The sequence below is a fragment of the Stagnihabitans tardus genome, assembly GCF_009925085.1.
Taxonomy (GTDB): Bacteria; Pseudomonadota; Alphaproteobacteria; order Rhodobacterales; family Rhodobacteraceae; genus Stagnihabitans; species Stagnihabitans tardus.
Window position 1 is genome coordinate 1 of sequence record NZ_JAABNR010000012.1, and the last position, 55199, is coordinate 55199.

Genomic DNA, 55199 nt, shown 5'->3' on the forward strand with positions numbered 1-55199 from the left:
GCCGCCTCAAGGACTGGCGCAGGATCGCAACCCGCTACGACAGATGTCCCAAGGTCTACCTCTCGGCCATCGCACTCGCCGCAACTGTCATCTTCTGGCTCTGAAACTCAATGAGTCCTGAACCTAGGACGTTTTCCCGCAGGTCTTTTTGCGCAAAACCGGTGCCCACTTTTGCGCGACCTGCTTCAGGCCACGCTTTCCCCGCCATCCACCACCAGGATCTGCCCGGTCATGTAAGACGACCTCTCCGAGACGAGGAAGAGGATCGGCTCGGCCATCTCCTCAAGGCTGGCCCAGCGGCCCATGGGGACCTTCTCGGCCACATAGGTCTCAAGGGCCGCGCGGCCGCCCATCTGCGCCATGAAGGGCGCGTTGAAGGGGGTATCCACCCAACCCGGGCAAAGGGCATTCACGCGGATGCCGTGGCGCGCGTAATCCCCCGCCATCTGCCGCGTCATGGCGATCACGGCGTGTTTCGTCGTCGCATAGGCGATCATCTCGCGGTCATATTGCACGCCCGAGGAGGAGGAGGTGTTCAGGATCACCCCCCCGCCTTGGCGCTTCATCACCGGCACCACCGCGCGCGAGGCGATGAAGGCCGCCCGCACATTCACCGCCCAGGAGGCATCGAAGCCCTGGGGTGAGACCTGCTCCAGGTCGCCCTCCACCTGGATGCCCGCGTGGTTGTGCAGGATGTCGATGCGGCCATGGCGCGCGACGACCTCCGCGATGGCCGAAGTCAGCGCGGCATCGTCGGAGACATCGACGCCCATGGCCTCGGCGCCCATCTTCTCGGCGGAGACCCGCGCCCGGTCGAGATCGCGGTCCAGGACCACGACCCGGGCGCCCTCGCGCGCCATGGCGGCGGCGCCGGCCTCTCCGATGCCAGAGCCCGCCCCGGTGACGATGGCGACCTTACCTTCAAGCAGCATGGGGCTTCCTTTCCCGCATCAGGACCCGGGCCAGGGCGATCAGCAGCAACGAGGCCACAAGGACCATCGTGGCCACGGCATTGATTTCCGGCGTCACGCCGCGACGGATCGAGGCGAAGACATACATGGGCAGGGTGGTCTTGGACCCCGCGACGAAGAAGGCGATGATGAAATCGTCAAACGAGAAGGTGAAGGCCATGAGGAAGCCCGCAAGGATCGAGGGCCTCAGCTGCGGCAGCACGACCTGGAAGAAGGTCGCCAGGGGCGGCGCGCCGAGGTCGTAAGAGGCCTCGACGATGTCGCGCGAGAGGGTCGCAATCCGCGCCTTGACGATCATGGCGACGAGCGCGAGGGAAAAGAGCCCATGGGCGGCGATCAGCGAGCCGTATCCCATCTGCAGGCGCAGCCCGATGCCCTCCAGCACCGAGAAAAGGCCTGCCAGGGCCACCAGGGTCGCAATGCCGATGACCACGCCCGGCACGACGATGGCCGCGGCCATCAGCGCATCGAAGACCATCCGCAGCCTTGGCCCCAGGCGCTCCCGCGCGAGCGCCGCCATGGTGCCGAAGACGGCCGCGAGGCTTGCCGAGGCCAGCGCCACGATCAGCGAGGTCGTCAGGGCTTGGGTCAGGAAGACATTGCCCAGGGCCTTGCCATACCATTGCAGCGAAAACCCGGTCATCTGGTTGGCGCTTTTCCCCGCGTTGAAGGAGAAGACCACGACCAGCACGATGGGCGCGTAAAGGAAAAGGTAAACGGCGGTCAGGAAGGCGCGCATCACATGAGATCCATCTGCCGGGTGCCCGCGACCTTCCAGGCGATCCGCATGGCAAGGCCCAGCACGATGACCACGGCAACCACCAGGCTGACCGCGATGGCCGAGCCAAAGGGCCAGTTGCGCGATTGCAGAAAGAGGTCGACCAGCGCATTGCCGATGAAATAGACCTTGCCGCCTCCCAGCATCTGCGGGATCAGGTATTCGCCCAGAAGCAGGATCGAGACCAGGGCCAGCCCCGTCATCACCCCCGGCAAGGACAGGGGCAGGGTGACGGTCAGGAAGGTGCTGACGGGCCTTGCGCCAAGGTCGGCGGAAGCCTCGAGCAGGCGGCGGTCAAGTTTCTCAAGGCTGACATAGATCGGCATGATCATCAGCGGCAGATAGCCATAGACGATGCCCAAAAGCACGGCGCCGGGGGTGTTGATCAGCCTCAGCCCCTCGATCCCGATGACTTCGGCCAGCTGCGGCAAGCCCCGCGCGCCGAGGAGATACATCCAGGCATAGGTCCGCACCAGCATCGAGGTCCAGAAGGGCACGATGATCAGCGAGACCAGCAAAAGCCGCCGCTTCTCGGAGACCCGCAGCGCCAGGAACCAGGCGGCGGGATAGGCGATGACCAGGCAGGCCAGCGCCCCGGCGGGGGCCAGGATCAGCGTGTTCCAGAAGGCCGCCGCCCTTGCGGGCAGGTTCAGGTAATTGGCCAGGGTCAGGGCGGGCTGATAGCCGCCGGCTTCTGCCCGCTCTCCCAGCGAAAAGACCAGGATCGCGAGGAAGGGCAGGACGAGGAAGAAGAAGAGCCAGAGCCCGGCGGGGGCAAGAAGCCCCGCCGTGACCCAGTGCCTGCGCGTCATCATGCCGATTTGAACCGCGCCATCAGCTCGGCCCGGCCCGGGTCGGTGAGGGTGGCGGCCGCGCCGAACTCCAGCGCGGTCAGGGCGGCGTCATCGGGATAGACGATCTTGTTGGACACGATCTCGGGCGGGAGAAGCGACATCACACGGGCATCGGTCGTGGGGGCGCCGTTGGCGATGTGCTCCTTGGCCGCGTTGGCCGGGTCCATCAGGAAGTTCAGAAGCGCATAGCCCGCAGGCTTGTTCGGTGCCGAGGAGGGGATGGCGTAGAAGTCGGTCCACAGCTCTCCGCCATCCTTGCCAAGGATATAGGCGATCTCGGGCATGTCGCGGTTCAGCTGGGCGCCGTCATTGGTCCAGCACATCGTCATCCAGGCATCGGTAGAGCGCATCGAGGGCTGGTAGTCCGAGTTGATCGCAAAGAGATGCGGCTTGACCTCCAGGAGGAGCTTCTCGGCCTGGGCCAGGTCCTCGGGCGCCACGGAGTTGAAGTCGAGCCCAAGCGCCACCAGGGCCGATCCGATCGTGGTCAGCTGATAGTCATGGACCATGGCGCGGCCATCGGCCTCGGTCATGGCCAGGGCGAAGAAGTCCTTCCAGGAGGTGACCGGGGTCTTCAGCTCGGCCGTGTTCACCGCAAAGCCCGTGGTGCCCCAGTTCTTCGGCAGGGCATAGGTCTTGCCATCGACCATCCCCTCATGGGTGAAGCGCTGGTTCTGGCTGGCGTTGTCGAAATTGCCAAGCGCGGCCATGTCGAGCGGGTCGATGAGGCCCAGGCCCACATAGGTCGAGATCGTGTAGTTGGTCGGCACGAAGAGCGACCAGCCTGCGCCGCCCGCCTGCAGCTTGGCCAGCATCTCTTCGTTCGAGCCAAAGACATTGACCTCGACCGCGACGCCGGTGGCCGCCGTAAAGGCCTCGAAGGTCGCGGGGTCGTGGTAGTTGGGCCAGGTCGCAATCGCCATCTGTGACCCAAGGTCCTGCGCAAAGCTGCGCTGGCCCAGGACCGAGGCCGCGAGGCCAAGCCCCGTCACCCCCATGAAATGGCGGCGCGAGATCGAGCCGCGTTTCCAACGCATGAACTGCTGCATGAACTCTTGCGGCGTGATCTTGGTGTCTTTCAGGTTCTTGGTCATGGAACGGCCCTCTCTGTTGTCGGTTATCGGGGAAAGACCAGCACGGCGGCGGGATCGTAGCTCAGCGTCACGGCCTCGCCCGGCTCGATCAGCTCCGAGGTGCTGCGGTCGGTGGTCACGAGGACCGGGCCGAGGCCGGGCAGCTCGACGGCATATTCGGCCGAGGCTCCGAGGAAGATGCGGTGGGTGACGGTTCCCCGCAGGCCCTCACCCATGCGGGAGAGGCGGATGGCCTCGGGGCGCAGGGCGGCGATGGCGGGGCCGTTGGTCGGGGGCCCGGGCAGGGCGCTGCCATCGGCAAGGCGCAGGACGCCGTCCCGGCCCGTAACCTCGAACCGGTTCATCTTGCCCACGAAATCGGCCACGAAAAGGTCGGCGGGGCGGTCATAGACCGCTTGCGGGGCGCCAAGCTGGCGGATCTTCCCCGCGCTCATGACACAGACGAGGTCGGCCATCGACAGGGCCTCTTCCTGGTCATGGGTCACCAGCACGAAGGTGATCCCCAGCTCGCGCTGCAGGGTCAGGAGTTCCAGCTGCATCTCGCCGCGCAGCTTCTTGTCCAAGGCGGCCAGGGGCTCGTCCAGGAGGAGCACCTTGGGGCGGTTCACGATGGCGCGGGCGAGGGCCACGCGCTGCTGCTGGCCGCCCGACATCTCATGCGCGCGGCGCTTGGCAAAGGCGCCGAGGCGGACCATCTCCAAGGCCTCGGCCACGCGGCGGTCGATCTCGGCGGCGGGCAGGCGGGGGCGAAGTTGGCGCAGGCCGTAGCCCACGTTTTCGGCCACGTTCATGTGGGGAAACAGCGCGTAATGCTGGAAGACCATGTTGACCGGACGGTGATAGGCGGGGATGCCGTTCACCACCTGGCCCGCGATCAGGACCTGGCCCTCGGAGGGCTGTTCGAAGCCGCCGATCATCCGCAGGCAGGTCGTCTTGCCGCAGCCCGAGGGCCCGAGGATGGCGAGGAAAGCGCCCTGGGGCACGGCCAGGTCGATGCCCTGCACGGCGGTGACATCGCCATAGCGCTTGGTCAGCTGCCGGAATTCCAGGTCAGTCGCGGTCACATTCATCCCCCTGCGCCCCGTTTCGGGGTCTTGGGACAAGGGTCAGGCAAAGCCCCGGGCGCGCCTATACCCCAAAAGTGGTATTTCGCGCCAAAAGCGGCCATGGAAGGTATATATCGCCCTGACCCGCCCTCTGCCGCCAACCGCTTTGCCAAGGATATAGGCATGTCCGCCTTGCCCGACCTCTTCACCGCCTTCCGCGAGACCCTGGGCCGGACCGCCTTGCCCGATGAAACCATGGGCAGGGTCTTTCTGCGGCTTGTCCGAGCCTTGGTCCATGTCGATGAGGTCGTGGTCTTTGCCTATCACCAGGCCGACCGGCCGCTGGACCTCTTCAGCACCTTTTCGCCCGCCGATTACCATGTCTTCGTCGCGCTCTACCAGGCGGGCCCCTACCTCCTGGACCCTTTCTGCCGCCATGCGCGCGAGCGGCGGGCGGGGCTTTACCGGATGCGCGACCTGGCGCCGGACCGCTTTTACTCCAGCGAATACCACCGGACCTATTACGTCCAGACGGGCCTGGCCGAAGAGGTGGGCTTCTTCGTGCCGGTCGAGGGGGCGACGCTGGTCCTGTCCTTGATGCGGCGCGAGGCGAGCGGGGGGTTTTCCGAGGCCGAGATGGCGCCCCTGCACCAGGCCGAGGCGCTGGTCTCTGACCTGGTGCGGCTTTACTGGGGGGGCGTCGCGGCGCGCTTTGGGGCGCGGGCCCCGGCGCCGGGCCCCTGGGCGCGGCTGAACCTGACCGAGCGCGAGGCCGCCATCGTCGAACTGGTGCTGCAGGGCCATTCCTCGGAAAGCATCGCGCTGCGGCTGGGGATCACGACGGGGACGGTCAAGGTCCATCGCCGCAATGTCTATCGCAAGCTGGGGATTTCCTCGCAGACCCAGCTTCTGTCGCTGTACCTGGCCGAACGCGACCCGGACATGACAAGACCCGGGCCCCTTTCGGGGTCCGGGTCCTTTCCGGTCAAGGGCCAGGTCAGATGATCTGGAAATCCGCCGCCGTCAGAACCAGGTTCGGCGTGATCACGGCGAATTGCACCGCTGCCGCCGCCCCCGTGCCATCGGCATCGTAGTAGAGATTGCCGGTCGAGGTCTCGTAGAGGATGCGGTCGCTGGCATCCACGGCCACGCCATTGGCATTGGCCTGGAAGTCCGCCGCCTTCAGCATGCCGACCGCAATCGTCTCGAAGACCTCGCTCGACAGCTGGAAGAGGTCGTCCACGGCGGCAAAGTCGGTGATGCGGTCCACGTTGTCGGCGGCAAAGGCCGTGTCGAAGACGAAGGAATCCGCTCCCGTGCCCCCGGTCAGCCGGTCCGCCCCGGCCCCGCCGTTCAGCGCATCGTCGCCCGCGCCGCCGATGATCGTGTCCAGGCCGAAGCCCGCGCTCAGCTTGTTGTTGGCGCCATCGCCGGTGATCTGGTCGTCGCCATCGCCGGTGCCGACATTCTCGATGGCCACCAGCTTGTCCAGCCCGTAGCCCGTGTCCTGCGCCGCCGTCTTGTTCAGATCGACCTTGGCATCCTGGGCGCCGAGGAACAGCGCCCAGTCGCTGCCGCGCCCGCCGTCCACCAGGTCGTCGCCGATCCCGCCCGTCAGCGAATCGTCGCCATTCATGCCGTAAAGGCTGTCCTGGCCCGCGCTGCCGTCCAGACGGTTGGCCTCGATGCTGCCCGTCAGCTTGTCGTCGTTGACCGAGCCTTCGAGGTTGTCGATGTTCAGGAAGGTGTCGAAGCCCGAGGCTTGCGTGTTCTGCGGCCCCGCGACCGCGAGGCTGGCCTCGACCCCGCCTTCGAACTCCAGCACGTTGCGGTAAGACACCGTGTCGCTGCCCGAGGCGCCGCCGTCGAAGACATTGTCGCCCAGGGTGCCGACCATCAGGTCGTCAAAGGCGCTGCCCAGCACGTTTTCGAAGTTGCGCACCTGGTCGGTGGAGCCGCCGGTCGTGGCCACTTCCGTGTTCAGGTCCACGGTCACATCGGTCAGCGCCGAGACATAAGAGATCGTGTCCACCCCGGCCAGGCCGTCCAGCACGTTGTTGGTGTCGCTGCCGCCCAGGATGTCGTCGTAATAGCTGCCGATCAGGTTTTCGACATTGATGATCGTGTCGATGCCCGAGCCGCCGGTCGATTGCGGGCCGGTCACGGCCAGGTCGACGGTGATGCCGGCACTGGCGCCGAATTCATAGGACAGCGTGTCGCCCTTGACGCCCGAAACCAGGGTCTCGCCCATGCCGTCGATCACGTTGTCGCCGACATTGGCCCAGATCGTGTTGTTCAGCACGTTGCCCGTGCCGTTCATCGCGTTGATGCCCATCAGGCGCAGATGTTCGATCGTCGAACCCAAAGAGTAGTTCACATAGGTCATGACCATGTCGGCCGTGCCCGAGCTGTCGGTGACCTCGTCGCCCAGGTTGTCGACGATGAAGGTGTCGTTGCCCGACCCTCCGTCCATCTTGTCGGCCCCGGCGCGGCCATCCAGGATGTTCGACCCGCTGTTGCCGGTGATGCGGTTGTCAAGGTTGTTGCCGATGCCGCTGACGGCGGAATCGGTCAGGATCAGGTATTCGACATTGGCCGTCAGGCGGTAGGACACGCTGGCATAGACCGTGTCCAGCCCCTCGCCCAGGCCCGCGGCCTCGACCACCACATCGGCGCCATCGACGCGGTAGGTGTCATTGCCCTTGCCCCCGATCAGCACATCGGCGCCGAGGTTGCCGTCCAGGATATTGGCCCCCGAATTGCCGGTCAGTTCGTCGTTGAACTGGCTGCCCGTCAGGTTCTCGATCCCCACCAGCTTGTCGAATCCCGACCCTTGGGTGTCCTGGAAGCCGGTGATGTTCAGATCGACCGTCACCCCTGCTCCCGCGACCGAGCTCGTCACGGTCATGGTCTGGATCGTGCTGGTCGTCGACAGCGTCGCCAGCGAGACCTGGGCATAGGAGGCCGTGTCCGTGCCGCCAAGGCCGTCGATGATGTTGTTGCCCGCATTGGCGTAAAGCACATTGGCCAGCGCGTTGCCGGTGGCGTTGATGTTGCCCGAGCCCAGGAGCCGCAGGTTTTCCAGGTTGGCGCCCAGCGTATAGCTGATCGAGGCGGCGACCATGTCGATCTGGCTCAGGCTGTTCGAGGTCTCGATCACCGCATCGCCCGCATTGTCGACGATGAAGGTGTCGTTGCCGTCGCCGCCGCTGAGCGTATCGGCGCCGTAGCCGCCGTTCAGCGTGTTCGACCCGCTGCTGCCGGTCATGGCATTGCCGCGCGAATTGCCCAGGCCCACGACCGAGCCCGTCAGGGTCAGGTTCTCGATATTGGCGCCAAGCGCGAAGTGGACGGTCGAGATCACGGTGTCCACCTGCGTGGCGCTGCTGTTGGTCTCGACCACGCGGTCGGAGGAGCTGTCGACGTAATAGGTGTCGTTGCCGTCGTCGCCGATCATCGTGTCGGCGCCCTGCTTGCCGTCCAGCACATTGGCGGCGGCATTGCCGCGCAGGAAGTTGTTCAGCGTGTTGCCGGTGGCATTGACCGCCGCGCCGCCGGTCAGGGTCATGTTCTCGACATAGGCCGCCAGCGTGTAGCTGACCGAAGAAAGCACGATGTCGATGCCCGAGCCCGTGGTCGTGCTGTTCTCTTCGGTGACGATATCGCCGACATTGTCGACCTTGTAGGTGTCATTGCCCAGCCCGCCGACCATCAGGTCGGCCCCAGCGCCGCCGTCCAGCACATCGTCACCGCCCAGACCGACGAGGGCGTCATCCCCGAGCCCGCCAGTCAGGAGGTTTGCAAGGTTGCCATCCAGCGCCGTCGTCCCCTCGCCCACGATCAGGACGCCGGTGGACTGGAACTGGACGTTCTGGATGCCCGATCCGGTGCGCGCGCCCAGGCTGTCCAGCGAGGTATCGGACAACACGATCGACTTGCCCGCCACCGAGAATTGCACGCCCCGGCTCGTGGCGTTGATCAAAAGCTCGGCCGGGCGGATGCTGCTGTCGAAAAGCAGGATGTCTGTCAGCGGATCGAAGGGGATCAGCTGGTTGTTGATCAGAGTGCTGAACGAATAGGTGGTCATGATGAGCCCTTTGGGAATGACGGTCCCGGCGCTTATCACGGGCAAGAATGGCAAGAGATTGAGGTAAATATGTTTGAATTGTGAGAAGTTGGTCCCGGCCTGGCCGCCTGGCAGGGTCAAGGCCTATGGCTCCGGCGGGCAAAAGCGGTTATCTGGGGGGCCAAAGGAGAACGATGCATGTCTGAAGTGACGGAAGGGGCCACCCGGGCCGGGTTCGTGGCGCTGATCGGCGAGCCCAATGCGGGGAAGTCGACACTGCTCAACCGCATGGTCGGTGCCAAGGTCTCGATCGTCACCCACAAGGTGCAGACGACGCGGACCCGGATTCGCGGCGTCGCCATGGCGGGGCAAAGCCAGATCGTCTTCGTCGATACGCCCGGGATATTCCGGCCGCGCAGGCGGCTTGATCGGTCCATGGTGGCGGCGGCCTGGGGCGGGGCGGCGGATGCCGATGTCATCGTCATGCTGATCGAGGCGCATCGCGGGCTGACCGAGGGCAGCCAGGCCATCATCGACACCCTGCGCGAACGCTTTCCCCAGGGCGCGCGGATTGCCTTGGCGATCAACAAGATCGACCGGGTCCAGGCCGAGGTTCTCCTGGCCCTGGCGCAGAAGTGCAACGAGGCCTTTCCCTTCGTCGAGACCTTCATGATCTCGGCCGAAAAGGGTTACGGCGTCGAAAAGCTGCGCGACTGGCTGGCGGCAGAGGTCCCGGCGGGCCCTTGGTTCTATCCCGAGGATCAGCTGGCCGATCTGCCGATGCGCATGATTGCCGCCGAGATGACCCGCGAAAAGCTGACCCTGCGGCTGCACGAGGAAATCCCCTATCAGCTGACGGTCGAGACGATCAACTGGGTCGACCAGCCCGATGGCTCGGCGCGGATCGACCAGGTCGTCTATGTCGCCCGCGATGGTCACAAGGGCATCGTCCTTGGGGCCAAGGGCGAGACGATCAAGTCGGTCGGCACGGCGTCCCGCGCGGAGATCTCGGAGTTCCTGGGGCGCAAGGTGCATCTCTTCCTGGAAGTGAAAGTGCGGCCCAATTGGCTGGAAGAGCCCGAGCGCTATTCCGAGATGGGCCTGGATTTCAAGGACGGAAATCCCCAGGGCTGAGGTTGCGCGCGGGGGCGCTGCCCCCTCCCGGCCCGGCCACGGGCCGGGCGTTCTTCGCGGAAATCCTCCACTGGAGGATTTCTGATCGCTCATCACCCCCCGGGATACTTGAGCCAAATTGAAAGCAAGGGAGGCGCGGGCGATGGAGCCTCGTCTGGCATCGGGCGTTTGGGTCGCGGCTTATCTCGCGCGGCTGCGGCTGGCGGTGATCCCGGTCTTCGTCGTCCAGAAGGGCGATGCGACGGCGGGGGCGGTGGTCGTCAAGGTCTCGACCCTGGATGGGCGGGCGCGGGCCTTGCAGCGTAGGTTTGATTTTGCGGCGGATCGGCGGGTCTGGGTGGTTCTGGCCGAGGGGGAGGAGGCCACGGTCGATGCGGTGCTGACCCGCGAGCGGGGGCGCGACCGCGACCTTTGGGTCATCGAGGTCGAGGACCGCGAGGGGCGCTCACTCCTCGAGGAAGAGGGGCTTTCGGACTAGGCGGCTCAGGCCCTGGATGACCAGGGTCATCGCCAGGAAGGCCAGGGTCACGGCGCCGAGGTTCAAGAGGATGACGGGCAGGGGCTGGACCGTCGGGTTCAGGAATTTGTAGGGCCAGATCCCGGTCAGGGCGCCGCGCGCCGTGGCATAGGGCAGATAGGCCAGGGCGGGCGTGACCCAGAGCAGGGGGCGGAAGGCCGGGGGCCTTGGCGCGAAGGCCAGCCACCAGGCCGCCATGCCGATGGGCACGGCGCGGTGCAGCAGGAAATCCGGGTACCAATGCGGCAGGGGCAGGGGCTCGGGCGGGGCGATGAAGTGGGCATAGACGAGGCCGGTCATGGTCGTGGCCAGCACCGCGCTTGCGGCGAGGTTGGGTTCGGTGCGGCCCAGGGCCGCGCGGATCAGCATCAGGGCGGCCAGCGCATTGGCGACATGGGTGAAGTGTTTCGCCATCAGCCAGAGCCGGATGCCCGGGGCCGCCAGGCCGGGCTTCAGCGCATTGACCTGGAACTGCCAGACCAGCCCCGCCAGGGCCAGGAGTGCAAGGATCAGCGAGAGGATGCGCATGGGCCGACCATGGCAAGGCCGCGCGGCGTTGCCAAGGGGCATCGCCCGGGTCAAGCGCGACGCCGCAGTCTAACCCTAGGTGACGCGCCTTTCCCGGGCGCCCGTCGTCTTGCCCTGCCGCCCCAGCGCTGGCCCCCTTAGCGCCTCACATAGGTCTTCCACAGCCAGATCAGCACCAGCGCCCCCGCGAGGGCGCCGACGAATCCCGCCGCCCAGGAGGCGATCTCGGCCAGGAATCGCAGGAGGAAGCCGCCGATCAGCGCGCCGCCCACCCCGATCACGATGGTCGTGGGGATATCGGTGTTCAGCTTCATCATCCGCGTGGCCAGAAAGCCCGCCGCGGCGCCGATGATCAGCAAGAGGATGATGTGCATGGGTTTCTCCTTTGCCCTGATATGGGGAGGCCCCCGCCCCTGCAAAAGGGGGAGAGCCGCACGGCCTTTCCCCCTCTTGCCCTTTTGCCCCAACCGCGCCACAGCTTGCCCATGACCCTTCCCGCCCCCATCACCCCGCTCGCCGCCCTGATCCGCCGCCATCCCGATGTCGAGGCCCAGGTCCTCTGGGCCTCTGGCGACACATGGGAGGTCCAGGACGACCAGGACGAGATGATGGATGGCGAAGAGATCCCCTATTACGCCGAGGGTCTTCTGATGGAGGGCTTCGGCATGGAATGGCTGGCCTTGGGTGAGGGCGCCCAGGCCGAGGTCCTGCTTCTGATGGTCTGGGAGCCTGGCACGACCCCGCCCGCCCTGCCGGAGGCCGAAGACGGCTGGCAGGTCTTCGGCCAGGGCAGGATCGAGGCGGCATGACCGCGCGGACGGAGATCCTGGCATGAACTGGCGCGGCTTCGGGCCTCCGGTGCCTTTCGTGCGTCCCTGGGAGGCAGCGCGGATGGCCCTGGGTCTCGCGCTGGGCCTGACCGTGGCGCAGATCGGCATGGGGCTGGTGGCGGGTGACCCTTGGGGGCAGCCCTGGCTGATTGCGCCCTTTGGCGCCTCGGCGGTCTTGATTTTCGGAGTCCCGGCCTCGCCCTTGGCCCAGCCCTGGACGGTGGTCGTGGGCAATGCGGTCTCGGGGCTGGTGGCCTTGGGGGTGATGGCCTTGGGCCTGCCCGTGGTGGCCTCGGCCATCCTGGCGGCGGCGCTGGCCGTGGCTTGCATGGGGCTCTTGCGGGCCACCCATCCGCCGGGGGGCGCGGTCGCCCTGGCGCTGGTGCTTGCCGGGACGCCCGACCTCTGGTTCTGGGCGTCCCGCGTGGTGCTGGGCTCTTGCCTTCTGGTCGCGGTCGGGGTGTTCTGGAACCCGATGACCGGAAAGCTCTATCCGTTCCGCCACGCCAAGGGGTGACCATGTCGATCTATCAAAGCCTTCACGAGGGTTGCGCCGCCCTGGGCACAAAGCTTTTCACCGTGACCGTGCAGGACGAGGCGGCGGGGCTCGCCCGGCGCAGCTATACGTCCCATCCGGTGGAATATCCCGTGTCAGGCACCAAGCCCCTGACCCGCGACGGCTGGTATGACTTCTGCATCGGAGGCCGCCAGACCTTTGTCGCCAACACCGTGCCGGAGTTCGCCAAGTATTTCTTCGACCATGCGCTGATCACCTCGCTGGGTCTTGGGTCCTGCATCAACGTGCCGATCTTTGGCGAGGGCGCGGTCCTGGGGACGGTGAATTTGCTGGCCGAAGAGGGGCATTTCACCGACGCGAAGCTCGCCGCCTATCACGCGCTGATCGAGGCCGCCAAGCCCTCCCTGCTTCAGGAAATGGCCAAGGGAGTGGCTTGACGCCCGGCTGCGCGGCCCATGGCGAGGCAGGCGGTCAAGAGGTAGCCGCCCGTCGGCGCCTCCCAATCCACCATCTCACCCGCGACGAAGACCCTGGGCAGGGCGCGCAGTTGCAGCCCGTCCAGCGCCTCCCATTTGATGCCGCCCGCCACCGAGATCGCCTCGTCCAAGGGCCTGGGGCCCTGGTGGGTCAGGGGCAGGGCCTTGAGCGCCTGGGCCAGGGGCAGCCCGCGCCCCCATTCCATCACCAAGGCCGCAGAGGGCGCCGAAAGCCCCAGCTTGCGCAGGCGGTTGGGCAGGGTCTCCCCGGCGCGCAGCCGGGCGATGCGGGCCTCGAGCGCGAGCGGCGCAAGGTCGGGGAAGAGGTCCAGGGTGACCCGCGCCCCCTCCCGGATATCGCGGGAGATGGCGTAGAGCCCGCCGCCCTCCAGCCCCCGGGCGGAGATGACGAACTCCCCCCGCTCACGCCGGGCGCCAAGGCACAGGGCCGCGCCCTTGACGGCCTGGCCGAAATGGCGGGCCATATGGGGCGACCAATCGACCCTCAGCCCGAAATTCGCAGGCTGAAACGGCGCCAGCGGCACGTTCAGGAGCCCCGTCCAGGCCCCATCCGACCCCAGCCGCGCCCAGCTCGCGCCCCCCAGGGCCAGCACGGTCACCTTGGGGCGCAAAACCTGCCGCCCCTCGGGCGTGTCGAAGACCATGCCGCCCTCGATGCCCACCCAACGCCAACGGGTCCGCAAGGTCACCCCAAGGGCGCCGAGCCGCCCCAGCCAGGCCCGCAGCAGCGGCGAGCCCTTCATCGCCACCGGAAAGACCCTGCCCGTGGAGCCCGCAAAGACCTCTTGCCCCAGGCCCCTTGCCCAATCCATCACCTGCTCGGGGCCAAACTCTGCGATCATCGGCTCCAGCTCCGGGCAGCGATAGGCCGCCGAGAAGCCCTCTTCGACCTTGGTCAGGTTCAGCCCCGACTTCCCCGCCATCAGGAATTTGCGCGCCGGGGAGGGCTTGGCTTCGGCCACCACGACCTGCACGCCCGCGCGGCCCATGACCTCTGCCGCCATCAGGCCCGAGGGGCCCGCGCCAATGACCAGGGCCTGCATCAGGCGCGGCCAGAGGTCGGAGACAGCGACAGGGGCGGTATCCCCATGGCGCGCAAGGCCCCCGCCCATTTGGCGGTGTTCTCGGGGCCGAAGACCAGCTCGTCGCTGGCCTCTCCGGTCAGCCAGTCGTTGCGGGCGATCTCGGATTCCAGCTGGCCCGGCCCCCATCCGGTATAGCCCAGGGCCAGGATGGCGCGGTCCGGGCCGCGCCCGCGCGCCAGGGCCTCCAGCACATCCAGCGTTGCCGTCATGCCGTAGGCGCGGCCCACATGAGTCGTGGTCGCCCCGCCGCGATAATCGGGTGAATGCAGGACAAAGCCCCGGCCGCGCTCGACCGGGCCGCCGAAATGCAGGCTTATGTCGCGGCGCCGGTCATTGGCATCGATCTTCAGCTGGGTCAGAAGGTCGGAAAAACTCAGATCCGTCAGGGGCTTGTTCACGATCAGCCCCATGGCGCCCTCGTCCGAATGGGCGCAAATCAGGATCACGGCGCGGTCAAAGCGCGGATCCCCCATCGCAGGCATGGCGACGATCATCTTTCCGGTCAGGTCCATGCGCTTATGATGGCCCCGGACCGCCCCGGGCTCAAGCCCCAAGCACTGCAAAGTGAAGGCCGGGCCCTTCCCCGGCGCGGGCCTTGCGCCTAGATTGGCGGAATGTTGCGCTATGCCCTGATCTTCCTCGCCTCTCCCGCCCTGGCCGTGACCCAGGACGATGTGCTTTCGGCCAGGCTTCTGCCCGGCTGGAGGATGGAGGGCGGACATTACATGGCCGCCATCGAGCTGCAACTGGCCCCGGGCTGGCACACCTATTGGCGCGCGCCGGGCGAGATCGGCATCCCGCCGAGCTTCGACTGGCAGGGTTCGGGGAACATTGCCGGGGCGGCTTTCCACTGGCCTGCGCCCGAGGTCATCGCCTCGGATGGGATGGTGTCTTTGGGCTATAATGAAAGGCTGGTCCTGCCGGTCGAGATCATGCCCCAGGGCGAGGGCGCGGTCGAGGTGCGGCTGGCGATGGATCTTGGCATCTGCAAGGACATCTGCATGCCCGCCCGCCTGGAATTTCAAGCGGTGCTTCAGGGGCAGGGGTCGCCGGATGGGGCGATCAAGGCGGCCCTGGCCGAGGTGCCGGAGAAGGGCCGCGCGAAACTCTCCTGCGCGGTGGAGCCCATCGACGACGGCTTGCGGCTGACCGCCGATATCGGGATGACCGGGGTCGAGCCCTTTGTCATCTTCGAGACCCATGACCCGCGGATCTGGGTCTCGCAGGCCTCCACAAGGGTCGAGGGCGGAAGGCTGGTCAGCAGCGCCGAGCTGGTCCCGCCCGAGGGCGCGCCCTTTGCGCTGGACCGTTCGGGCGTGACCGTGACCGTGCTGGGCGCAGGCGCCCCGGTCGAGATCAAGGGCTGCCCGGCGGGCTAGCGCTCTTTCCGCGCGATGCGGATCAGGGCGCGCTCCATCACCGCCATCAGGGGCGCCTTGGAGGTTGACCGCAGGGTCAGGTCGGTCTCAACGAGGATCGACAGCGCCTTTTCGGTCTGCCGCGTGCCCCAGGCCCCGGCCTGTTTCATCATCCGGTCACGGCGTTTGAAGAAGCCGCGCGCCTGGGCGAAGCCCTGGGCCGGGCCCTCGGGATGGGTGGCCATCATGTGCAGGGTCTGGAAATGCCGCAGCGCCGCGATGGCCAAAGTCACCGGGGCGACGCCCTGGGCCTCGAGCCGCCGCATCAGGGGGCCTATGGCGCCAAGTTGCCCCTCGGCCACGATGTCGATGAGCTCTTCGGCCTCGGTCTCGACAGTGGCGGGCGCCAGCGCCGCGATTTCGACGGGGGTCAGGGGTGAAGGGTCGCGGAACTTGTAAAGCGCGATTTTCTCAAGCGTCTGGCGGAAATCGCCGGGTTCCAGCACCTTGGACAGGGTCTGAAGTTCGGAAAGTGCATCGGGGGGAACCTGGGTCAGGCCCGCCCGCGAGAGCTCTTCGGCGATCTCCTCGCGCGTCGGAGGGTCGTCGTAAAGTCCGATGCAGATCGTGTCGGGGCGGCGTTCGGCCATGGTCTTCAGGGCCGACTTCCCCGTCAGGTTCCCCGCCGTCACGACGATATTGGCATCGCCCGGGCGCCAATCCTTCAGCGCGGTCTCGATCAGGGAAGAAAGCCCGTCGGTCGCATCCTCCACCACGACGACGCGGGGGCCGGGGAAGAAGCCAACCGCCTTGACCGCATCCAAGAGTGCCGCGCCATCCTTGCGCAGGTCTGCGGCGGCGAGCCGCGTCAGCCGCATCTCGGCCTCGGCGCCCGGACCGGCCAGCGCCGCCACGACCTCGGCCCGCTTCATGGCCACCCGCATCGCATCCTCGCCAAAGATGACAAGGCCCGCGCGCGAGGTCTCGGGCTTGGCGAGGTAACGCCGCGCCTCGGCGCCTTGCAGCTTCATGGCAGGGCCATGACCAGGCGGCGGACGACCTGGTCGGCCAGGTCCTGCATCAGGCGGCGATGGGCATCGGCCTCGGCGGTCAGGCCCGCGACGGTGGATCCCGTGGCGGAATAGGCGGTGAAGCTCTCGACACTGCCGCCGGTGACGCGTTGTCCGTCCTTGCTCAGCGTGTAATCCAGCTTGCCCGTCACGGTGTAACGCGTCGTTGCGCCCTCGACCGTGATGCCGACGCCGTTTTGCGTCGTGGTCACCGTATAGGCCAGGTCATAGGCCGGGGCCGTGGCCCGACCGAGCTGCGCCTCGACCGCCGCGACGAAGTCGAAATCGTCGCGGGTCTTCGGCGCCTGGACCTCGACCTGTCCCAGCAAAGCCCGGGCCGGAGACTTCACCCCATAGGCCGGGGTGAAGCCGCAACCGGCGAGCGCCAGCAGCAGGAAAAGGCGTCTAGACGACCACATTGACGATGCGCCCCGGAACGACGATCAGCTTTTTCACCGGCTGCCCGGCAAGGAACTTGATCACATCTTCCTGGGCCAGCACCAGCTTTTCCACTTCCGCAGGCGCCATATCGGCGGGAACCGTCACTTCCGCCCGGCGCTTGCCGTTGATCTGGATGGGCAGGGTGACCGAGCTTTCCACCAGCATCGCCGGATCGACCACGGGCCAGGGCGCCTTGACGCAGAGGCCCGCGCCGCCCTGATAGGCCCAGATCGATTCCGCGATATGCGGGGTCATGGGGGACATGAGCTTGGCCAAGGTCCGGATCGCCTCTTTCATCACGGAGGTCGAGGCCGAGGCGCGCGAGATCGTGTTGGTGAACTCGTAAAGCTTCGCGATGGCCTTGTTGAAGGCGAAACCCTCGATGCCCTGGGTGACTTCCGCAATCGCCTTGTGCATCGCGCGCAGAAGGTCGGCATCGCCCTCGCCCTTGTGATCCGCGGGCATCTCGCCGATCCGCGAACACAGAGCCCAGACGCGGGAGAGGTGCTTGTAGGCCGCATCGGCGCCGCTGGCCGTCCATTCCACATCCCGCTCGGGCGGGCTGTCGGACATGACGAACCAACGGGCGGTATCGGCGCCGTAAGAGGCGATGATGTTCATCGGGTCGACGACATTCTTCTTGGATTTCGACATCTTGGCCGAGGGGATGACCTCGACCTTGGTGCCGTCCTTCAGCGTCGCGCCCTCTTCAGAGCGGATGATGTCTTCGGGCAGGTGATAGACCGGGCGGCCATTGGCGTCGGTGGTCTTGTAGATCTCGTGGGTCACCATGCCCTGGGTAAACAGAGCGTTGAAGGGCTCGATGGCCTTCTGGGGCAGGTGGCCGGTCTTCTGCATCGCCCGGGCGAAGAAGCGGGAATAGAGGAGGTGGAGGATCGCATGTTCGATCCCGCCGATATACTGGTCGACATTCATCCAGTAATCGGCCTCATCCGCCACGGTGGGCGTGGTGGCGCGGGGAGCGGTGAAGCGGGCGTAATACCAGGACGAATCGACGAAGGTGTCCATCGTGTCGGTTTCACGTTTCGCCGGGGCGCCACACTTCGGGCAGGCGCAGTCGCGCCAGGTCGGGTGGCGGTCCAAGGGGTTGCCCGGACGGTCGAAGGTCACGTCATAGGGCAGCTCGACCGGCAGGTTCTCTTTCTTCTCGGGCACGACGCCGCAGGTCTCGCAATGGACGACCGGGATCGGGCAGCCCCAATAGCGCTGGCGGGAGACACCCCAGTCGCGCAGGCGGTAGTTGGTGACGCCCTTGCCGAAGCCTTTCGACTCCGCTGCCGCAACGGCTGCGGCAATCGCGGCCTCTCCGGTCTGGAGCTCTTCCCCGGCGAAGCCGCGGATGTAATGCACCTTTTCCGACTTCATCGGCACGAAAGGCTCGGTCAAGGGGGCCTCGGCTTGACCTTCGGCAACAAAGACCGATTTGATCGCAATGCCATACTTGGTCGCGAATTCGAAGTCGCGGGCGTCGTGGGCGGGGCAACCGAAGATCGCCCCGGTGCCGTAATCCATCAGGATGAAGTTGGCGATATAGACCGGAAGCTCCCAGGAGGGGTCCAGCGGGTGCTTCACCCGCACGCCGGTGTCAAAGCCGATCTTCTCGGCGGTCTCCAAAGCCTCGGCGGTCGTGCCGCCCAGGCGGCATTTCGCCAGGAACTCCGCAACGGCCGGATCCCCCGCCAGGGCCTTGGCCAGCGGATGGTCCGGCGAGATCCCGGCGAAGGAGGCCCCCATCAGCGTGTCGGGACGGGTCGTATAGACCTCCAGCCGGTCAAAGCCCGCAGGAGCCCCGACCGTCTCAAAGGCAAACTGCAAGCCGGTCGATTGGCCGATCCAGTTGGCCTGCATCAGCCGCACCTTCTCGGGCCAGTCCTTCAGCCCGTCCAAGGCCGCCAAAAGCTCGCCCGAATAGTCGGAGATCTTGAAGAACCACTGCGTGAGCTCCCGCCGCTCCACCGCAGCGCCCGACCGCCAGCCCTTGCCGTCGATGACCTGCTCATTGGCGAGAACCGTCATATCGACCGGGTCCCAGTTGACCTGCGCCGCCTTGCGGTAGACCAGCCCCGCCTCCATCATGTCGAGGAACATCGCCTGCTGCTGGCCGTAATACTCCGGGTCACAGGTTGCAAGCTCGCGCGACCAGTCGATCGAGAGCCCCAGGGGCTTCATCTGCGCCCGCATGTCGGCGATGTTGCCATAGGTCCAGTCCTTGGGATGGCCGCCGCGCTCCATCGCGGCATTCTCGGCCGGCATGCCGAAAGCGTCCCAGCCCATCGGATGCAGCACGGAAAACCCCTGCGCCTGCTTGTAGCGCGCCACCACGTCGCCCATCGTATAGTTGCGCACATGGCCCATGTGGATGCGCCCCGACGGGTAGGGGAACATCTCAAGCACGTAATACTTGGGCTTGGCCGCATCGCGCGTGGCCTTGAAGGCCAGGGCCTCGTCCCAGGCCGCTTGCCATTTCGGTTCGATCAGGGCGGGTTCATAGCGCGACATGCTGGCCTCCTACTTGCGAGGCCGGAATTACACCCTTGCGCGCGAAAAGGTCCAGCGTCCAAAGCCGCCAGACCCCAAAAATCACAACTTGCTGTCGGCGATCCGCATCTCGCGCGCCCGGGCCAGGATCGCATCCTCGACGGCCGAGACCGTCTCGGGCGCCACGGCCCCGCCGCCCTGACCCTGAAGCGCCACTCGCAAGGACCGCGCATCCAGCGCCGGGTCCTGCACATAGATCGTCGCGCGATAGGCCCGACCCCCGCCCGGAGGCCGCCCATAGCCCGTCACGATCACCCCGGTGAAGGGATCGACCGATTCGATGGGCAGGAAGTCCAGCACGTCGAGGCTGGCGTTCCAGATATACTTGTTCACCCGCACCGTGACATTGGCATCGGTATTCTTGGAAAACAGGTCCCAGATGGTGGAGCGCCGGGGCTCTGCCGCCGCCCGCGCCTCGTTCGCCGCGACATTGGCCGCGCGCCGCTCGGGCGAGGTGCCCAAGACCCCGCAGCCGCTGAGCACCGAAAGGCCCAGACCCAAAACCATAGCCACCCGCGCGTGCGTATACATAGAGAGAGCCTCTTCCAACCTGCCCGTGTCTAGCCCAGCCCTGAAAGCCTGCCAAGGGCTTTCACCCCGGGGCGCCCCGGGGGCGATTCCGAATCGAGGCACCCGATTCCGGCGTCTTTCCGCCCCCCTTGTGCCTGATTTCCGCCACTTTTCCGCCACAAAGCCCGGGAAATCCCGACTGTTTCCTCGTTTTGGACAATCCGCGCCCCGGATTTCCGCCTTGTTTTGCTGGCCGGGCCGGGGGTCTGTGGCGGAACTGTGGCAAAGCTGCACCAGAGATTTCGCCTTCCGTTCCGGGGTGGGCCCTATGCGTTGCAATCCGGGCCGTGCCGCGCGAAATAGGGTCATACCCAGTTCGGACCATCCTGAGTTGGGCGACCCCTAAAAGACAACGAGGGAAAAGACATGAAAAAGATTCTTCTGGCGACCACCGTCCTGGCCATGACCGCTTCGGTCGCTGCTGCTGAAGTTGCGGTTTCGGGCTCGGCCCGCATGGGTATCATCAACAACGGCGTCGACACCGAGTTCTCGTCGCGCGTCCGCATCCAGTTCGACGGTTCGGGCACGACCGACGGCGGCCTGTCGTTCGGCGCTTCGATCCGTGCTGACCAGTCGGGCCAGGGCGGAACCGCCAACGGCGACTCGACCGTCTTCGTTTCGGGCTCGTTCGGCAAGCTGACCATGGGCGACGTCGCTGGCGGCGCTGCTGACAACCTGGTCGGCCAAGTGTCGGGCGTTGGCTACGGCGCCTCGGCTGCCGATGGCAAGCAAGAGATCGGCTTCCTTGGTGGCACCGCCACCGCCGCTCGCTACGACTACACCTCGGGCGCTCTGTCGGTCTCGGTCGGCATCGGCCAAGTCACCGCCGCTGACGAAGCCAAGTCGATCGCTGTGAAGTATGCCCCCGGCACCTACTCGGTCGCCGTCGGCTTCTCCGACACCGCCACCGACTCGCAAATCGACCTGCTGGGTTCGGCCACCTTCGGTGCGGCCACCGTCAAGGCTCGCGTCGCTGACCGTGACTCGGCCGCTGACATCGCCTACGCCGTCTCGCTGGACTATGTGACCGGCGCTGCGACCATCACCGCCTTCGCCGCGTCGAACACCGACTTCGCTGGCGCTGACAACACCGGTCTGGGCGTGTCCTACGACCTGGGTGGCGGCGCTGCCGTCAAGGCCGGCGTGGTTGACGCCAACGGCACCACCGTCTACGACGCTGGTATCACGATGTCGTTCTGATCCTTCGGGATCTGAATGGGAAGAGCGGGCGAAAGCCCGCTCTTTTCTTTTTGTGCTGCCCGGTCCTGTCTTTGTGCATCCCGGTCTTTTCTTTCCGCGCGCCAGGTTGTTACCTGTCCGCCGTCACAAAGAAGGTCCGCCCATGTCCCTTGCCGAGATCCGCCACCGCTTGACCCAGGCCGAAGCCGCCTCAGGCCGCGCCCCGGGCTCCGTCACCCTGGTCGCCGTCTCCAAGGTCCAGCCCGATGCCCGTGTGCGCGAGGTGCTGACAGAAGGACAGCGCGTCTTCGGTGAGAACTATGTGCAAGAGGCCGGGGCGAAATGGCCCGGCTTTCGTGCCGACTTCCCCGGGGTGGAGTTGCACATGATCGGGCCCTTGCAGACCAACAAGGCCAAGCAGGCGGTCGAGCTTTTCGACGTGATCCAGTCGCTGGACCGCCCCTCGCTGGCGCAAAAGCTCGCCAGCCTCGCCCAGGCGCGCGGCAAGAGCCCGGGCCTTTTCATCCAGGTCAACACCGGCTCCGAGCCGCAGAAGGCCGGCATCCTGCCGCAAGACCTTGGTGCCTTCGTCGCCTCTTGCCGGACGATGGACCTCTCCCCGCAGGGCCTGATGTGCATCCCGCCCGAGGGCCAGGACCCGGTCCCGCATTTCGCACAACTGGCCAAGCTGGCCGCCGACAACGGCTTGCCCCAGCTTTCCATGGGAATGAGCAGCGATTTCGAGACAGCCGTGGCGATGGGGGCGACCCATATCCGCGTGGGTTCCGCCCTTTTCGGCGCACGAAGCCCCAAGAGCTGAAAGCGGCGCCAGGCGCCTTTTGGGCGCCCGGCCGTTGCCTGTGCTACAAGAGCCAGACCCGCGCATAGGGGGGCAGGGCGATCTGCCCGTCATGGGCTTCGACCGCATGGTCCGACAGCGCATCATGCATCCGCGTCACCCCCTGGGCCCGCGCCCAGGTCTCGGGCAGGTGCAGCCAATGTTCGGTCATGTTGAAGAGACCCAGCATCACCCCGGTCGGCGCCTGGCGCACGAAGGCAAAGACCCCCGACTGGCCAGGATCGACGATCCGCAGGGGATGGCCCGCATGGATCGCCTCGACCGCCTTCCGCCGCGCCAGGATATGCTTGGTGCCCCGGAAGACCTGGCCCGCCGCGCCGTCGTCCGAATGGCGGAACTGCGCGAGGTGCCAGTCCATCTTCGGCCGGTGCACCCAGCGGCTGTCATGCGCATGTTCGGGAACGTCGCGGTAACCATAGTCGTTCAGCATGGCGAGTTCATCGCCCATATAGATCAAGGGGATGCCGCCAAAGCCCGCGATCAGCGCATGGCCCAGAAGGATGCGCTGCACCGCCAGTTGCTCGGCCCCCCGGTCCTGGGCCCGCTCCAGCCCCGCCAAGGAGGCGAAGGAGCCGCTGATCCTCTTGTCGCCGGTCTCTTCGTTGACCTGGAAAAGCTCGCCCTTGGCGAAGCTGCCGGGGAAGGACCCTTCATAGAAGTTCGAGAGAAAGGCCCGATGCGCGCCCCCCGACATGTGCAGGGCGCCCGCATCCTCATCCGTCACCGCCCAGCCGATGTCGTCATGGCAGCGGATATAGGTGGCATAGGTCGCATTGGTGAGCCGTTCCGGGAAGTGGGTGCCCAGCACATGCCGCATCAACCGCGCATCCCGCGTGGCCAAGGCCCCCCAGAACTGCACCATCAGCGAGTTGTGATAGGCGAGGTTGCCTTCCTTGCCGTCATGCTTTCCGCGCCCGAGGTAGGGCAGCATCTCGGCAGGGGCCACGATGGCCTCCTCCAGGTGCAGGACGGCGGGGCAGGCGATCCGGCAACAGGCCCGCAGCGCCTGCAAGAGCATATGGACCTCGGGCTCGGACTGGCACCGCGTCCCCATCCGCTTCCACATGAAGGCCACGGCATCCAGCCGCAGGACCTCGACCCCCTTGTTGGCGAGGAAGAGCATGATCTCGGTGATTTCCAGGAAGACCTGCGGGTTGGCCCAGTTCAGGTCCCACTGATGCTCGTTGAAGGTGGTCCAGACCCATTTGCCGAAATGCGGATATTCGGTGAAACTGCCGGGGGCGGTGTCGGGGAAGATCTCGACCAAGGACCGCTCATAGGCCCGGGGCAGGGCGGGGTCGTCGAACATCAGGTAGTAATCCTGGTAGGTCGCATCCCCCTTGGCGGCCTTCTGCGCCCAGGCGTGCTCCTTGGCGGTGTGGTTCAACACCAGGTCGATGCAGACCGAGATCCCCCGCGCCCGCAGCGCCGCCGTGACCTCTTCGAAGTCTTCCATCGAGCCGTAATCGGGGTTGATCGCCCGGTAATCCATCACCGAATAGCCGCCGTCGCTGTCACCGGGGCGGGGCTTCAGGCAGGGCATGAAATGGACATAGGTGATGCCGAGGTCTTCGAGGTAATCGAGCTTGTCGAGCACCCCTTTCAGCGTCCCCGCAAAGCGGTCGATGTAGAAGACATAGCCCGCGCGGTCGGGGCGCTGGAACCAGTCGGGCTCCAGGTCGCGGGCCAGGTCCAGCCGCTTCAGATCCGCAGGCCGCTTGGTCCAACCGGCTTTCAAAGCGCTCAGCAATTTCTCGCGGAAGCCGTCGTAATCGGGATGCCGGCCGTAAAGCGCCTCGAGCATCGGCCACAGATCGGGCGCGCTGCGGGTCAAACGCAGGGTAAACACATCGTCATCCGTCAAGGACGCCGCTTTGGCCATGGCAGGTTCCTCCCTCTTCCGAGGGCAGATTAGGGCATTCAAAGCGTTTTGGAAAGTCCCTCGGGCACGATGACCCGGTCAGCATGGCGCAGACCGCGCACCAGCCACAAGAGGTCCTCGGCCCCAAGCGCGATACAGCCCGCGGTGGGCGCCCCGGGCCTGCGCCAGCGGTGGATGAAGATGGCCGAACCCTGGCCGGGATGGGACACCGGCCAGTTCCAATCCAGGATCAGCACCAGGTCATACATCGGGTCCGCGCGCCGCAGGCGTTCATGGCTGAAGGCGTAAGGCGCCCGCACCATCTTGTTGTAGTCCCCCGCGCGCGGATCGTCCGACCACAGGTCCATGGGCCCGATGGGCAGCGCCCAATCCACCGGCTGCGCCATCCGGTCAGGCCGATACAGGCAGCCCACGATGCCATGAACCCCCGCAGGCGTCGCCCCATCCCCCTCGCGCTTGCGCGTGGTGACGCCGCTCCGCCCGATCGTGCAGGGCAGAACCCGCCCCCGCACCCGCAGCCCCATGGGCGTCAGCATCAGATCCCCGGATTTCATCGTTGAAACAATCCCTCGCAAGCTGACACGTCGACGTGACCCCGCTGTCACATAACTTGAAGCCATCGTGATGCGGGCACATCTTCCCCGCAAGACCACACGGAGACAACCATGACAACTCTGCGGAAGATCCTTCTTGTCGATGACGATGACGACCTGCGCGAGGCCCTGTCCGAGCAGCTGGTCCTGACCGAAGACTTCGACGTCTTCGAGGCGCGCACCGGCGCCGAGGGGATGGAGAAGGCCAAGGCCGCACCCTATGACCTGGTGATCCTGGACGTGGGCCTGCCCGACACCGATGGCCGCGAGCTCTGCAAGCGGATGCGCAAGGCGGGGGTCAAATGCCCGATCCTGATGCTGACGGGCCATGATTCGGATGCCGACACGATCCTGGGGCTCGATGCGGGCGCCAATGACTATGTGACGAAACCCTTCAAATTCCCCGTTCTTCTGGCCCGCATCCGTGCGCAACTGCGGCAGCACGAACAGTCCGAAGACGCGATCTTTCAACTGGGCCCCTACACCTTCAAGCCCGCCCAAAAGATGCTGGTCGACGTCAAGGACAAGAAGATTCGCCTGACCGAGAAGGAGACCAACATCCTGAAGTATCTCTATCGCGCTCAATCAGGGGTTGTGGCGCGGGATGTGCTTCTGCACGAGGTCTGGGGCTATAACGCCGGGGTGACGACCCATACGCTCGAGACCCATATCTACCGCCTGCGGCAAAAGATCGAGAGCGATCCGGCCAATGCGCGGCTGTTGGTGACCGAGAGCGGGGGCTACAAGCTGGTCGCGTGATCTTGCGGAAATGTGACACTTTCCCAAGAAAACAAGGCCTGTCCGTGGGAATGGCTTAGAAGTCGAGCGATTCGGGTCTAGGCTTTCACCATGGGACGCAGGTCCCCAGAGTTCGCTTCCCCTTGCCGTGTCGGGGTTATGGCACGGCTTCCTCCCTGTTGGACCTGGCCGGGCCGCGTGCCCGGCCTCTTTTTTCGTGATGCACCCTTGGGTTGCAATGGGGGATTTACGACTTCAAAAGGACTCTGCGGCAGTCTGCGCGGGACCAAACCACAGGAGTCCCCATGCGTCGCCTTGCCCTTGCCCTCTTGACCTTCGCCGCCACCCCCGTGATGGCCGAGGATCTTGAATTCGTCCTGATCAACAACTCGTCGCTGAAGCTGGTCGAGATGTATGTCTCCCCGCATGAGGCCGAGGACTGGGGCGAGAACATCCTTTCGGTGGCCTCGGTCGATCCGGGGACCGAAGGCACGATCTCGATCGCCGATGGCGCGACGGTCTGCGACTATGACATGCGTTTCGTGATGGAAAACGGCAACGACGTGTCGGGCACGCAGAACCTTTGCGAACTGGCGACCTTCACGCTGCACGACTGATGCGCTAGTCCTTGGGCTGCGATCCCGCAGCCCAAGGAGCTCCCATGTTCACCCTCGCCACCTGGAACATCAATTCTGTCCGCTTGCGCGAGGGGCTGGTGATCCGCCTGTTGCAGGAAGAGGCACCCGATGTGCTGTGCCTGCAAGAGTGCAAGAGCCCTGTCGAGCTGATCCCGCGTGAGGGGTTCGCCGCGCTTGGCTATCACCACATGGTGGCGCGGGGGCAGAAGGGCTACAACGGCGTGGCGATCCTCTCCAAGCTGCCCTTGGAAGAGGTCGCGGGCCATGATTTCGCCTCACTGGGTCATGCGCGCCATGTGGCGGCGCGGCTGCCCAATGGCGTGGTGATCCACAATTGCTATGTGCCTGCGGGCGGCGATATCCCCGACCGGACGCAGAACGAGAAATTCGGCCAGAAGCTGGATTACCTGACCGAGATGCGCGACCATTTCCGCGACAGCCTGCCGCAAAGGTCGATCCTTGTGGGCGATCTGAACATCGCTCCCCGAGAGGATGACGTCTGGAACCACAAGCAGCTGTTGAAGATCGTCTCCCACACCCCGATCGAGGTCGAGCATTTCAATGCCGTGATGGAGGCCGGGGATTGGGTCGATGTCACCCGGCAAGATATCCCCGAGGGGCGGCTTTACTCCTGGTGGTCCTATCGCTCGCCCGATTGGGATGCGGGCGACAAGGGGCGGCGGCTGGATCATGTCTGGGCGACCAAGGATATCGCGGCCTCCGCCCATGGCAGCCGCATCCTGCGCCCGGTGCGCGGCTGGGAGCAGGGCAGCGACCACGTCCCGGTCTTTGCCTCTTTCGACCTCTGAGGCTTTGACAGCGCCCCAACCCCTGACTAGACAGAGAAAAAACAGGAGCAGGCCATGAAGATTGCGATGATTGGGACGGGTTATGTCGGCCTGGTTTCAGGGGTCTGCTTCTCGGACTTCGGGCATGAGGTCGTCTGCGTCGACAAGAACCCGGAAAAGATCGCCAAGCTTCAGGCCGGAGAGGTCCCGATCTTCGAGCCCGGCCTTGATGTGCTGATGGCCAAGAACGTGGCCGCCGGGCGGCTGTCCTTTACGCTGAACCTGGCCGAGGCCGTAGCGGGGGCCGATGCGGTCTTCATCGCCGTGGGCACGCCGACCCGGCGCGGCGATGGCCATGCCGACCTGACCTATGTGATGGCGGCGGCTGCCGAAATTGCGACCGCGATGACCCAGTATACCGTCGTCGTGACCAAATCGACGGTCCCGGTGGGCACGAACCGCGACGTGGCCCGCGCGATCAAGAAGGCCAACCCGCAAGCGCAGTTCGACGTGGCCTCGAACCCCGAGTTCCTGCGCGAGGGCGCCGCCATCGACGACTTCATGCGGCCGGACCGGGTCGTGGTGGGGGTCGAATCCGGCAAGGCCCGCAAGGTCATGGCCGATGTCTACAAGCCCTTGTTCCTGCGCGATTTCCCCGTGGTCTACACGGGTCTGGAATCGGCCGAGATGATCAAATACGCGGCCAATGCCTTCCTGGCCACCAAGATCACCTTCATCAACGAGATCGCGGCGCTTTGCGAAAAGGTCGGAGCCGATGTCAAGGACGTGGCCAAGGGCATGGGGATGGATGGGCGCATCGGCAACAAGTTCCTTCATGCCGGGCCCGGCTATGGTGGCAGCTGTTTCCCCAAGGATACCAAGGCCTTGGCTCGCATCGGCCAGGACCATGCCGTGCCCATGCAGATCACGGAAACCGTCATCAAGGTCAATGACGAGATCAAGCGCCGGATGCTGGACAAGATCGTCGACCTTTGCGACGGCAAGGTGAACGGCAAGACCATCGCGGTCCTGGGTGTCACCTTCAAGCCCAACACCGACGACATGCGCGACGCGCCCTCCTTGACCATCGTCCCCGCCCTGGTCGGCGGCGGAGCCAAGGTTCGCGTGGCCGATCCGCAAGGCCAGCACGAGGGTGAGGCGCTGCTTCCCGGCGTCAAATGGTGCGACAGCGCCTACCAGGCGGCGCAGGGGGCGGATGTCCTTGTGATCCTGACCGAATGGAACGAGTTCCGGGCCCTGGACCTCGACAAGCTGGCGCGCAAGATGACGGTGCCGCGCATGGCCGATCTGCGCAACATCTATTCCGCGACCGAAGTGCTTGAGGCGGGCTTCGACAAATACCTCGGCGTGGGGCGTTAACGCCGCTCGAGGAAGTCGAAGACGAAACGGTGCAGGCCCAGCATCCCGATGACGAAGGTCGCTCCGGCGATGGCGAAGACATAGCCGGGCGACACGAAGCTGGCATCGACCGCGGGGTAAAAGGCCTTGCGCATCTCGGCGACCAGATGCGCCATGGGCAGCCATTTCAGGTAATCGAAGAAATAGCTCGGCAGGTCGGTGATGGGGAACATCACCCCCGCCAAGAGCGTCATCGGCCGCATGCAGACGCCCCAGAAGGTCTCATAGGCAGAAGAGGCAAGGAAGAGGACGGAGTTCATCGTGCCCAGCCCCAACCCCAGGGCCGCGGCCATCGAAAGGCTCATCGCCACCCGGTAAGGGTCGGGATCGACGCGAAGCCCATACCAGGCCACGACACCTCCGGCCGCGATCAGGAAGACCAGGGTATTGGTGAAGACGTTCAGGATGAAGCGCGAAAACAGGATGTCGACGACGGTGACCGAGGGGAAGCCCAGAAGGTTGGCCGAATAGCGGATCGAGGTCGCCACACGTCCGGCCACATGGGCAAAGAGGTGAAAGGGCAGGACCCCGGTCACATAGTAAAGCTGGAAATTCGTGCCCAGCCGGGGCGTCCTCTGGATCAGCGAAAAGGCAAAGGCCAGAAGGATCACCGCGAAGATCGGCTCGATCAGGGTCCAGAGAAAGCCCAGCGAGGTCCTTGTCTCCCGCGAGCCGGTCTCGCGCATGATCAGGGCGACGATCACCCGAAAGCTCCGGAAGCGGCGGGCGCGGGGCTGTTGCGCCTCGCCAAGGGGGGGGCGTTCCGGGGCAGGGGATGCGGAAATCGGCTGCATTTTACTTGTTTTCCTGCGGAGCGGAGGGCCGGGCACGGGGAGGCGCGCAGTCGGCACTTGTGATGCCTGCTGCGGCTGCGATAGTATTACCAGCAAGATGAATAGGGCGCAAACTGCTGCGCAGATCTGGAAACACCTGTGAAGATCCCCACCGCAAAGACCGGAGAGACCGGCTCCGAGCCCGAGGCCGAGGCCGGATCGGCTTCTGACGGGGGCCCGCAGCGTCGTGCGCCCGGGGCCATGGGAGCCAATCAGCGGGCGCTGCGACTGGCACGTGCCGAGGCGGGCCAGCCCATGGGCGCCCCGCGCCGCCGTCCCGGGCTTGGTGACGGTGCCGAGCCATCGGTGGGTCCTTTCGATACGGCTCCTTCGGGGGCGGGGCAGGGGGGCGGTGCGCAAGCTCCCGGAGGTCAGACGGCCGGCGCCCCGGCGGCGCCTGTGCAGAAGGCCGGTGCTCCGGCCGCGGCCAAGGCCGGCCCCAATGCGACTGGCCCCAACATGGGCGTTCAGAATTTGGGCGGACAACCTGGCGCCAGGCCGGGTCCCGGCGCCCAAAATCCCGCTCCCCAAAATCTCGCTCCTCAGAATCCGGCTCCCCAGAATCCCGCTCCCCAAGGTCAGGTCCTGCCAAAGCAGGCGCCCCAGGCCCCGGCAGGCCAGGTGCCCGCCGCCGCTCAAAACCCCGGCAGCCAACAGCGGCCCCCCCAGGCGCAGCCCCCCCAGAATCCGGCCCCCCAAACTCCGCCCCCCCAGCCGGGTGCCGTGGGGCGCAAGCCCTTGCCCGATCCCCGCCCGCTCGAGACCGTTCAGGCCGCCCGGCTGCAGATCCGTCATTTCCTCTTGATGACGCTTTTCGTGCTTCTGGTGATCCTGCCCCCGTCGGTTTACGGCGCCTATCTTTATACCAAGGCGGCCGACCAATACGAAAGTGACGTGGGCTTCGGCAGCCGGACGGAGAAGTCCTCGACCACATTCGACGTGCTGGGCGTGCTCGGCGGCGCGGGCGGGGCGGCTTCGACCAAGGACATGGACATCCTCAACCAGTTCGTCACCAGCCAGGAGCTGGTCGAACGCATCGACCGCAAGCTTGACCTGCGCAAGATCTGGGCCCGCCACCCCGAAGACTGGTATTTCTCCTTCCCCGCCGATGGCCCGATCGAGGACCTGGTGGAATACTGGAATGACATGGTCGTGGTGAATTTCGACAGCTCCACCGGCCTGATGCTGCTGGAGGTCTATGCCTTCACCCCCGAGGATGCCCGGGCCATCGCCCAGGAAATCGTGGTGGAATCGACCGCCATCATCAACGAACTGTCCAAGACCGCGCAGGAGGATACGACCCGCTATGCGCGTGAGACCCTGGCCAAGGCCGAGGACCGCTACCGCACGGCGCAGAACGACCTGGCCGAGTTCCGCAGCAAGAACCATATCGTCGATCCTGCGACCCAATTGGCGGGGGCAAGCCAGGTGGTCAACAGCCTGGCCCAGCAACTGGCCGAAGCGCAGATCAGCCTGGACCTCTTGCGCGGTCAGGTGGCCGACAGCGACCCAAGGATCGGCCAGCTTACCCGCCGGATCGAGGTCATCGAGAACCGCATCGCGACCGAGACGGCCAAGGTCGGCAATGTCTCGGACCCCGCCGATCCCGGCTATGCGGCGCTGATCCGCGACTATCAGAACCTTCAGCTTGAGCTGGAGTTCGGGCAGAAGGCCTATCTCGCCGCCCAGGGCGCCTATGACCAGGCCGTGACCGATGCGGCGCAGCAGACGCATTACCTGGCGACCTTCCTCGCGCCGACGCTGGCGCAATCGACCACGGCGCCCGATCGTCCGCTGCATATCCTGCTGACTGCCCTGGCCGGGCTCCTGGCCTGGGCCTCGATTTCGATGATCTACTACGCGTTGCGCGACCGGCGATGATCAGCTTCGAATCCGTCACCAAGGCCTTCTGGTATCGGGGGCAGCCGAAATATGTCGCCAAGGACATCACGGCTGTCATCCCGACCGGGGCCAAGATGGGTATCCTGGGCCGCAACGGGGCGGGCAAGTCGACGCTTCTGGCGATGATCGCGGGCAATGTGAACCCCAACCGCGGCATGGTCCGGGTGACCGGGGAGATCTCTTGGCCCATCGGCCTGACCGGCTGCATCCAGCCCGACATGACCGGGGCGCAGAACGTCCGGTTCATTGCGCGGGTCTATGGCGTCGACACGCAGCAATTGGTTGATTTCGTGCAGGATTTTGCCGAGCTTGGCACGAACTACTACGAGCCGGTCAAGACCTATTCCTCGGGGATGCGCGGGCGGTTGAACTTCGGCATGTCCATGGGCATCCGCTTCAACACCTATCTGTTGGACGAGGTCCATTCGACCGGCGACGCTGCCTTCAAGCGCAAGGCGGACGAGCTCTTCCATGAGCGGATGCGCGAGGCGGGGGTCATCCTGATCTCGCATTCGGATGCACAGCTGCGGGCGCTTTGCACCTCGGGCGCCGTGCTGGAACATGGCAGCCTGACCTTCTATGAGACGATCGACGAGGCCATCGAGGTCCACAATTACAATCTGCGTCACGGCAGCCCCAACCCGTCTCATGCGGCTTGAGGGCGGGGCGCTTGAGGATGGGGAATGACATGCATGTTCTGGTGACGGGGGGGGCGGGCTATATCGGCGCCCATGCCTGCAAGGCCTTGAAAGCGGCGGGGTTTATCCCGGTGGCCTTCGACAATTTCTCGACCGGCTGGCGGCAGGCGGTGAAGTTCGGGCCGATGTTCCAGGGCGACCTGATGGACCGCGCCTCGATCGAGGCGGCGATTGCCATGTACAAGCCCGTGGCGATCATGCATTTCGCGGCGCTGTCGCTGGTGGGCGAATCCATGACCAACCCGGCCAAGTATTGGCGCGTGAACGTCAACGGCAGCCTGAACCTGATCGAGGCGGCGCTGGATGCGGGGATCAAGAACTTCGTCTTTTCCTCGACTTGCGCCACTTATGGCGAACTGGATGGCGTGGCCCTGAACGAGGACACCCCCCAGACCCCGATCAATGCCTATGGCGGGTCAAAGCGCGCCATCGAGATGATCCTGCGTGATTTCGAGAAGAGCCATGGGCTGAACTCGGTCATCTTCCGCTATTTCAACGTCGCGGGCGCCGACCCCGAGGGCGAGGTGGGCGAGCAGCATGTGCCGGAGACCCATCTGATCCCGCTGATGCTGGATGCCATCGACGGCAAACGCCCGGCGCTGACGGTTTTCGGCAGCGATTACAAGACCAAGGACGGCACCTGCATCCGCGACTATGTCCATGTCATGGACCTGGTGGACGCCCATATCCTGGGTCTGAAATGGCTTCTGGAGGGCAAGGAAAGCCGGGTCTTCTGCCTGGGCTCTGGCAATGGCTTCACCGTCCGCGAGGTGATCGAGGCCTCCCGCATCGTCACCAACCGCGAGGTGCCGATCATCGAGGGCTCCCGCCGCCCCGGTGATGCGACCTCGCTGGTCTCGGGCTCGGTCCGGGCGATCCACGAGCTCGGGTGGGAGCCGAAACGCTCGACGCTTCAGCAGATGATCGGCGACGCCTGGCGCTGGTCCAAGCAGCCCGCCTTCACCGAATGATCCGCAGATCGCGCGCCTGGGTCGTCAGGCGCGCGGGCTCGGGCGGGGGGAGATCGGCCACCAGAAGCGCCGCCTCGGCCCCGGCCTGGGCCATGATCTGGCCATGGGGGCCAGTGATGGTCGACAGGCCGAAGTAAGGGCAATCACCCTCGGTGCCGCAGTAATTGGCATAGACGATGGACAGCGCGTGGTTGGCCGAATGGGCGGGCACGACGGACTGCGCCACGTTCTCGAAGGGCTTGGGGCAGGCGGTGGGGCAGAGGATCAGGCTGACCCCTTGGGCCTTCAAGGCCTTGATATGCTGGTCGAATTCGATGTCATAGCAGATCAGCAGCGCCGCCTTGATCCCGTGGAAATCGAAGACAGTATAGGCATCGCCGAAAGCGAAAAGCCGCTGCTCTCGCGGCCCGAAAAGCTGGACCTTGCGGTAATGCGCGATCTCCGCCCCATCCGCCCCAAAGGCCACGGCGGAGTTATACAATACCCCATCCCGCTCGGCATAGCCCACGACCAAGGCGCAACCCGCCTCGCGCGCCAGGCCCGACAGGCGTTGATGCCACGCCCCGCCCCTCGGCTGGGCCAGATCGACCAGGGCGTCCTGGTTATAGCCCGGCAGGTAAAGCTCCGGCGCAACCAGGGCCTTGGCCCCCATCGCCCCCGCAGCCGTCACCGCCGCCCGCAAGGCCGCAAAGCCCGCCTCGATATCGCATTCCACGGAGGGGCCCTGCCAGAGGGCGATTCGCATCTTCTGTTCCATGCGCCCATCCGACCAGACCCCTTTGCGCGCCTCAAGCGAAACCGCCATAGTGACCCGATGAAAGAGAAATCCGACCGCCTCGCGCCCGAGCGCATGTTCCTGATGGTCGTCGAGACAGGCAGCTTCGCCCGGGCGGCGGAGCGCTTGGGGACGGGCTCGGGCCAGGCCTCGAAACTCGTGCAGAAGCTCGAAGCCGAGCTTGGCGTCAAGCTTCTCAACCGCACGACGCGGGCGCTCTCCCTGACCGAGGCGGGCCAGCTTTACACCGAGCGCCTGCGCGGCGTGGTCGAGGCGCTGGACGACATGACGGCCGAGCTGCAGACCGCCGCCGTCACCCCGCGTGGCCGCCTGCGCCTGACCGCGCCGCTCTCCTTCGGCACGCTGCGCCTGGCGCCCATCCTTGCGCGGTTTGCCCGCGATTTCCCCGAGATCGCGCTGGAGGTGCAGTTCACCGACCGCATCGTCAATCTGGTCGAAGAGGGCTTCGACGCCGCCATCCGGGTGGGCCTGGTGGCCGATACGACGCTGAAGGCCCGCAAGCTCTGCGAGGTGCGCATCGTCAATGTCGCCTCCCCCGCCTACCTCAAGGCCCATGGCCGGCCCGAGTGGCCCTCGGACCTGAGCCAGCACGAAGCGATCATCGACCTGAACCTGCGCGAGCCGCGCTCCTGGCCCTTTGCCACCGGGCGCATCGCTGTCTCGGGGCGGCTGGCCTTTTCCAACGCCACCGCCTGCCTCGCCTGTGCCGAGGCGGGGCTGGGCATCACCCGCACGCCGGAATTCGTCGCGGCCGAAAGCCTCGCCGCCGGGCGGGTCGAGGTCATCCTGGCCGAGTTCGAGCCGCCGCTTCTGGGGGTGCATCTGCTTTACCCCGCAGACCGCCGCGTGACGGGAAAGCTGCGCGCCTTGATTGATTTCATGGTCAAAGCGCTGCGCTAATCCTTCCAATTCAGAAGGAATAAACTTCCCGTGTCCCGGATTGCCTAAAGAACGGGAAGGGTTCATCTAGGCCCCATCGCAACACTGGAGGGTCTCATGACCACTGTCACCTCTGACTTCGCCACCGACCGTTCCACCGATCTTGCTGCCGCCCTGCTGCGCGTGACCAATGGCGCGCTTTTCGTGTTCCACGGGCTGATGAAGGTCTTCATCTTCACGATCCCGGGCACGGTTGGCTATTTCGAGTCCATCGGCCTGCCGGGCTTTTTGGCCTATCTGACCATCCTGGCCGAAGTCGGCGGCGGGCTCGCCCTGCTGGCGGGCTTCAAGGTCAAGCCGGTCTCGCTGATCCTGGCCCTGGTCCTGGTCGGCGCGGGCTATTTCGGCCATGGCGCCAATGGCTTCGTCTTCTCGAACGCCAATGGCGGCTGGGAATATCCCGCCTTCTGGGCCATCGTGATGGTGGTGCAGGCGCTTCTGGGCGCCGGCGCCTATGCCGTGGCCCGCAAGTAAGCCTTCGCAGACAGAGCGGGCGGCCCGATACTGCCGTCGGGCCGCCCCTTTCATTGGAGAACCCCCATGTCCACCGCCTCCGCCCCCATCGAGATCGGCCATGTCGCCCTGACCGTGCGCGACTTGCCCGGGATGACCAGCTTTTACGAAGCCCTGCTGGGGCTGGAGCGCCTGTCCTCGGATGGGGCCTCGGTGCGGCTTGGGGCAGGGGGCACGGTCCTGGTGGAGCTGCGCGGCGACAAGGCTGCCCGCCCCAACACCGGGCGCGAGGCGGGGCTCTTCCACACCGCCTTCCTCATGCCCTCCCGCGCCGATTTGGGCGCCTGGCTGATCCACACGGCCGAAAAGCGGATGCCGCTGGAGGGCGCCAGCGATCACCAGGTCTCGGAGGCGATCTATCTCTCCGACCCCGAGGGCAATGGGATCGAGGTCTATGTCGACCGGCCCCGGCTGGGCTGGTATGACGCGGCGGGCGCCATCAAGATGACGACCGAGGGCCTGGACCTGAACGCCCTCGCCCGCACGGCCAAGGCGCCCTATCGCCTGCCCTCGGGCCTCGTGGTGGGCCATGTCCACCTGCAAGTCGGCAATGTGGCGGAGGCCGAGGGATTTTATCACGATATCATGGGGTTCCCAATCACGGCCCATTATCCCGGCGCGGCCTTCTATGGCTCGGGCGGATATCATCACCACCTGGCGACCAATATCTGGAACTCGCGCGGGGCAAAGGCGCGGACGCCCGGCATGACGGGGCTGGCCGAAGTGGGCCTGCGCGCCGACAAGGGGCTCTTGCCCGCGACTTTGACCGACCCCTGGGGGACCTCCTTTACCGTGGTGGAGAAATAGATGCTGATCGACGGCAAATGGACGGAAGATTGGCAGCCGGTGCAGGCCAAGGACGCGAAGGGCGGCTTCGTCCGCCAGGTCTCGACCTTCCGCGACAGGCCAGAGGTCCTGACCCCCGGGCGCTATCACCTTTACGTCGCGCTGATCTGCCCCTGGGCCAGCCGCACCCTGATCGCCCGCAAGCTGAAGGGGCTGGAGGAGGTCGTCTCGGTCTCGGTGCTGGAGCCCGCCCTGACCTCGCAGGGTTGGGAGTTCGCGACGCCCGATCCCCTGACCGGGGCGCGCTATATGCATCAGGTCTACAGCAAGGCCGATCCCCATGTCTCGGGCCGGGCCACGGTGCCGGTTCTCTGGGACAAGGTGACGGGGACCATCGTCAACAACGAAAGCGCCGATATCCTGCGGATTTTCAACGACCTCGGCGAGGGCCCCGACCTTTACCCCCCGGCCCTGCGGGCGGAAATCGACGCGCTGAACGAGGTGATCTATCCCGGGCTGAACAACGGCGTCTACCGCGCGGGCTTTGCCACGACGCAAGAGGCCTATGACGAGGCGGTGACCCTGGTCTTCCAGACGCTGGCCGACCTCGAGGCCCGGATGGAGGGGCGGACCTGGCTCATGGGCGAGACCTTTACCGAGGTCGATATCCGCACCTTCGTCACCGCCGTGCGCTTTGACGTCGCCTACCACGGCATCTTCAAATGCAACCTGCGGCGCTTTGCCGATCATCCGCGCCTGCAGGCCTGGATGGAGCGGGTGCTTGCCCTGCCGGGGGTGGCGGAGACGGTGAACCTTTCGCATATCAAGCGCGGCTATTACTCGATCAAGACCTTGAATCCGAATGGAATCTTGCCGAAGGGGCCGGATCTGGCCTGGGCGAGGGGGCTGGCATGACGACCCTGGTCCTGATGCTGCATGGCGTGGGCGGGAATGGCGCGGGCATGGGCGGACTGGCGCGGCACCTCGCTGCGCCGGGTCTGGTTTTCCGCGCGCCGGATGCGCCGCATCCCTTCAACGCCGGCTTCCGCTGGTTCGACATCGCCGGGATCACGCCGCAGAACCGCCCCGCCCGGGTCGAGGCCGCGCGGAAGGGGCTCGATGCGCTGATCGACCTGCACCAGGCCGAGACCGGGGCCCGCCGCGTGATCCTCCTGGGCTTCTCGCAGGGCGCCATCATGTCGATCGACGCCCTCGCCCGGGGCCGCGTGGCCGAGGCCGTCATCTTTGCCGGACGCTATGCCGTGGCCGGGGCACCCCAGCCCTTGCCCGGGGCGCGCGGGCTCCTGGTGGGGGGCAGCTTCGACCACGTTATCCCCGCCGCAGAGGTCGCCGAGGCCTCGGAGCTCCTGGCGCGGATCGGGGTCGCCACGACCTATCTCGAAGAGCCCATCGGCCACGAAATCGGCCCCAGCGGCCTGGCCGCCGCCAAAACCTTCCTTCAGTAACCCGCCGCGATCAGCCTTTGCAGCTCGGCAAAGGGCACGGGGCGCGAGAAGAGGAAGCCCTGGAACTCGTCGCATTGCGCCTCGTGCAGCCAGATGCGCTGCTCCTCGGTCTCGACGCCCTCGGCCACGACCTTGGCGCCGAAGACCCGGGCGAGCGTCAGGACCGCCGTCACCAGGGCGCGGAAATCGGCATGGGCGATCAGGGTGCGGTCGATCTTGATGCAGTTGATCGGATAGCGCGAGATGCCCGCAAGGTTGGAATAGGCCGTGCCGAAATCGTCGATGGCAAAGCTGTAACCCAGGTCCGCGATCTGCCGCATGACCTTTTGCAAGCGGCGGTCGCTTTCGACCAGGACGGATTCGGTGATCTCCAGCTCGATCACCCCGCCCACCGGCTCCAAAAGCCGCCGCGACAGGCGCAACTGCTTCAGGAAGGCCGGGTCGGCGAATTGCTTGGGGCTGACATTGACCGACAGATCCACCCGCGCCCCCGCGCCGCGCAGCTCGACCAGGTGGCGCGCCGCCTCGCGCAGCGCCCAGCGGCCGATGGGAGCGATGCGGCCGGTGGCCTCGGCCACGGGGATGAACTCGGAGGGCATGACGGCGGGGCCAGAGGGCTTGTTGATCCGGATCAGCGCCTCGGCGGCCACGATCTTGCCGGTCCGCAACGAGAGGCGCGGCTGGTAGAACAGCTCCAGCCTGCGGCGGCGCAGGGCCTCGGACAGCTCGGCCTCGACCCGCAGGAAGCGTTCGGAGCGTTCGGCCATCTCGGGTCGGTAGATCCGCGCCTCGGCCCCGCCATTGCCCTTGGCCTCGAAGAGCGCCAGGTCGGCCTGGCGCAGAAGCTCGTCGAAGCTGGTTTCGGTGCCCTCGGACAGGGCCAGCCCGATCGAGCCCGAGACCGAGAGGTCATTGCCCTCGACCCGCAGCGGCCGGCCCAGGGCCTTGAGCACCGCATTGGCCTGTTTCAGAACGCCTTTTTCGCCCTGATGCGCGATGAGGCAGCAGAATTCGTCGCCTCCCAGCCGGGACAGCGGCGTCCCCGGTGGCAAAGTGCGGGTCAGGCGCTCGCCGATCTCTTGCAGCAGCCGGTCGCCTGCCGCATGGCCCAAAGTGTCGTTGACGAACTTGAACCGGTCCAGGTCCAGAAGCATCAAGGCCGTGCCGAAGCCCTGGGTCGCATGGTGCCCGAAATGCCCCGAAGCCGCCGCCGCAAGGTAGGCGCGGTTGCGCAGGCCCGTCAGGCTGTCGCGCGAGGCCAGGGCCTCGAGATCGCGCTTGGCGTTCTCCTGATCCGTCACATCGGTCTCGGTGATGACGAAATTCGGCGCCGCATCCACCGGGTCCTGGCCCAGGCGGATCGAGACTTCATGCACCCGCACCCCGCGCGAGGTCATGACTTCGGACAGGTAGGTCCCCTCGACCGCCCCGGTCTGACCCGAGAGCGCCGCCCGGATCGTCGGGTTCAGAAAGCGCGACAGGTCGGCCTGTTGCCGCCCCGGAAAGCTCTTCAGCGCCGCGAGATTGGCAAAGGTGCACAGCCCGTCCAGCGCATAGGTCGAGACCATCGAAGTCGTGTAAAGCAGCACCTGGGCCGAGGTGATCAGGCTGCGATCCTCGGCGCCGACTTCGCTGGCCTCGACCAGCATGGCGACGCGGCCATCCTCCAGCCGGCAGCCGCGAAAGCGGCAGATCAGGGGGCGGGGGATGCCCTTGGGATAGATCGTCCATTGCTCGTCGAAGCGGTCGCCCTTGGCGAAGGCCAGGCCATATTGCTCCAGCCGGGAGCGGACCGAAGAGCTCATGTCGGCGCCCAGGTCGCGGGCGGAGAGCTCGGCCAGGTCACAGGCCTCCCACAGGCTCAGCGCGGTGGCATTGGCCCAGATGATGCGCATGGCCTGAAGATCGAAGACCCAGGCGGCATAGCGGCTGTCTGCGAGGATGCCCAGGTCTGCGATGCCTGGCAGCACCACCGGGTCGGAGGTTGCCGTGGTGGAACGTGCCGGGCCCTGCGCTGAATGAAGCGGCATCTGTGCTTTGGAACCACTCTCAAACCTGTGTTCAGGTGACTATAGGCGAAGCCTTGCAATTGAGAAGCATTTACACGCCACCCTGTTCTTTTGGTCAGTGTAACGGTCTAGGGTTGTAGTGCGGCGGACACTTTCTCCTGAAAGTATTGCACGCCCTTCTCGTGGTGGCCCGAAAGGGGGCCCGGGGAATAGGCCCCGGCGGCATAGTTGCGGTGGGTCTCGACGCAGATCGTGTAATCCTCCTTCACCACGGCCAGCGTGCCCTGGACCGATTTGGCCCGGGCCTCGGGCGGGGTGCCGGGGCGGAAGAAGAAGCTGTAATGCTGGTCGGTGCGGTCCACCGCCGTCGGGTTGATCCGGCTGACCGAGAAGCCGCCGTCAAACAGCGAAAGCGTCCAGTTGGGCCACATCCAAAGCCACTTGCCGCGGTAGAAGAGCCCCTCTTTCGGCGGGGCCGTCATCTTGACCATGCCCTTGTGCGCGGTCGTCTGAAAGGCCTCGAAGTCGATGGCGGCGTAGAAGGAGGGATGGGTGCCCGGGATATGGTAGCCCTCGACGAAATTGTCGGTATAGACCTTCCAATTGGCGTCGAAAGAGACCGTGGCCGTGTCGGTGGCCTCGTAGCTTTCCAGCGGTTCCTCGGCCACTTCCGCGACCAGGTCGCCGAGCTGGTCTTCCAGGCTCTCGACCGGGTCGAGGCTGGCAAAGATCAGCCCGCGCCAGGTGGCGATCTGCACGGGCTCCAGCGGCCAATCCTCGGGGATGATGGCGGGGTCTTTCCCATACCAGGGCGCCTGCACGAGGCGCCCGGTGTCGGCGAAGCTCCACTTGTGATAGGGGCAAACGATCAGCCCGCATTGGCCCTTGCCATCGGGCAGGAGTTTCGCCCCCCGGTGGCGGCAGACGTTCTTGAAGCCGCGAAGCGCGCCGTCCCGCCCCCTTATCGCCAGGACCGGAGTCCCCGCGATATCCACGGCCAGGTATTGCCCCGGCTCGGCGACCGCCGAGGCGGCGCCCATCAGCTGCCAGGACCGCGCGAAAATGCGCTGGCGCTCGGCCTGGAAGACGGCCGGGTCGACATAGAGCTTCGGGTCCAGGTTCAGGTACTGGGTCATTCCTCGTCCTGCTTCAAAAGCCCCATGATCTCGCGTTTCATGGCGATGAAGGCGGGGTCGAGGACCAGGTCCTCATGCCGGGGCCTTGGGAAGTCCACGGTCAGGACGCGGCGGATCTGCCCCGGGCGGCCGGACATGACGAAGACGCGGTCGGCCAGAAGGATGGCCTCCTCGATGTCATGGGTGACGAAGAGGACGGTCTTCTTCGTGTGATCCCAGACGCGCAGGAGCAGTCGCTGCATGGCATGCCGCGTCTGGCTGTCCAGGGCGCCGAAGGGCTCGTCCATCAAGAGGACGGCGGGGTCATTGGCCAAGGCGCGGGCAATCGCCACCCGTTGCTTCATGCCCCCCGAAAGCTGGGCCGGGTAGTGCTTGGCAAATGCCGCAAGACCCACCTCCTCGAGGTAGCGCGCGACCACGGCGGGGTCGGCGGCTCCGCGCCGCTTGGGGCCATAGGCCACGTTCTCGGCCACCGTCAGCCAGGGGAAAAGCGTGTAGCTTTGAAAGACCATCCCCCGGTCAGCGCCCGGGCCATGGACCTCTGATCCCCCCACGGTGATCGAGCCGCCGCTGCGTTCCTCCAGCCCCGCGATGAGGTAGAGAAGGCTCGACTTGCCGCAGCCCGAGGGGCCCACGATGACGGCGAATTCGTTGGGCTTGACGTCGAGCGACAGGCGATCCAGCGCCAGGACGGGCTGCTTGCCGCCATAACGCAGGGTGACGTCGGTGACGGTGATATCGGCGGAATTCATCGGACAGCCTCCGCCCAGGGAGCGACAAGGCGCCGGGCCAGCCGGAAGCCCTGGTCGGTCAGAAGCCCCAGAAGCCCGATCATGGCAATCGCCAGGAAGATGATATCGACCTGGAACCCCCGCGCGGCCTTCAACGAGATATACCCAAGACCCGCCCGCGCCGCGACGAGTTCGGCGACCACCAGGTAAGTCCAGGCCCAGCCCATCGTCACCCGCAGCACATCCAGCACCATGGGCAGCGTATAGGGAAAGACGATGTGGCGCACGGTCTCTCCCCTGGTCGTCCCCAGCGTATAGGCCGCGTTCACCAGGTCACGCGGCACCGAGCGCGCGGCATCGGCCACCATGACAAGCTGTTGAAAGAAAACGCCAAAGATGATGACCGCGATATGCTGCTGAAAGCCGATCCCGATCCAGAGGATAAACAGCGGCACGAAAGAGGTCACCGGAAGATAGCGGATGAAGTTGACGAGCGGCTCCAGCCCCGCCTGCACGACGCGGTAGGTCCCCATGTAAAGGCCCAGGGGGATCGCCACCACCGACGAGACCGCAAAGCCCGTCAGCACCACCTTGGCAGAGGCCCAGGTGTGCTCCCACAAAGTGCCATCCTCGGCCAGCCGCCAGGCGGTCGCCGCCACTTTGCCCGGGGCGGGCAGGAACATCTCGGGGACCTGGCCGCCATAGGTCACCAGCGTCCAGGCGCCGATGACCAGGGCCCAGACCGCCAGCCCCAGGCTGACGGTCACCCCGCGCGAAACGGCGCGGTAAGGCGTGAAGAGCTTCATTGGGCCAAGAAGCTCGTATCGACGAGGTCTTCGTACTTCACATCCATATGCAGCTTGCCAAGCCCGCCCCAGATCTCGCCGCCCAAGGCGACAAGCTTGCCCGCCTCACCCTCGGCGCCGCCGGCAAAGAAGGCCGCGTTGCGCTCGGCGCCATAGAACTGGACGCCCGCCGCCGAGGCCGCGAAGTCCTTGGGGTCCGACAGCCAGCCGCCAACGCCCTTGGCCATGATCTCATAGGCCTTTTCCTGGTTGGCGAGGAGGTATTCATGCGCCTTGACCAGGCCCGCAACCAGGGCCTTCACATCCTCGGGCTGGTTCTGGATCGTGTCGCAGCGCAGGGCGATGACATCCACGATCAGGCCGGGGGTCTGATCGGAGCTCACCAGAACCTTGCCGACCTTCTGCTCCTTGGCCAGCGTCAGATGCGGCTCCCAGGTCACGGCGACCGGGATCTGCCCCGCCATGAAGGCCGCCGCCGCGTCATCCGCCGTCATGTTGACGATCTGGACGTCCTTTTCCGTCATCCCGGCCTCTTTCAAGAGGATGTTGAACCAGAACTGGCTGACCGAGCCCTCGTTCATGCCGACCTCTTTGCCCTTGAGGTCTGCGATGGAGCCCACATCGGCCGGCGCCAGGATCCCGTCGCCGCCATGGCTGTCGTCCAGGGCATAGACCGCCTTGAAGCACATCTCGTCCGAGCGGTATTTCATGATCTCGTCGATCGTGGCCGCCGTGCCCTGCAGCTCACCCGAGGCCACGCCCGCCATGGTCAGCGAGGCCTCTTCGATGATCTGCGGATCGACCGTCAGCCCGCCCTCTTCGAAATAGCCCAGCTCCTTGGCCAGGAAGATCTCGCCATAGCCGACCCAGGTCGTCATGCCGAGCTTGATCTCGCCCGCCTGCACGCCGCTGGCGGCCAGAACCAGAGCCGTCCCCGTCAAAAGTTTCCGCATCGCGCGTCTCCCTGTTGTTTTGCCGCAGTGCATCAGGATTCGGGCTATGAGACAACCAAGGATTTTCTTCGCCCGGCATAGGCCCCGCCTAAGCCCGGCTTTGCTGAAAACTTGGGCAAAGGGGGCGGGGCCGTGCTGGCAAAGGTTGAACACGCCCGGCCCCGCGTTACAGTCGAGGGATGGATCTGTTTTCGCTTCATGGAAAGACGGCGCTGGTGACCGGAGCCTCGCGGGGCTTGGGCGCCGCCATGGCCTTGGGCCTCGCGCGGGCGGGGGCGGACCTCGTGGTCACCGCCCGCAGCCTTGAGGCGCTGTCGCCCACGGTGGATGCCATCGAGGCCACGGGCCGCAAGGCCCGGGCGCTGGCGCTCGATCAATCCGCCCCCGACCTTTCGGCGCTGGAGGCTCTGCAGGTCGATATCCTGGTGAACAATGCCGGGGTGGAGGAGGTCCGTGCTTCGGTCGAGGTGACCGAGGCGCTTTGGGACAAGATCCTCGACACCAACCTCAAGGGCGCTTTCTTTACCACGCAAGCCTTGGCCAAGGGGATGCTGGCAAGGGGGAGGGGGTCGGTGATCAATCTCTGTTCCCTGACCTCTTTCGTGGGGGTGCCGACGGCGGTGCCCTATGGGTCTTCGAAATCGGGCCTTCTGGGCATGACGCGGGCCTTGGCGACCGAATGGGCGGGGCAGGGAGTGCGGGTCAATGCCATAGCGCCCGGCTATTTTCGCACCGACCTGACGGAGGTCTTTTACCAGGACCAGGCCTGGGCCGACGCCATGCAGGCCAAGATCCCCCAGCGCCGATTTGGCGAGGGTCAGGACCTTGTGGGCGCCGTGGTCTTCCTGGCCTCTGACGCCTCGGCCTATATCACCGGGCAATGTATCGGCATCGACGGCGGCTATCTGGCTGCGATCTGAGGGAAAAATGGTTCAACGCATCATCTGGGCCACGCTTGACGCCCAAGGCCGCAAGGCGCTCCTGGCCCGGTCCGAGACCGACCTTTCGGGCTTTTTCGACAAGGTCCGCCCGATCATCGCCGCCGTCAAGGCCGAGGGCGACGCGGCGCTTCTGCGCTTTGCGCGCGAGATCGACGGGGCGCCGGTCAGCAACCTCATGGCCTCGGAGGCCGAGTTCGACCAGGCCTTCGCCACGCTGGACCCCGCCCTGACCCAGACCATCGGCAAGGCCATCGAGAATGTCCGCGCCTTCCACGAAGACCAGCGCCCCGGCCCCATGTCGCTGCGCGAGATCACCCCGGGCGCCTGGGCTGGAGACCGCTTCACCCCAATCCGCTCCGTCGCGCTTTATGTGCCCCGCGGCAAGGGCTCCTTCCCCTCGGTCACCATGATGACCTCGGTTCCTGCCGTGCTGGCGGGGGTCAAGGATATCGCGATCTTCACGCCGCCCACGCCCGATGGCGGGGTCGATGCGGCGACCCTGGTGGCGGCGCGGCTGGCGGGGGTCGCCAAGGTCTACAAATGCGGCGGGGCGCAGGCGGTGGCGGCGGCGGCCTATGGCACCGAGACGATCTCCAAGGCATTGAAGATCGTTGGCCCCGGCTCTCCCTGGGTCGTGGCGGCCAAGAGGCTCCTTTCGGATCAGATCGACACCGGCCTGCCTGCGGGGCCGTCCGAATGCATCATCTTCGCCGATGGCACGCTCCCGGGCCGCCTTGCCGCGCTGGACCTGCTGATCGAGGCCGAACACGGCCCCGACAGTTCCGCCTGGCTGGTCACCCATTCGCCCCAGACCGCGCAAGAGGCCGAAGCCGCGCTCCCCGCCCTGATCGAGGCCTTGCCCGAACCCCGCCGCAGCTTCGTCACCCAGGTCCTGAACGGGCGCGGCGGCATCCTTCTGACGCCCGACCTTGCCACATCTTACGCCTTCATCAACGACTATGCGCCCGAACACCTCGAGATCCTCTCCGCCAGCCCCTTCGACCACCTGGGCGAGATCACCGAAGCCGCCGAGATCCTTCTGGGCGCCCATACCCCGGTGACCCTGGCCAACTTCTGCCTCGGCCCCAACAACGTCCTGCCCACAAGCGGAGGCGCCCGGACCCATGGGCCCCTGTCGGTGACCGATTTCCTGAAGCGCACCTCGGTGGGCTATGTCACGGCCAAGGGCTGGCCCAACCTCGCCCCCATGGCCGAGGCGCTCGCGGACTACGAAGGCTTCCCCTCCCATGCGAGAGCCGTCCGCGACCGCTAGCGGCCCAAGTTCCGCCATAGTCCTGCCCCAGGCCCCTGCCACATCCTTCCTGTTCATCGCAGGAGGACCCCGACCATGGCCGCAGCGCCCACCGATGCCCAAGGCTTCCTGATCGACCCCTCCAGCCCGGCCTCGGGCCTGATCGGCACGACGATCGGCGGCCTTGCGGTCTGGAGCGCGGTGCAGACCGCAAGCCACCTGACCCGGCCCTGGGGCTCCTGGGCGGTGACCGGCACTGACCTGGTCGTCAGCTATTCCTTCGGCGAGACCGCGACCCTGCCCGCAGGCTACGAGGCCTTTGCCTCGGACATGGCCAAGGCGGGCGCGCGGCTGGCCATGTCGCTTTATGCCGAGGTCAGCGGCCTGACCTTCACCGAGACCACCGGGGCGGCCGATATCACCTATATGTTCGGTGTGGGCTCGACCAATGGCGGCGGCTGGGCGCATTACCCTTCGAACGGCGGGGGCTATGTGCAGGTGGGCCATGTCTCATGGGAGGCCGACATGGGCCCCGGGACCTATGCGCTGAACCTGCTTTTGCACGAGTTGGGCCATGGGCTCGGTCTGGCGCATCCCGGAGAATACAACGGCGATTCAGCGGTTTACGCGGATGCCGACCATTACAACGACTCCGGCCAATACACCAACATGTCCTATTGGTCCGAGACCTATACCGGGGCGGAGTTCGGTGGGCTCGCCACGCTCGGCCTGCATGACATCCTGGCCATCCAGCAGGAATACGGGATCAACTGGGCGACGCGGGCGGGCGACACGACCTATGGCTTCAACGCCACGGCGGGGGCGAACTACGACCTGGGCCCCGATGCGGCCATGGGCTTTTGCATCTGGGACGGCGGCGGGCGCGACCGGCTGGACTTCTCCCAGGCCCAGGCCGGGGTCGTCATGGACCTACGGCAGGGGGCTTTCTCCTCCTCGGGGGCGGGGGTCTGGAATGTCTCGGTCGCCTATGGCGCGGTGATCGAGGAGGCGATTGCGGGGGCGGGCGATGACAAGCTCAGAGGCAACGATGCGGCCAACCGGCTGGTGGGCGGTGCGGGGGCTGACCTGATCCTGGGCGGGGTCGAGAGCTCGACCGCCTGGGCCGACCCGCGCGCCTTTCAGGGCGTGGCGCTGAACGAAGACCCCTTGGTGCGCGGCCAATACCTGATCCGCCAGGGCGTCACGGCCTTTTCCGGCGCGGCTTTCACCTTCGAGATGATGGTCGACCTGACCCGCGTCGCCGCTTCGGCGGTGGAGTTCCTGTCCTACAACAAGTCCGGCAATGACAACCAGGTCTTGCTGGAGGGCACAAACGACGGTTTCCTCAAGCTGACCATTGCCAACAAGGCGGCCTATGTCACGGATTTCGCGACGGAAAACCTGGCCGATGGTCAGGCGCATCGCCTGTCGCTGACCTGGGACAAGGCCACGGGGACGGTGGCGCTTTATGTCGATGGGGTGCAGGTCCATGGCGGCATCTACACCGCTGCCATCGGTGCCAACATCGCCTCGGGCGGGACCCTGGTGATCGGCCAGGAGCAGGACAGTCCGGGCGGAGGCTTTGACTCCACCCAGGTCTTGCAAGGCGTCGTGGGCGATATCCGTCTCTTCACCGACCTCCGCACCGGCGCCGAGATCGCCTCGGGCGCCTTTGGCACGGTCACCGACCCGGCGCTGGCCCACAACTGGCAGGGCGTTACCGATGTGGCGGCAGGCGCCGACCTGACGCTGTCGGGCGGCAGGCTGGTGACGGTGGACCGCAGCACCCCGGCGGTTGCCGATGCCGATACGCTGATCGGCGGCATGGGCAATGACACGCTGCAAGGCGGTGTCGGCGATGATGTGCTCGACGGCCAGGGCAGCGCACCCATGGGCTTTGCGCCGGTCCTTGGACTGAACTTGAACGCGGGGACCGAGACGGGGCAGTATCTGGCGGCCCAAGCCTATATGGGCCTCGGCGGCGCGGTCCCGGTCTTTACGCTGGAGATGGCGGTGCGGGTGACGCGGCTTCCGGGCTCGGAGGTCGATTTCTTCTCCTATGCCAACAACCAGACCTCGAATGCCCTGACGCTTGCGGCCAAGAACGGCGGCCATGTCGAGCTGACCTTCCGGGGCGGGGTCTTTGATACGGGGGTGGCTTCGACCGTGTTGACCGATGGGCAGGCGCATCGCATCGCGCTGGTCTGGGACGGGCGGGCGGCCTCGGCGGGCTTCGTGCTGTATATCGATGGGGTCGAGGCGGCGCGCGGGGTCCATCAATACCAGACCTATTCGCTGAACACCGGGGGCACGCTGATCTTCGGCCAAGAGCAGGATTCCATCGGTGGCGGCTTCCAGGCGGGGCAGATCCTGCCCGGCGTGGTCGGCGATATCCGGGTCTTCAACACCGCCCTCAGCGCGTCCGAGATCGCTTCGGGCGGGGGCGCGGGGCTGGTCAGCCATTGGCAGGGCCCCACGATGGCGGATGCCCAGGGCGGGGCGGGCCTGACGATCACGGGCGCGCCTGCGGTGGCGGGTCTTGGCGATTGGGACGACGACCTGCTGATCGGAGGGCTCGGTTCCGACCGGCTGAGCGGAGGTCTTGGCTCCGACGACCTGCAAGGCGGGCTCGGGCGCGACAGCCTGGTGGGCGGCGCGGGAAGCGACAGTCTGGACGGGGGCGTGGGGCTGGATTGGGCGGGCTACGGGGCCTCTACGGCCGGGGTCCGGATCGACCTGAGGACCGGGCAGGGCGCGGGCGGCGATGCCGAGGGAGATCGGCTGATCGGCATCGAGAACCTGACCGGCTCGGGCCGGGACGATGTGCTGACCGGCAATGCCGCAGCCAACCGGCTGGTGGGCGGGGCCGGGGCGGACCTTTTGGACGGGATGGCGGGGAACGACACGCTGACAGGAGGCGCAGGGGCGGACGAGTTCCGCTTTGGCCTGCGGAACTTCGGTCAGGACCGGGTGACGGATTTCACCGATGGGATGGACCGCCTGGGCTTTCTGGGCTCGCTCGGGGGCTTTGGTGCCTTCACCGTGACGGGGAATGACACGGGGCGGGTCGTGCTGGCCTGGGGCGGGCAGTCGGTCACGCTCCTGGGCGCCGCGCCCATTCACCTGGACGCGGCGGACCTGTTCTTCTTCTAGCGCAGATCGGCCGGGAGCAGCGCCAAGCCTTTAGCGCAGATCGGCGGGCAAAAGCGCCTCGGGCAGGTTCTGATAGGCCACCGGACGCAGCCAGCGGCGGATCGACATGGTGCCGACCGAGGTCGCGCCGAAGTTGGTCGAGGCCGGGTAGGGCCCGCCATGGACCTGGGCATCCACCACTTCAACGCCAGTGGGGAAGCCATTGGCCAGGATCCGCCCCGCCTTGCGTTCGAGGATCGGCATCAGGGCCTGGGCCTGGGCCGTGTCGGCCTCGTCCAGGTGCAGGGTGCAGGTCAGCTGGCCTTGCAGGGAGAGCGCGACTTCGGTCATCTGCGCGGCGTCACGGACCCGGACGATCAGACCCAGGGGGCCGAAGACCTCTTCGGCCAGGACATGGTTGCCCAGCCAGTCATCGCCCGAGACCTCAAACAGGTAAGGCGTCGCATTGCGCAGGTCGCAGACCGAGGTCAGCACGGCCTGGACCCCGGTTTGCGCCGCCACACGGTCGCGGCCATCGCGATAGGCCTTGGCGATGCCATCGGTCAGCATGGTCTGCGGGCCGATAGCGCCGACAGCCTCTTTCGCCGTGGCGATGAAGGCCTGGGCCTCGGCGCCGTCGATCACGACGGCAATCCCCGGATTGGTGCAGAACTGCCCCGCACCCATGGTCAGCGAGCCCGCCCAGCCCTTGGCCAGGGCCTCGCCGCGTGCGGCGACGGCATGGGGCAGGAGGAACATCGGGTTCACGCTGCCCAGCTCGCCGAAGAAGGGGATGGGTTCCGGCCGGCGGGCGCAGAGGTCGAAGAGCGCGCGGCCTCCGCCGAGCGAGCCCGTGAAGCCCACGGCCTTGATCAGCGGGTGTTGCACGAGGGATTCCCCCACGTCGCGCTTGCCGCCCTGGACCAGCGAGAAGACGCCCGGGTGCAGGCCAAGCGCCTTGATGGCGGCGTCCACGGCCTGGGCCACGATCTCTCCCGTTCCCGGGTGGGCCGAGTGACCTTTGACGACGACGGGGCAGCCAGCCGCCAGCGCCGAGGCGGTGTCGCCGCCGGCAGTCGAGAAGGCCAAGGGGAAGTTCGAGGCGCCGAAGACCGCGACCGGGCCAATCGGGCGCTGGACGAGCTTGATGTCGGGGCGCGGCGCGGGCTTGCGGTCGGGCAGGGCCGCGTCATGGCGGCGGTCGAGATAGGCGCCGTCGCGGATATGTTGCGCGAAAAGGCGCAGCTGGCCGGTGGTGCGACCACGTTCGCCCTCGAGCCGGGCGGCGGGCAGGCCGGTTTCCGAGGTGCCGATGGCGGTGATCTCGGGGCCACGGGCCTCGATCTCGTCGGCGATTTTCTCGAGGAAAGCGGCGCGTTCTTCGCGGGTCAGGGCCGAAAAGGAGGGGAAGGCGGCCTCGGCGGCCTTCACGGCCGTATCGACATGGGCGGGGGTGCCGACCGCGAAGGGCAGGGCCTCACCCGTGGCGGGGGAGGAGAGGAAGGTGGCTTCTCCGGCCACCCATTGGCCGGCGATGAGATGTTTGCCTGTCAGCATGATGCGTTCCTTTGGCGGAGAGGTCCCGGGGGTTTCACACCCCCGGACCCCCGTGGGATATTTATGAAAAGATGAAATCAGAAGTGGAAGTCTTCAACTGCGACACGTTCGCCGAGCGTCAGGGCGTCGGCGACATGGGTCATGGGGGAGAGGTCGACTTCGGAGCTTCCGGTCTTCACCAGCTGGGCCATGCGGGCGTAAAGGGCGGGGTATTCGCCCATGATCGTGTTCTCGCCGCCCGAGGGTTTGCCGTTCAGTTCCAGGACATTGCCGCCCATGCGAAGGGCGAGGTGACCTTGGGAGGTTTGCACCTCGATGTCCCAGGTCTGAGGGCCTTCCTGGCGCCAGTCGAAATCGGCGGTGACGTTTCCGCTGAAGGTCAGCTGGGCGGCGATGGGGGTCTGGCGGTTGGCGGGGAACTCGAGCCGCGCCTTTTTCAGATGGACGGGCGCGGGGAGGATCTCGGTCAGGATCGAGAGCGCGTTGATGCCGGGGTCGAAGACGCCCATGCCGCCGGGCTCAAAGACCCAGTCCTGGCCGGGGTGCCATTTGCGGACATCCTCGCGCCAGGTGATATGGGCCACTTGCACGGCCTTGTCTTTCAGCCAGGCCTTGGCGGGGGCGACGGCATGGGCCATGCGGGAATGCCAGGTGGCGTAAAGGGTCAGGCCTTTCGACTTGGCCAGGGCCTCGAGCGCGTGGACTTCCGACAGGGTCGCGCCGGGGGGCTTTTCCAGCATGACATGGCGGCCGGCCAGAAGGGCGGCCTCGGCATAGTCATAGCGGGGCGCGGGGGGCATGCAGAGCGAGACCACCGTCACATCGGGGCGGCTCTCCAGGAAGGTGGCGAAGTCGGTGAAGGCGGGGACGCCCTCGACCGATCCCTTGCGGGAGACGGTGGCGGCAAGGGTGAAATCGGGGGAGGCCTTCAGCGCGGGGACATGCTGGTCCAGCGCGATCTTGCCGATGCCAACGAGGGCGACGTTCAGGGACATGGGGGGCTCCATTGGGGAGGCGGTCGTGGCGCGCCGATTGAGGGGCGCGCGTCGCGAAGGGAAACGGCGCCCCGGATCCGGTCCGGGGCGCCGCCATGTGGTTCAGTGCGAGTCGCGGCCGACGGGGGCGCCACGGCCGCCCTTCAGGAAGTCGAGGTCGGCGCCGGTGTCCGCACCCTGGACATGGGTCTGGTGCAGCCAGAGGTAGCCCGAGTCGGCGACATCATGGGTGGGTTTCCAGGCGGCGAGACGGTGGGCCAGCTCTTCCTCCGGGATATCCAGGTGCAGGCGGCGGTTCGGCACGTCCAACTCGATGAAGTCGCCGTTCTGCACCACGGCCAAGGGGCCCCCGGCAGCCGCTTCGGGCGAGGTATGCAGGCAGACCGTGCCATAGGCCGTGCCCGACATGCGCGCATCCGAGATCCGCACCATGTCGGTGATGCCCTTGCGCAGGACCTTGGGGGGAAGGCCCATATTGCCGACCTCTGCCATGCCCGGATAGCCCTTCGGCCCGCAGTTCTTCAGGACCATGACGCAGGTCTCGTCGATGTCCAAAGCCTCATCGTTGATCTTGGCCTTGTAATCGTCGATGTCCTCGAAGACCACGGCGCGGCCGCGGTGGGTCATCAGGTGCGGCGAGGCGGCGGAGGGCTTCAGGACCGCGCCCTTGGGCGCCAGGTTGCCCTTCAGGACGACGACGCCGCCCGACTTGGTCAGGGCCTTTTCGGCGGGCAGGATCACGTCGGGATTGTGGTTCACCACGTCCTTGACCTGGTCCCACATGGTCTCGCCCGAGACCGTCAGGGCGTCCTTGTGCAAAAGCCCCGCCTCGCCCAGCCGCTTGATCACGACGGGCAGGCCGCCGGCATAGAAGAACTCTTCCATCAGGTATTTGCCCGAGGGCATCAGGTTGACGATCGTCGGCACGTCGCGGCCGCAGCGGTCCCAGTCGTCCAGGGTCAGGTCGATGCCGACCCGGCCGGCAATGGCCAGGAGGTGGATGACGGCGTTCGTGCTGCCCCCGATGGCGGCATTGGTGCGGATGGCGTTCTCGAAGGCTTCCTTGGTCAGGACGTCGGAGGGCTTGAGGTTGTCCTTCACCATCTGCACGATGCGGCGCCCGGTCAATTGGGCCATGACGCGGCGGCGGCTGTCCACCGCCGGGATGGCGGCATTGCCCGAGAGCGCCATCCCGAGGGATTCCGCCATCGAGGCCATGGTCGAAGCCGTGCCCATGGTGTTGCAGGAGCCGGGCGAGCGGCTCATGGACGCCTCGGCCTCGGCGAATTCGGCCGCCGTCATCTCACCGGCCTTCACGGCCTCGGAGAATTTCCAGAGGTGGGTGCCGGAGCCCACGCGCTCGTTCTTGTAATAGCCGTTCAGCATCGGCCCGCCGGTCACGATGATGGACGGCAGGTCGGTGGAGGCCGCCGCCATCAAAAGCGACGGCGTGGTCTTGTCGCAGCCGACCAGCAACACGCAGCCGTCCATCGGCTGGCCGCGCATCTGCTCCTCCACCGCCATGGCGGCGAGGTTGCGGAACATCATCGCGGTCGGGCGGAAGGCCGACTCGGAGGCGGAGAACACCGGGACCTCGACCGGGAAGCCACCCGCCTCGTAGATGCCATTCTTCACCCGCTGCGCCAGGTCGTTCAAATGGGCGTTGCAGGGAGTCAGTTCCGACCAGGTGTTCAGGATGCCGATGACCGGGCGCCCGTCGAAGAGGTCATGGGGGAAGCCCTGGTTCTTCATCCAGCCACGGTGATAGATCTGATCGCGGCCCGATCCGCCGAACCATTCCTGAGAGCGCAGGTGGCGCGGCCAGGGGGCGGGGGTGAATTTCTTGGTCATGGGTGCCTCCTTACAGGGCGGAAACTTGGGTCGTGCCCGGGGTCTTGGGCGCGAAGGCGAGGCTGTTCCTCAGCGGCTGGCCGAAGGCGGGGACCTCGATCTCGAACGTGTCGCCCGCCTGGGTCTTGACCCCATCGGCGAAGCTCAGCGTGGCCGTGCCGAAGAAATGGACATGCAGATCGCCGGGCTGACGGAAGATGTCATATTTGAAGTGGTGATGTTCCAGGTTGGCGAAGGTGTGGGACATGTTCGCATCGCCCGACAGGAAGGGCTTCTCCCAGAAGGTCTTCCCGTCGCGCAGGATGCGGCTTGTGCCGCGCACATCGGCAGGCAGCTCGCCCACCAGGATCTCGGGTCCGTAGGAGGCCACCCGCAGCTTGGAATGTGCGAGCCAGAGGTAGTTCACCTTCTCGGTCACATGGTCGGAGAATTCATTGCCCAGGGCCCAGCCGATACGGTGAACCTTGCCATCGGGGCCAATGATATAGATACCCGCGAGCTCGGGCTCTTCCCCGCCATCCTCGGCGAAACCAGGAGCCACCAGGTCATCCCCCGGCGCCACGGCGGCAAAGCCATTGCCCTTGTAGAACCACTCGGGCTGGGCGCCGACCGCACCGGCCTCGGGCCGCCCGCCCTCCAGCCCCATCTGGAACATCTTCATCGAATCCGTCAGGGTCTCTTGCCCCGCTAGTTTTGCATGCATGGCCGACCGCGCGGAGGCCGAGCCCAGATGGGTCAGACCCGTCCCGGTCAGGTGCAAATGCGCCGGGTCGGGGTGGCTGACGGGCAGGGCAAAGGCCGCGCCCGTCAGGTCGACGACCTCTCCCAAGCCCCGCTTGGCGACCTCTTGGGCCAGGCTGTGACCGGCCGTCACGGCAGCCATGGCCAGCTCATAGGTGCTGACGGTGCCCAAAAGCACCCGGGCTGTATCGCCTTGACGAACGACGACGGACCCATTGCGGAGTTGAGAGAGATACATCTGTTTACCGTGCCTTGTTGACCACGTCGAAGATCACGGCTGCCAGCAGCACCAGACCCTTGATCATGAATTGATATTCGTTGCCGATGCCGAGGATCGACATGCCCATGTTCATCACGCCCATGATCAGCGCGCCGACCACGACACCGACGATCTTGCCGGAACCGCCCGTCATCGAGGCGCCGCCGATGAAGACCGAGGCGATGGCGTCAAGCTCGAACCCCGTGCCCGCCTTGGGCGTGGCCGAGTTCAGGCGCGCGGTCACCACCATGCCGGCAAGGGCGGCCAGGACGCCCATGTTGACGAAGGTGAGGAACACCAGGCGATCGGTGCGGATGCCCGAGAGCTTCGCGGCCTTCTCGTTGCCCCCCAGCGCATAGATGCGCCGGCCCATCGTCGTATTCTCGGTGAAGAAGAAATACAGCAGGGTCAGGACGGTCAGAACCACCATGACATTGGGCAGGCCACGGAAGTTCGCAAGCTGCCAGCCGACAAAGGCGATGCCCGCCGCCACGATGGCATTGCGGCCCCAGAAGAAGGCCATGGGCTCGGGCTCGATGCCGAATTCGGCGTCCCTTGCGCGCGCGCGCAGGCCCGACCACAGGATCGCGCCAATCGCCAGGACCACGACCAGAAGCGTCAGCCCATGCGGCTTGCCCACCCCCAGAAGGTCGGGGACAAAGCCCGAGGACAGGGCCTGGAATTCGTCCGGGAAGGGGCCGATGTTCTGGCCGCCCAGCATCCACATCGTGGCACCCCGGAAGACCATCATGCCGGCCAGGGTCACGATGAAGGAGGGGATGCGCCAATAGGCCACCCAATAGCCCTGCGCCGCGCCGATGAGACCCCCCACCACCAGGGTCAGGGGGATGACGACGTAGAAGGGAAGCTTCAGCGTGACGGTCAGATAGGCCGCCACCGCCCCGGTAAAGGCCGCGACCGAACCCACCGACAGGTCGATATGCCCCGCCACGATGATCAACAGCATCCCCAGGGCCAGGATGATCACATGGGCGTTCTGCAGGAAGATGTTAGAGATATTCGGCGGGATCAGAAAGCTCTTGCCGTCATAGGCAATCGCCACGGTGAACAGCGCCACGATGGCAACCAGCGCCAGGAGCATGCCGTTTTCGCGAAGATGGGCGCCAAGGTGCCCGGTCGATTTGTCGGCCATCACGCGGCCCTCCCTTCCTTCAAGATCATGCCCATGATTTTCTCCTGGCTCGCCTCGGCGCCCGAGACCTCGCCGACGATCCGGCCCTCGTTCATCACGTAGATGCGGTCGCACATGCCCAGAAGCTCGGGCATCTCGGAGGAGATCATCAGGATCGACCGGCCTTGTTCGGCCAGGTCCTTCATGATCGAATAGATTTCAAACTTGGCGCCGACATCGATGCCCCGCGTGGGTTCATCGAGGATCAGCACCTCGGGGTCGGTAAAGAGCCACTTCGAAAGGACCACCTTCTGCTGGTTCCCGCCCGAGAGGTTGACGACCTTCTGCTGCACGCCGGGCGTGCGGATCGCCATCTGCTTGCGGTAGCCATCGGCCACTTGCGTCTCGCGGTGCTTGTCCAGCCAGCCGCCCTTGGACACGCCGAACAGGTTGGCCAGCGTCACATTGCGCACGATGGGCTCTTCCAGCACCAGGCCCAGGCCCTTGCGGTCCTCGGTCACATAGGCCAGGCCCGCATCGATCGCCTTGGTCACGGTCGAGACATCGACCACGCGCCCATGCATCTTCACCGTGCCGGAATGGTTCTTGCCATAGGAGCGGCCAAAGACCGACATGGCCAGCTCGGTCCGCCCCGTGCCCATGAGGCCCGCGATGCCCACGATCTCGCCCTTGCGGACCTTGAGGGAGACCCCCTTGATCATCTGGCGCCCGACCTGCTCGGGATGCCAGCAGGACCAGTTCTCGACCTCCAGAAGGACGTCACCCGGG

The 55199-nt window shown here is 66.0% G+C and carries 53 protein-coding genes and 1 pseudogene (1 of these 54 running past the window's edge); 25 read left to right on the forward strand and 29 right to left on the reverse strand.

Annotation, left to right across the window (positions count from 1 at the left end; translation table 11 throughout):
* Window positions 1-104 (forward strand): annotated as a pseudogene (locus GV832_RS13305) (IS5/IS1182 family transposase); the annotation flags it as partial.
* An 81-nt stretch (window positions 105-185) separates the two neighbouring features.
* Here GV832_RS13305 and GV832_RS13310 read toward each other — a convergent pair.
* Genes GV832_RS13310 through GV832_RS13330 form a run of 5 tightly spaced genes read right to left on the reverse strand, consistent with a single transcriptional unit; the run spans window position 186 to window position 4767 of the window.
* Window positions 186-932: an SDR family NAD(P)-dependent oxidoreductase gene (locus GV832_RS13310; protein WP_168775376.1), complete on the reverse strand. Its 747-nt coding sequence runs from the start codon at window positions 930-932 to the stop codon at window positions 186-188.
* The gene (locus GV832_RS13315) at window positions 922-1710 is read right to left on the reverse strand and encodes an ABC transporter permease (protein WP_168775377.1); all 789 of its coding nucleotides are present in this window, start codon (window positions 1708-1710) and stop codon (window positions 922-924) included. Before GV832_RS13315 ends, GV832_RS13310 begins: the two co-directional genes overlap by 11 nt.
* Window positions 1710-2564 carry an ABC transporter permease gene (locus GV832_RS13320; protein ID WP_168775378.1) on the reverse strand — a complete coding sequence of 285 codons (855 nt, stop codon included), beginning with the start codon at window positions 2562-2564 and terminating at the stop codon, window positions 1710-1712. Before GV832_RS13320 ends, GV832_RS13315 begins: the two co-directional genes overlap by 1 nt.
* Window positions 2561-3697, reverse strand: coding sequence for a polyamine ABC transporter substrate-binding protein (locus GV832_RS13325; RefSeq protein ID WP_168775379.1), 1137 nt, complete (start codon window positions 3695-3697; stop codon window positions 2561-2563). Before GV832_RS13325 ends, GV832_RS13320 begins: the two co-directional genes overlap by 4 nt.
* Before the next feature lie 23 nt (window positions 3698-3720).
* Window positions 3721-4767 (reverse strand): ABC transporter ATP-binding protein, encoded by a 1047-nt coding sequence (locus GV832_RS13330; protein WP_168775380.1) that lies wholly within the window; start codon window positions 4765-4767, stop codon window positions 3721-3723.
* A 159-nt stretch (window positions 4768-4926) separates the two neighbouring features.
* On the opposite strand from GV832_RS13330, the gene GV832_RS13335 reads away from it, so the two are divergent.
* Window positions 4927-5748 (forward strand): helix-turn-helix transcriptional regulator, encoded by an 822-nt coding sequence (locus GV832_RS13335; RefSeq protein WP_168775381.1) that lies wholly within the window; start codon window positions 4927-4929, stop codon window positions 5746-5748.
* On the opposite strand, the gene GV832_RS13340 is transcribed toward GV832_RS13335, so the two are convergent.
* Window positions 5741-8830 (reverse strand): beta strand repeat-containing protein, encoded by a 3090-nt coding sequence (locus tag GV832_RS13340; RefSeq protein ID WP_168775382.1) that lies wholly within the window; start codon window positions 8828-8830, stop codon window positions 5741-5743. The genes GV832_RS13335 and GV832_RS13340 overlap by 8 nt on opposite strands.
* 177 nt (window positions 8831-9007) lie before the next feature.
* Here GV832_RS13340 and era point away from each other — a divergent pair, with 177 nt between their 5' ends.
* Together era and GV832_RS13350 are read left to right on the forward strand one after the other, a co-directional pair.
* Window positions 9008-9943, forward strand: coding sequence for a GTPase Era (era, locus tag GV832_RS13345; protein ID WP_168775383.1), 936 nt, complete (start codon window positions 9008-9010; stop codon window positions 9941-9943).
* Between the two features lie 142 nt (window positions 9944-10085).
* Complete coding sequence (locus GV832_RS13350) at window positions 10086-10421, forward strand: DUF1491 family protein (protein ID WP_168775384.1); 336 nt, start codon at window positions 10086-10088, stop codon at window positions 10419-10421.
* Here GV832_RS13350 and GV832_RS13355 read toward each other — a convergent pair.
* Together GV832_RS13355 and GV832_RS13360 are read right to left on the reverse strand one after the other, a co-directional pair.
* Window positions 10389-10988 carry a Pr6Pr family membrane protein gene (locus GV832_RS13355; RefSeq protein WP_168775385.1) on the reverse strand — a complete coding sequence of 200 codons (600 nt, stop codon included), beginning with the start codon at window positions 10986-10988 and terminating at the stop codon, window positions 10389-10391. The two genes, GV832_RS13350 and GV832_RS13355, sit on opposite strands and share 33 nt — an antisense overlap.
* 137 nt (window positions 10989-11125) lie before the next feature.
* A complete protein-coding gene (locus GV832_RS13360) occupies window positions 11126-11362 on the reverse strand; it encodes a GlsB/YeaQ/YmgE family stress response membrane protein (RefSeq protein WP_168775386.1) in 237 nt (78 codons plus the stop codon).
* Between the two features lie 111 nt (window positions 11363-11473).
* Here GV832_RS13360 and GV832_RS13365 point away from each other — a divergent pair, with 111 nt between their 5' ends.
* From GV832_RS13365 to GV832_RS13375, 3 genes are read left to right on the forward strand one after another with little or no spacing between them, the layout of a single operon-like run.
* A complete protein-coding gene (locus tag GV832_RS13365) occupies window positions 11474-11797 on the forward strand; it encodes a hypothetical protein (RefSeq protein ID WP_168775387.1) in 324 nt (107 codons plus the stop codon).
* A 22-nt stretch (window positions 11798-11819) separates the two neighbouring features.
* Window positions 11820-12335: an HPP family protein gene (locus GV832_RS13370; protein ID WP_168775388.1), complete on the forward strand. Its 516-nt coding sequence runs from the start codon at window positions 11820-11822 to the stop codon at window positions 12333-12335.
* Window positions 12336-12337: 2 nt separating this feature from the next.
* Entirely contained in the window at window positions 12338-12772 is a 435-nt protein-coding gene (locus GV832_RS13375) for a GAF domain-containing protein (RefSeq protein ID WP_168775389.1), read from the forward strand.
* On the opposite strand, the gene GV832_RS13380 is transcribed toward GV832_RS13375, so the two are convergent.
* Complete coding sequence (locus tag GV832_RS13380) at window positions 12745-13875, reverse strand: TIGR03862 family flavoprotein (protein ID WP_168775390.1); 1131 nt, start codon at window positions 13873-13875, stop codon at window positions 12745-12747. The two genes, GV832_RS13375 and GV832_RS13380, sit on opposite strands and share 28 nt — an antisense overlap.
* The gene (locus GV832_RS13385; protein WP_168775391.1) at window positions 13875-14429 is read right to left on the reverse strand and encodes a YqgE/AlgH family protein; all 555 of its coding nucleotides are present in this window, start codon (window positions 14427-14429) and stop codon (window positions 13875-13877) included. Before GV832_RS13385 ends, GV832_RS13380 begins: the two co-directional genes overlap by 1 nt.
* Window positions 14430-14531: 102 nt before the next feature.
* On the opposite strand from GV832_RS13385, the gene GV832_RS13390 reads away from it, so the two are divergent.
* Window positions 14532-15296 carry a protein-disulfide reductase DsbD domain-containing protein gene (locus tag GV832_RS13390; RefSeq protein WP_168775392.1) on the forward strand — a complete coding sequence of 255 codons (765 nt, stop codon included), beginning with the start codon at window positions 14532-14534 and terminating at the stop codon, window positions 15294-15296.
* Here the strand turns inward: GV832_RS13390 and holA are convergent.
* The 4 genes from holA to GV832_RS13410 form a co-directional block, all read right to left on the reverse strand.
* Window positions 15293-16306, reverse strand: a complete 1014-nt coding sequence (gene holA / locus GV832_RS13395) for a DNA polymerase III subunit delta (protein ID WP_168775393.1) — start codon at window positions 16304-16306, stop codon at window positions 15293-15295. The genes GV832_RS13390 and holA overlap by 4 nt on opposite strands.
* On the reverse strand, window positions 16303-16764 hold the full coding sequence (lptE, locus tag GV832_RS13400) for an LPS assembly lipoprotein LptE (RefSeq protein WP_168775394.1): 462 nt from the start codon (window positions 16762-16764) through the stop codon (window positions 16303-16305). The genes holA and lptE overlap by 4 nt, the downstream gene beginning before the upstream one ends.
* A complete protein-coding gene (leuS, locus tag GV832_RS13405; protein WP_168775395.1) occupies window positions 16751-19306 on the reverse strand; it encodes a leucine--tRNA ligase in 2556 nt (851 codons plus the stop codon). Before leuS ends, lptE begins: the two co-directional genes overlap by 14 nt.
* 81 nt (window positions 19307-19387) lie before the next feature.
* Complete coding sequence (locus tag GV832_RS13410) at window positions 19388-19876, reverse strand: DUF3576 domain-containing protein (protein WP_168775396.1); 489 nt, start codon at window positions 19874-19876, stop codon at window positions 19388-19390.
* Between the two features lie 405 nt (window positions 19877-20281).
* Between GV832_RS13410 and GV832_RS13415 the strand changes: the two genes are divergently transcribed.
* Window positions 20282-21115, forward strand: coding sequence for a porin (locus GV832_RS13415; RefSeq protein WP_168775397.1), 834 nt, complete (start codon window positions 20282-20284; stop codon window positions 21113-21115).
* Window positions 21116-21257: 142 nt separating this feature from the next.
* Window positions 21258-21914: a YggS family pyridoxal phosphate-dependent enzyme gene (locus GV832_RS13420; protein ID WP_168775398.1), complete on the forward strand. Its 657-nt coding sequence runs from the start codon at window positions 21258-21260 to the stop codon at window positions 21912-21914.
* 43 nt (window positions 21915-21957) lie between these two features.
* On the opposite strand, the gene GV832_RS13425 is transcribed toward GV832_RS13420, so the two are convergent.
* Window positions 21958-23835 carry an amylosucrase gene (locus GV832_RS13425; protein WP_168775399.1) on the reverse strand — a complete coding sequence of 626 codons (1878 nt, stop codon included), beginning with the start codon at window positions 23833-23835 and terminating at the stop codon, window positions 21958-21960.
* 38 nt (window positions 23836-23873) lie between these two features.
* On the reverse strand, window positions 23874-24389 hold the full coding sequence (locus GV832_RS13430; protein WP_168775400.1) for a L,D-transpeptidase family protein: 516 nt from the start codon (window positions 24387-24389) through the stop codon (window positions 23874-23876).
* A 111-nt stretch (window positions 24390-24500) separates the two neighbouring features.
* Between GV832_RS13430 and GV832_RS13435 the strand changes: the two genes are divergently transcribed.
* The 4 genes from GV832_RS13435 to GV832_RS13450 all read left to right on the forward strand — a co-directional run bounded on the left by GV832_RS13435 (window position 24501) and on the right by GV832_RS13450 (window position 27972).
* Window positions 24501-25187 carry a response regulator transcription factor gene (locus tag GV832_RS13435; protein WP_168775401.1) on the forward strand — a complete coding sequence of 229 codons (687 nt, stop codon included), beginning with the start codon at window positions 24501-24503 and terminating at the stop codon, window positions 25185-25187.
* Window positions 25188-25471: 284 nt separating this feature from the next.
* Window positions 25472-25783: a hypothetical protein gene (locus GV832_RS13440; RefSeq protein ID WP_168775402.1), complete on the forward strand. Its 312-nt coding sequence runs from the start codon at window positions 25472-25474 to the stop codon at window positions 25781-25783.
* A gap of 44 nt (window positions 25784-25827) precedes the next feature.
* Complete coding sequence (locus GV832_RS13445) at window positions 25828-26613, forward strand: exodeoxyribonuclease III (protein WP_168775403.1); 786 nt, start codon at window positions 25828-25830, stop codon at window positions 26611-26613.
* Window positions 26614-26667: 54 nt separating this feature from the next.
* Window positions 26668-27972 (forward strand): UDP-glucose dehydrogenase family protein, encoded by a 1305-nt coding sequence (locus tag GV832_RS13450; protein WP_168775404.1) that lies wholly within the window; start codon window positions 26668-26670, stop codon window positions 27970-27972.
* Here the strand turns inward: GV832_RS13450 and GV832_RS13455 are convergent.
* The gene (locus GV832_RS13455; protein ID WP_168775405.1) at window positions 27969-28715 is read right to left on the reverse strand and encodes an ABC transporter permease; all 747 of its coding nucleotides are present in this window, start codon (window positions 28713-28715) and stop codon (window positions 27969-27971) included. The genes GV832_RS13450 and GV832_RS13455 overlap by 4 nt on opposite strands.
* Before the next feature lie 867 nt (window positions 28716-29582).
* On the opposite strand from GV832_RS13455, the gene GV832_RS13460 reads away from it, so the two are divergent.
* Genes GV832_RS13460 through galE form a run of 3 tightly spaced genes read left to right on the forward strand, consistent with a single transcriptional unit; the run spans window position 29583 to window position 32415 of the window.
* Entirely contained in the window at window positions 29583-30725 is a 1143-nt protein-coding gene (locus GV832_RS13460) for a KpsE/RkpR family capsule polysaccharide export protein (RefSeq protein WP_168775406.1), read from the forward strand.
* Window positions 30722-31405, forward strand: coding sequence for an ABC transporter ATP-binding protein (locus GV832_RS13465; RefSeq protein WP_168775407.1), 684 nt, complete (start codon window positions 30722-30724; stop codon window positions 31403-31405). Before GV832_RS13460 ends, GV832_RS13465 begins: the two co-directional genes overlap by 4 nt.
* 29 nt (window positions 31406-31434) lie before the next feature.
* Window positions 31435-32415 (forward strand): UDP-glucose 4-epimerase GalE, encoded by a 981-nt coding sequence (galE, locus tag GV832_RS13470; RefSeq protein WP_435531760.1) that lies wholly within the window; start codon window positions 31435-31437, stop codon window positions 32413-32415.
* Here galE and GV832_RS13475 read toward each other — a convergent pair.
* Window positions 32405-33172 (reverse strand): nitrilase-related carbon-nitrogen hydrolase, encoded by a 768-nt coding sequence (locus GV832_RS13475; protein WP_227754414.1) that lies wholly within the window; start codon window positions 33170-33172, stop codon window positions 32405-32407. The two genes, galE and GV832_RS13475, sit on opposite strands and share 11 nt — an antisense overlap.
* A gap of 57 nt (window positions 33173-33229) precedes the next feature.
* Between GV832_RS13475 and GV832_RS13480 the strand changes: the two genes are divergently transcribed.
* The 5 genes from GV832_RS13480 (at window position 33230) to GV832_RS13500 (ending at window position 36915) form a co-directional block, all read left to right on the forward strand.
* A complete protein-coding gene (locus GV832_RS13480; protein WP_227754415.1) occupies window positions 33230-34111 on the forward strand; it encodes a LysR family transcriptional regulator in 882 nt (293 codons plus the stop codon).
* 96 nt (window positions 34112-34207) lie between these two features.
* Window positions 34208-34624 (forward strand): DoxX family protein, encoded by a 417-nt coding sequence (locus tag GV832_RS13485; RefSeq protein ID WP_168775409.1) that lies wholly within the window; start codon window positions 34208-34210, stop codon window positions 34622-34624.
* Between the two features lie 66 nt (window positions 34625-34690).
* Entirely contained in the window at window positions 34691-35470 is a 780-nt protein-coding gene (locus GV832_RS13490) for a VOC family protein (RefSeq protein WP_168775410.1), read from the forward strand.
* A complete protein-coding gene (locus tag GV832_RS13495) occupies window positions 35471-36364 on the forward strand; it encodes a glutathione S-transferase family protein (protein WP_168775411.1) in 894 nt (297 codons plus the stop codon). It abuts the gene before it with no gap.
* Entirely contained in the window at window positions 36361-36915 is a 555-nt protein-coding gene (locus tag GV832_RS13500; RefSeq protein WP_168775412.1) for an alpha/beta hydrolase, read from the forward strand. The genes GV832_RS13495 and GV832_RS13500 overlap by 4 nt, the downstream gene beginning before the upstream one ends.
* Here GV832_RS13500 and GV832_RS13505 read toward each other — a convergent pair.
* From GV832_RS13505 to GV832_RS13525, 5 genes are all read right to left on the reverse strand, one after another.
* A complete protein-coding gene (locus GV832_RS13505; protein WP_168775413.1) occupies window positions 36909-38945 on the reverse strand; it encodes a putative bifunctional diguanylate cyclase/phosphodiesterase in 2037 nt (678 codons plus the stop codon). The two genes, GV832_RS13500 and GV832_RS13505, sit on opposite strands and share 7 nt — an antisense overlap.
* A 107-nt stretch (window positions 38946-39052) precedes the next feature.
* Window positions 39053-40060, reverse strand: a complete 1008-nt coding sequence (locus GV832_RS13510) for an aromatic ring-hydroxylating oxygenase subunit alpha (RefSeq protein WP_168775414.1) — start codon at window positions 40058-40060, stop codon at window positions 39053-39055.
* A complete protein-coding gene (locus GV832_RS13515; protein WP_168775415.1) occupies window positions 40057-40812 on the reverse strand; it encodes an ABC transporter ATP-binding protein in 756 nt (251 codons plus the stop codon). Before GV832_RS13515 ends, GV832_RS13510 begins: the two co-directional genes overlap by 4 nt.
* Complete coding sequence (locus GV832_RS13520) at window positions 40809-41597, reverse strand: ABC transporter permease (protein WP_168775416.1); 789 nt, start codon at window positions 41595-41597, stop codon at window positions 40809-40811. Before GV832_RS13520 ends, GV832_RS13515 begins: the two co-directional genes overlap by 4 nt.
* Window positions 41594-42550, reverse strand: coding sequence for an ABC transporter substrate-binding protein (locus GV832_RS13525; RefSeq protein ID WP_227754416.1), 957 nt, complete (start codon window positions 42548-42550; stop codon window positions 41594-41596). The genes GV832_RS13520 and GV832_RS13525 overlap by 4 nt, the downstream gene beginning before the upstream one ends.
* 179 nt (window positions 42551-42729) lie before the next feature.
* Between GV832_RS13525 and GV832_RS13530 the strand changes: the two genes are divergently transcribed.
* From GV832_RS13530 to GV832_RS13540, 3 genes are all read left to right on the forward strand, one after another.
* Window positions 42730-43470: a glucose 1-dehydrogenase gene (locus tag GV832_RS13530; RefSeq protein WP_168775418.1), complete on the forward strand. Its 741-nt coding sequence runs from the start codon at window positions 42730-42732 to the stop codon at window positions 43468-43470.
* Window positions 43471-43477: 7 nt separating this feature from the next.
* A complete protein-coding gene (hisD, locus tag GV832_RS13535; RefSeq protein ID WP_168775419.1) occupies window positions 43478-44764 on the forward strand; it encodes a histidinol dehydrogenase in 1287 nt (428 codons plus the stop codon).
* A 75-nt stretch (window positions 44765-44839) separates the two neighbouring features.
* Window positions 44840-47896 (forward strand): LamG-like jellyroll fold domain-containing protein, encoded by a 3057-nt coding sequence (locus GV832_RS13540; RefSeq protein WP_168775420.1) that lies wholly within the window; start codon window positions 44840-44842, stop codon window positions 47894-47896.
* A gap of 30 nt (window positions 47897-47926) precedes the next feature.
* Here GV832_RS13540 and GV832_RS13545 read toward each other — a convergent pair whose 3' ends face one another.
* From GV832_RS13545 to mmsA, 6 genes are all read right to left on the reverse strand, one after another.
* Complete coding sequence (locus GV832_RS13545) at window positions 47927-49432, reverse strand: aldehyde dehydrogenase (NADP(+)) (protein ID WP_168775421.1); 1506 nt, start codon at window positions 49430-49432, stop codon at window positions 47927-47929.
* Window positions 49433-49509: 77 nt separating this feature from the next.
* Window positions 49510-50427 carry a Gfo/Idh/MocA family protein gene (locus tag GV832_RS13550; RefSeq protein WP_168775422.1) on the reverse strand — a complete coding sequence of 306 codons (918 nt, stop codon included), beginning with the start codon at window positions 50425-50427 and terminating at the stop codon, window positions 49510-49512.
* 102 nt (window positions 50428-50529) lie between these two features.
* The gene (araD, locus tag GV832_RS13555; protein ID WP_168775423.1) at window positions 50530-52278 is read right to left on the reverse strand and encodes an L-arabinonate dehydratase; all 1749 of its coding nucleotides are present in this window, start codon (window positions 52276-52278) and stop codon (window positions 50530-50532) included.
* Between the two features lie 10 nt (window positions 52279-52288).
* A complete protein-coding gene (gene araD1 / locus GV832_RS13560) occupies window positions 52289-53257 on the reverse strand; it encodes an AraD1 family protein (RefSeq protein ID WP_168775424.1) in 969 nt (322 codons plus the stop codon).
* Window positions 53258-53261: 4 nt separating this feature from the next.
* Window positions 53262-54431, reverse strand: a complete 1170-nt coding sequence (gene mmsB, locus GV832_RS13565; protein ID WP_168775425.1) for a multiple monosaccharide ABC transporter permease — start codon at window positions 54429-54431, stop codon at window positions 53262-53264.
* Window positions 54431-55199 carry the 3' portion of a multiple monosaccharide ABC transporter ATP-binding protein gene (mmsA, locus tag GV832_RS13570; protein ID WP_168775426.1) on the reverse strand. 758 nt of this gene lie beyond the right edge of the window, so only the last 769 of its 1527 coding nucleotides appear in the window; its start codon lies beyond the right edge, outside the window — the gene reads right to left on this strand; the stop codon is at window positions 54431-54433. Before mmsA ends, mmsB begins: the two co-directional genes overlap by 1 nt.

Excerpts from the sequence above, each read along its gene's own strand:
- GV832_RS13335 (WP_168775381.1), top strand. The coding sequence starts at position 4,927 with ATGTCCGCCTTGCCCGACCTCTTCACCGCCTTCCGCGAGACCCTGGGC.
- GV832_RS13420 (WP_168775398.1), top strand. The coding sequence starts at position 21,258 with ATGTCCCTTGCCGAGATCCGCCACCGCTTGACCCAGGCCGAAGCCGCC.
- GV832_RS13440 (WP_168775402.1), top strand. The coding sequence starts at position 25,472 with ATGCGTCGCCTTGCCCTTGCCCTCTTGACCTTCGCCGCCACCCCCGTG.
- GV832_RS13390 (WP_168775392.1), top strand. The coding sequence starts at position 14,532 with ATGTTGCGCTATGCCCTGATCTTCCTCGCCTCTCCCGCCCTGGCCGTG.
- GV832_RS13340 (WP_168775382.1), bottom strand. The coding sequence starts at position 8,830 with ATGACCACCTATTCGTTCAGCACTCTGATCAACAACCAGCTGATCCCC.
- GV832_RS13510 (WP_168775414.1), bottom strand. The coding sequence starts at position 40,060 with ATGACCCAGTACCTGAACCTGGACCCGAAGCTCTATGTCGACCCGGCC.
- GV832_RS13465 (WP_168775407.1), top strand. The coding sequence starts at position 30,722 with ATGATCAGCTTCGAATCCGTCACCAAGGCCTTCTGGTATCGGGGGCAG.
- GV832_RS13505 (WP_168775413.1), bottom strand. The coding sequence starts at position 38,945 with ATGCCGCTTCATTCAGCGCAGGGCCCGGCACGTTCCACCACGGCAACC.
- GV832_RS13450 (WP_168775404.1), top strand. The coding sequence starts at position 26,668 with ATGAAGATTGCGATGATTGGGACGGGTTATGTCGGCCTGGTTTCAGGG.
- GV832_RS13525 (WP_227754416.1), bottom strand. The coding sequence starts at position 42,550 with ATGCGGAAACTTTTGACGGGGACGGCTCTGGTTCTGGCCGCCAGCGGC.
- GV832_RS13545 (WP_168775421.1), bottom strand. The coding sequence starts at position 49,432 with ATGCTGACAGGCAAACATCTCATCGCCGGCCAATGGGTGGCCGGAGAA.
- GV832_RS13385 (WP_168775391.1), bottom strand. The coding sequence starts at position 14,429 with ATGGACCTGACCGGAAAGATGATCGTCGCCATGCCTGCGATGGGGGAT.
- GV832_RS13330 (WP_168775380.1), bottom strand. The coding sequence starts at position 4,767 with ATGAATGTGACCGCGACTGACCTGGAATTCCGGCAGCTGACCAAGCGC.
- GV832_RS13475 (WP_227754414.1), bottom strand. The coding sequence starts at position 33,172 with ATGGAACAGAAGATGCGAATCGCCCTCTGGCAGGGCCCCTCCGTGGAA.
- GV832_RS13365 (WP_168775387.1), top strand. The coding sequence starts at position 11,474 with ATGACCCTTCCCGCCCCCATCACCCCGCTCGCCGCCCTGATCCGCCGC.
- GV832_RS13355 (WP_168775385.1), bottom strand. The coding sequence starts at position 10,988 with ATGCGCATCCTCTCGCTGATCCTTGCACTCCTGGCCCTGGCGGGGCTG.
- GV832_RS13515 (WP_168775415.1), bottom strand. The coding sequence starts at position 40,812 with ATGAATTCCGCCGATATCACCGTCACCGACGTCACCCTGCGTTATGGC.
- mmsB (WP_168775425.1), bottom strand. The coding sequence starts at position 54,431 with ATGGCCGACAAATCGACCGGGCACCTTGGCGCCCATCTTCGCGAAAAC.
- GV832_RS13410 (WP_168775396.1), bottom strand. The coding sequence starts at position 19,876 with ATGTATACGCACGCGCGGGTGGCTATGGTTTTGGGTCTGGGCCTTTCG.
- GV832_RS13350 (WP_168775384.1), top strand. The coding sequence starts at position 10,086 with ATGGAGCCTCGTCTGGCATCGGGCGTTTGGGTCGCGGCTTATCTCGCG.
- GV832_RS13430 (WP_168775400.1), bottom strand. The coding sequence starts at position 24,389 with ATGAAATCCGGGGATCTGATGCTGACGCCCATGGGGCTGCGGGTGCGG.
- GV832_RS13485 (WP_168775409.1), top strand. The coding sequence starts at position 34,208 with ATGACCACTGTCACCTCTGACTTCGCCACCGACCGTTCCACCGATCTT.
- GV832_RS13480 (WP_227754415.1), top strand. The coding sequence starts at position 33,230 with ATGAAAGAGAAATCCGACCGCCTCGCGCCCGAGCGCATGTTCCTGATG.
- GV832_RS13320 (WP_168775378.1), bottom strand. The coding sequence starts at position 2,564 with ATGATGACGCGCAGGCACTGGGTCACGGCGGGGCTTCTTGCCCCCGCC.
- GV832_RS13315 (WP_168775377.1), bottom strand. The coding sequence starts at position 1,710 with ATGCGCGCCTTCCTGACCGCCGTTTACCTTTTCCTTTACGCGCCCATC.
- GV832_RS13445 (WP_168775403.1), top strand. The coding sequence starts at position 25,828 with ATGTTCACCCTCGCCACCTGGAACATCAATTCTGTCCGCTTGCGCGAG.
- GV832_RS13520 (WP_168775416.1), bottom strand. The coding sequence starts at position 41,597 with ATGAAGCTCTTCACGCCTTACCGCGCCGTTTCGCGCGGGGTGACCGTC.
- GV832_RS13380 (WP_168775390.1), bottom strand. The coding sequence starts at position 13,875 with ATGCAGGCCCTGGTCATTGGCGCGGGCCCCTCGGGCCTGATGGCGGCA.
- GV832_RS13435 (WP_168775401.1), top strand. The coding sequence starts at position 24,501 with ATGACAACTCTGCGGAAGATCCTTCTTGTCGATGACGATGACGACCTG.
- holA (WP_168775393.1), bottom strand. The coding sequence starts at position 16,306 with ATGAAGCTGCAAGGCGCCGAGGCGCGGCGTTACCTCGCCAAGCCCGAG.
- GV832_RS13415 (WP_168775397.1), top strand. The coding sequence starts at position 20,282 with ATGAAAAAGATTCTTCTGGCGACCACCGTCCTGGCCATGACCGCTTCG.
- GV832_RS13310 (WP_168775376.1), bottom strand. The coding sequence starts at position 932 with ATGCTGCTTGAAGGTAAGGTCGCCATCGTCACCGGGGCGGGCTCTGGC.
- leuS (WP_168775395.1), bottom strand. The coding sequence starts at position 19,306 with ATGTCGCGCTATGAACCCGCCCTGATCGAACCGAAATGGCAAGCGGCC.
- GV832_RS13425 (WP_168775399.1), bottom strand. The coding sequence starts at position 23,835 with ATGGCCAAAGCGGCGTCCTTGACGGATGACGATGTGTTTACCCTGCGT.
- GV832_RS13490 (WP_168775410.1), top strand. The coding sequence starts at position 34,691 with ATGTCCACCGCCTCCGCCCCCATCGAGATCGGCCATGTCGCCCTGACC.
- GV832_RS13360 (WP_168775386.1), bottom strand. The coding sequence starts at position 11,362 with ATGCACATCATCCTCTTGCTGATCATCGGCGCCGCGGCGGGCTTTCTG.
- GV832_RS13530 (WP_168775418.1), top strand. The coding sequence starts at position 42,730 with ATGGATCTGTTTTCGCTTCATGGAAAGACGGCGCTGGTGACCGGAGCC.
- GV832_RS13500 (WP_168775412.1), top strand. The coding sequence starts at position 36,361 with ATGACGACCCTGGTCCTGATGCTGCATGGCGTGGGCGGGAATGGCGCG.
- GV832_RS13370 (WP_168775388.1), top strand. The coding sequence starts at position 11,820 with ATGAACTGGCGCGGCTTCGGGCCTCCGGTGCCTTTCGTGCGTCCCTGG.
- era (WP_168775383.1), top strand. The coding sequence starts at position 9,008 with ATGTCTGAAGTGACGGAAGGGGCCACCCGGGCCGGGTTCGTGGCGCTG.
- lptE (WP_168775394.1), bottom strand. The coding sequence starts at position 16,764 with ATGTGGTCGTCTAGACGCCTTTTCCTGCTGCTGGCGCTCGCCGGTTGC.
- GV832_RS13540 (WP_168775420.1), top strand. The coding sequence starts at position 44,840 with ATGGCCGCAGCGCCCACCGATGCCCAAGGCTTCCTGATCGACCCCTCC.
- galE (WP_435531760.1), top strand. The coding sequence starts at position 31,435 with ATGCATGTTCTGGTGACGGGGGGGGCGGGCTATATCGGCGCCCATGCC.
- GV832_RS13375 (WP_168775389.1), top strand. The coding sequence starts at position 12,338 with ATGTCGATCTATCAAAGCCTTCACGAGGGTTGCGCCGCCCTGGGCACA.
- GV832_RS13495 (WP_168775411.1), top strand. The coding sequence starts at position 35,471 with ATGCTGATCGACGGCAAATGGACGGAAGATTGGCAGCCGGTGCAGGCC.
- GV832_RS13550 (WP_168775422.1), bottom strand. The coding sequence starts at position 50,427 with ATGTCCCTGAACGTCGCCCTCGTTGGCATCGGCAAGATCGCGCTGGAC.
- hisD (WP_168775419.1), top strand. The coding sequence starts at position 43,478 with ATGGTTCAACGCATCATCTGGGCCACGCTTGACGCCCAAGGCCGCAAG.
- GV832_RS13325 (WP_168775379.1), bottom strand. The coding sequence starts at position 3,697 with ATGACCAAGAACCTGAAAGACACCAAGATCACGCCGCAAGAGTTCATG.
- araD1 (WP_168775424.1), bottom strand. The coding sequence starts at position 53,257 with ATGTATCTCTCTCAACTCCGCAATGGGTCCGTCGTCGTTCGTCAAGGC.
- araD (WP_168775423.1), bottom strand. The coding sequence starts at position 52,278 with ATGACCAAGAAATTCACCCCCGCCCCCTGGCCGCGCCACCTGCGCTCT.